Annotated in this window: 57 protein-coding genes (2 of these 57 only partly in view); 34 read left to right on the forward strand and 23 right to left on the reverse strand. The window is 62.8% G+C overall.

Annotation, left to right across the window (positions count from 1 at the left end; all coding sequences use genetic code 11):
• The 16 genes from nuoF to DKB74_RS03485 form a co-directional block, all read left to right on the forward strand.
• A protein-coding gene (gene nuoF, locus DKB74_RS03410; protein ID WP_109806666.1) for an NADH-quinone oxidoreductase subunit NuoF crosses the window boundary here: on the forward strand, positions 1–524 show its end. 793 nt of this gene lie to the left of the window's left edge; only the last 524 of its 1317 coding nucleotides appear in the window; its start codon lies off the left edge, out of view; the stop codon is at positions 522–524.
• A gap of 8 nt (positions 525–532) precedes the next feature.
• Positions 533–1129, forward strand: coding sequence for a hypothetical protein (locus DKB74_RS03415; protein ID WP_145960891.1), 597 nt, complete (start codon positions 533–535; stop codon positions 1127–1129).
• 61 nt (positions 1130–1190) lie between these two features.
• Positions 1191–1886 (forward strand): hypothetical protein, encoded by a 696-nt coding sequence (locus tag DKB74_RS03420; RefSeq protein WP_145960892.1) that lies wholly within the window; start codon positions 1191–1193, stop codon positions 1884–1886.
• Positions 1887–1947: 61 nt separating this feature from the next.
• Positions 1948–2697, forward strand: coding sequence for a hypothetical protein (locus tag DKB74_RS03425; RefSeq protein WP_109806669.1), 750 nt, complete (start codon positions 1948–1950; stop codon positions 2695–2697).
• A gap of 9 nt (positions 2698–2706) precedes the next feature.
• The gene (nuoG, locus tag DKB74_RS03430; protein ID WP_109806670.1) at positions 2707–4713 is read left to right on the forward strand and encodes an NADH-quinone oxidoreductase subunit NuoG; all 2007 of its coding nucleotides are present in this window, start codon (positions 2707–2709) and stop codon (positions 4711–4713) included.
• 112 nt (positions 4714–4825) lie between these two features.
• Positions 4826–5872, forward strand: coding sequence for an NADH-quinone oxidoreductase subunit NuoH (gene nuoH / locus DKB74_RS03435; protein ID WP_109806671.1), 1047 nt, complete (start codon positions 4826–4828; stop codon positions 5870–5872).
• A gap of 2 nt (positions 5873–5874) precedes the next feature.
• Positions 5875–6360 (forward strand): NADH-quinone oxidoreductase subunit NuoI, encoded by a 486-nt coding sequence (gene nuoI, locus DKB74_RS03440; RefSeq protein WP_109806672.1) that lies wholly within the window; start codon positions 5875–5877, stop codon positions 6358–6360.
• A gap of 100 nt (positions 6361–6460) precedes the next feature.
• On the forward strand, positions 6461–7072 hold the full coding sequence (locus DKB74_RS03445) for an NADH-quinone oxidoreductase subunit J (protein WP_109806673.1): 612 nt from the start codon (positions 6461–6463) through the stop codon (positions 7070–7072).
• Positions 7069–7374: an NADH-quinone oxidoreductase subunit NuoK gene (gene nuoK / locus DKB74_RS03450; RefSeq protein ID WP_109806674.1), complete on the forward strand. Its 306-nt coding sequence runs from the start codon at positions 7069–7071 to the stop codon at positions 7372–7374. The genes DKB74_RS03445 and nuoK overlap by 4 nt, the downstream gene beginning before the upstream one ends.
• 7 nt (positions 7375–7381) lie before the next feature.
• A complete protein-coding gene (gene nuoL / locus DKB74_RS03455) occupies positions 7382–9448 on the forward strand; it encodes an NADH-quinone oxidoreductase subunit L (protein WP_109806675.1) in 2067 nt (688 codons plus the stop codon).
• Positions 9449–9461: 13 nt separating this feature from the next.
• On the forward strand, positions 9462–11000 hold the full coding sequence (locus tag DKB74_RS03460) for an NADH-quinone oxidoreductase subunit M (protein ID WP_109806676.1): 1539 nt from the start codon (positions 9462–9464) through the stop codon (positions 10998–11000).
• Positions 11000–12445, forward strand: a complete 1446-nt coding sequence (gene nuoN / locus DKB74_RS03465) for an NADH-quinone oxidoreductase subunit NuoN (protein WP_109806677.1) — start codon at positions 11000–11002, stop codon at positions 12443–12445. Before DKB74_RS03460 ends, nuoN begins: the two co-directional genes overlap by 1 nt.
• Before the next feature lie 6 nt (positions 12446–12451).
• A complete protein-coding gene (locus tag DKB74_RS03470) occupies positions 12452–13153 on the forward strand; it encodes a biotin--[acetyl-CoA-carboxylase] ligase (protein ID WP_109806678.1) in 702 nt (233 codons plus the stop codon).
• Between the two features lie 12 nt (positions 13154–13165).
• On the forward strand, positions 13166–13951 hold the full coding sequence (locus tag DKB74_RS03475) for a type III pantothenate kinase (RefSeq protein WP_109806679.1): 786 nt from the start codon (positions 13166–13168) through the stop codon (positions 13949–13951).
• A gap of 109 nt (positions 13952–14060) precedes the next feature.
• Complete coding sequence (locus tag DKB74_RS03480) at positions 14061–15704, forward strand: ribonuclease J (RefSeq protein WP_109806680.1); 1644 nt, start codon at positions 14061–14063, stop codon at positions 15702–15704.
• Between the two features lie 3 nt (positions 15705–15707).
• A complete protein-coding gene (locus DKB74_RS03485; protein WP_109806681.1) occupies positions 15708–15971 on the forward strand; it encodes a DUF1467 family protein in 264 nt (87 codons plus the stop codon).
• Positions 15972–15980: 9 nt separating this feature from the next.
• Here DKB74_RS03485 and DKB74_RS03490 read toward each other — a convergent pair whose 3' ends face one another.
• Positions 15981–18329 (reverse strand): coiled-coil domain-containing protein, encoded by a 2349-nt coding sequence (locus tag DKB74_RS03490; protein ID WP_109806682.1) that lies wholly within the window; start codon positions 18327–18329, stop codon positions 15981–15983.
• A gap of 81 nt (positions 18330–18410) precedes the next feature.
• Here DKB74_RS03490 and DKB74_RS03495 point away from each other — a divergent pair, with 81 nt between their 5' ends.
• Positions 18411–18704 carry an Hpt domain-containing protein gene (locus DKB74_RS03495; RefSeq protein WP_109806683.1) on the forward strand — a complete coding sequence of 98 codons (294 nt, stop codon included), beginning with the start codon at positions 18411–18413 and terminating at the stop codon, positions 18702–18704.
• Positions 18705–18775: 71 nt separating this feature from the next.
• Here DKB74_RS03495 and DKB74_RS03500 read toward each other — a convergent pair whose 3' ends face one another.
• From DKB74_RS03500 to DKB74_RS03525, 5 genes are all read right to left on the reverse strand, one after another.
• The gene (locus tag DKB74_RS03500) at positions 18776–20545 is read right to left on the reverse strand and encodes an autotransporter domain-containing protein (RefSeq protein WP_109806684.1); all 1770 of its coding nucleotides are present in this window, start codon (positions 20543–20545) and stop codon (positions 18776–18778) included.
• Between the two features lie 197 nt (positions 20546–20742).
• Complete coding sequence (locus DKB74_RS03505) at positions 20743–21921, reverse strand: vWA domain-containing protein (protein WP_109806685.1); 1179 nt, start codon at positions 21919–21921, stop codon at positions 20743–20745.
• A 302-nt stretch (positions 21922–22223) separates the two neighbouring features.
• A complete protein-coding gene (locus DKB74_RS03510; protein ID WP_109806686.1) occupies positions 22224–23630 on the reverse strand; it encodes a glycosyltransferase family 39 protein in 1407 nt (468 codons plus the stop codon).
• Between the two features lie 311 nt (positions 23631–23941).
• The gene (locus tag DKB74_RS03520; protein ID WP_109806688.1) at positions 23942–24655 is read right to left on the reverse strand and encodes an ABC transporter permease; all 714 of its coding nucleotides are present in this window, start codon (positions 24653–24655) and stop codon (positions 23942–23944) included.
• Between the two features lie 11 nt (positions 24656–24666).
• On the reverse strand, positions 24667–25560 hold the full coding sequence (locus DKB74_RS03525) for an ATP-binding cassette domain-containing protein (RefSeq protein WP_109806689.1): 894 nt from the start codon (positions 25558–25560) through the stop codon (positions 24667–24669).
• 84 nt (positions 25561–25644) lie between these two features.
• Here DKB74_RS03525 and DKB74_RS03530 point away from each other — a divergent pair, with 84 nt between their 5' ends.
• A complete protein-coding gene (locus DKB74_RS03530) occupies positions 25645–26106 on the forward strand; it encodes a DUF2975 domain-containing protein (protein ID WP_109806690.1) in 462 nt (153 codons plus the stop codon).
• Entirely contained in the window at positions 26106–26336 is a 231-nt protein-coding gene (locus DKB74_RS03535) for a helix-turn-helix domain-containing protein (protein ID WP_109806691.1), read from the forward strand. Before DKB74_RS03530 ends, DKB74_RS03535 begins: the two co-directional genes overlap by 1 nt.
• A 204-nt stretch (positions 26337–26540) precedes the next feature.
• Here the strand turns inward: DKB74_RS03535 and DKB74_RS03540 are convergent, their stop codons facing one another.
• Positions 26541–27389: an AAA family ATPase gene (locus DKB74_RS03540; protein ID WP_109806692.1), complete on the reverse strand. Its 849-nt coding sequence runs from the start codon at positions 27387–27389 to the stop codon at positions 26541–26543.
• An 82-nt stretch (positions 27390–27471) separates the two neighbouring features.
• Positions 27472–28137, reverse strand: a complete 666-nt coding sequence (locus DKB74_RS03545; protein ID WP_109806693.1) for a DUF6975 family protein — start codon at positions 28135–28137, stop codon at positions 27472–27474.
• 298 nt (positions 28138–28435) lie between these two features.
• Here DKB74_RS03545 and DKB74_RS03550 point away from each other — a divergent pair, with 298 nt between their 5' ends.
• Genes DKB74_RS03550 through DKB74_RS03565 form a run of 4 tightly spaced genes read left to right on the forward strand, consistent with a single transcriptional unit; the run spans position 28436 to position 32029 of the window.
• Entirely contained in the window at positions 28436–29011 is a 576-nt protein-coding gene (locus DKB74_RS03550) for a TetR/AcrR family transcriptional regulator (RefSeq protein ID WP_161956787.1), read from the forward strand.
• Positions 29008–29976, forward strand: coding sequence for an HlyD family secretion protein (locus DKB74_RS03555; protein WP_109806695.1), 969 nt, complete (start codon positions 29008–29010; stop codon positions 29974–29976). The genes DKB74_RS03550 and DKB74_RS03555 overlap by 4 nt, the downstream gene beginning before the upstream one ends.
• Complete coding sequence (locus tag DKB74_RS03560) at positions 29973–30905, forward strand: ABC transporter ATP-binding protein (protein WP_109806696.1); 933 nt, start codon at positions 29973–29975, stop codon at positions 30903–30905. Before DKB74_RS03555 ends, DKB74_RS03560 begins: the two co-directional genes overlap by 4 nt.
• On the forward strand, positions 30902–32029 hold the full coding sequence (locus tag DKB74_RS03565) for an ABC transporter permease (protein ID WP_109806697.1): 1128 nt from the start codon (positions 30902–30904) through the stop codon (positions 32027–32029). The genes DKB74_RS03560 and DKB74_RS03565 overlap by 4 nt, the downstream gene beginning before the upstream one ends.
• Positions 32030–32084: 55 nt before the next feature.
• Here the strand turns inward: DKB74_RS03565 and rpoD are convergent, their stop codons facing one another.
• From rpoD to DKB74_RS03585, 4 genes are read right to left on the reverse strand one after another with little or no spacing between them, the layout of a single operon-like run.
• Positions 32085–34109, reverse strand: coding sequence for an RNA polymerase sigma factor RpoD (rpoD, locus tag DKB74_RS03570; protein ID WP_109806698.1), 2025 nt, complete (start codon positions 34107–34109; stop codon positions 32085–32087).
• 42 nt (positions 34110–34151) lie between these two features.
• Entirely contained in the window at positions 34152–36017 is a 1866-nt protein-coding gene (gene dnaG / locus DKB74_RS03575; RefSeq protein WP_109806699.1) for a DNA primase, read from the reverse strand.
• Positions 36017–36424 carry an endonuclease domain-containing protein gene (locus tag DKB74_RS03580; RefSeq protein ID WP_109807098.1) on the reverse strand — a complete coding sequence of 136 codons (408 nt, stop codon included), beginning with the start codon at positions 36422–36424 and terminating at the stop codon, positions 36017–36019. Before DKB74_RS03580 ends, dnaG begins: the two co-directional genes overlap by 1 nt.
• Before the next feature lie 53 nt (positions 36425–36477).
• Entirely contained in the window at positions 36478–36933 is a 456-nt protein-coding gene (locus DKB74_RS03585; protein ID WP_109806700.1) for a GatB/YqeY domain-containing protein, read from the reverse strand.
• Positions 36934–37063: 130 nt separating this feature from the next.
• Here DKB74_RS03585 and carA point away from each other — a divergent pair, with 130 nt between their 5' ends.
• The 5 genes from carA (at position 37064) to DKB74_RS03610 (ending at position 43207) form a co-directional block, all read left to right on the forward strand.
• Complete coding sequence (carA, locus tag DKB74_RS03590) at positions 37064–38227, forward strand: glutamine-hydrolyzing carbamoyl-phosphate synthase small subunit (protein ID WP_109806701.1); 1164 nt, start codon at positions 37064–37066, stop codon at positions 38225–38227.
• Positions 38227–38664, forward strand: a complete 438-nt coding sequence (locus DKB74_RS03595; protein ID WP_109806702.1) for a hypothetical protein — start codon at positions 38227–38229, stop codon at positions 38662–38664. The genes carA and DKB74_RS03595 overlap by 1 nt, the downstream gene beginning before the upstream one ends.
• 1 nt (position 38665) lies before the next feature.
• On the forward strand, positions 38666–42001 hold the full coding sequence (gene carB / locus DKB74_RS03600; RefSeq protein WP_109806703.1) for a carbamoyl-phosphate synthase large subunit: 3336 nt from the start codon (positions 38666–38668) through the stop codon (positions 41999–42001).
• Positions 42002–42084: 83 nt separating this feature from the next.
• Entirely contained in the window at positions 42085–42561 is a 477-nt protein-coding gene (greA, locus tag DKB74_RS03605; RefSeq protein ID WP_109806704.1) for a transcription elongation factor GreA, read from the forward strand.
• A 40-nt stretch (positions 42562–42601) separates the two neighbouring features.
• On the forward strand, positions 42602–43207 hold the full coding sequence (locus DKB74_RS03610; RefSeq protein ID WP_239987353.1) for a rhomboid family intramembrane serine protease: 606 nt from the start codon (positions 42602–42604) through the stop codon (positions 43205–43207).
• Positions 43208–43229: 22 nt separating this feature from the next.
• Here the strand turns inward: DKB74_RS03610 and DKB74_RS03615 are convergent, their stop codons facing one another.
• From DKB74_RS03615 to DKB74_RS03635, 5 genes are all read right to left on the reverse strand, one after another.
• The gene (locus DKB74_RS03615) at positions 43230–43451 is read right to left on the reverse strand and encodes a DUF4170 domain-containing protein (protein WP_109806706.1); all 222 of its coding nucleotides are present in this window, start codon (positions 43449–43451) and stop codon (positions 43230–43232) included.
• Positions 43452–43547: 96 nt separating this feature from the next.
• Positions 43548–43898 (reverse strand): hypothetical protein, encoded by a 351-nt coding sequence (locus DKB74_RS03620; protein ID WP_239987354.1) that lies wholly within the window; start codon positions 43896–43898, stop codon positions 43548–43550.
• 27 nt (positions 43899–43925) lie between these two features.
• Entirely contained in the window at positions 43926–44216 is a 291-nt protein-coding gene (locus DKB74_RS03625) for a hypothetical protein (protein WP_109806707.1), read from the reverse strand.
• A complete protein-coding gene (locus DKB74_RS03630) occupies positions 44213–44566 on the reverse strand; it encodes a phage holin family protein (RefSeq protein WP_109806708.1) in 354 nt (117 codons plus the stop codon). The genes DKB74_RS03625 and DKB74_RS03630 overlap by 4 nt, the downstream gene beginning before the upstream one ends.
• A 19-nt stretch (positions 44567–44585) precedes the next feature.
• Positions 44586–45128, reverse strand: a complete 543-nt coding sequence (locus DKB74_RS03635; RefSeq protein ID WP_239987355.1) for a hypothetical protein — start codon at positions 45126–45128, stop codon at positions 44586–44588.
• Positions 45129–45276: 148 nt separating this feature from the next.
• On the opposite strand from DKB74_RS03635, the gene eno reads away from it, so the two are divergent.
• From eno to DKB74_RS03655, 4 genes are all read left to right on the forward strand, one after another.
• Positions 45277–46551 carry a phosphopyruvate hydratase gene (gene eno, locus DKB74_RS03640; protein WP_109806709.1) on the forward strand — a complete coding sequence of 425 codons (1275 nt, stop codon included), beginning with the start codon at positions 45277–45279 and terminating at the stop codon, positions 46549–46551.
• A gap of 72 nt (positions 46552–46623) precedes the next feature.
• Positions 46624–46935 (forward strand): FtsB family cell division protein, encoded by a 312-nt coding sequence (locus tag DKB74_RS03645; RefSeq protein ID WP_109806710.1) that lies wholly within the window; start codon positions 46624–46626, stop codon positions 46933–46935.
• Between the two features lie 206 nt (positions 46936–47141).
• Positions 47142–48191: a pyruvate dehydrogenase (acetyl-transferring) E1 component subunit alpha gene (pdhA, locus tag DKB74_RS03650; RefSeq protein ID WP_109806711.1), complete on the forward strand. Its 1050-nt coding sequence runs from the start codon at positions 47142–47144 to the stop codon at positions 48189–48191.
• Between the two features lies 1 nt (position 48192).
• Positions 48193–49593: a pyruvate dehydrogenase complex E1 component subunit beta gene (locus DKB74_RS03655; protein ID WP_109806712.1), complete on the forward strand. Its 1401-nt coding sequence runs from the start codon at positions 48193–48195 to the stop codon at positions 49591–49593.
• 111 nt (positions 49594–49704) lie between these two features.
• Here DKB74_RS03655 and cdd read toward each other — a convergent pair whose 3' ends face one another.
• From cdd to DKB74_RS03670, 3 genes are read right to left on the reverse strand one after another with little or no spacing between them, the layout of a single operon-like run.
• The gene (gene cdd / locus DKB74_RS03660; protein WP_109806713.1) at positions 49705–50154 is read right to left on the reverse strand and encodes a cytidine deaminase; all 450 of its coding nucleotides are present in this window, start codon (positions 50152–50154) and stop codon (positions 49705–49707) included.
• A gap of 2 nt (positions 50155–50156) precedes the next feature.
• Positions 50157–50858, reverse strand: coding sequence for a GH25 family lysozyme (locus DKB74_RS03665; protein WP_109807101.1), 702 nt, complete (start codon positions 50856–50858; stop codon positions 50157–50159).
• A 5-nt stretch (positions 50859–50863) separates the two neighbouring features.
• Entirely contained in the window at positions 50864–51346 is a 483-nt protein-coding gene (locus DKB74_RS03670; protein WP_109806714.1) for a UPF0262 family protein, read from the reverse strand.
• A gap of 83 nt (positions 51347–51429) precedes the next feature.
• Here DKB74_RS03670 and DKB74_RS03675 point away from each other — a divergent pair, with 83 nt between their 5' ends.
• Both DKB74_RS03675 and DKB74_RS03680 read left to right on the forward strand, forming a co-directional pair.
• Complete coding sequence (locus DKB74_RS03675) at positions 51430–52923, forward strand: replicative DNA helicase (protein WP_109806715.1); 1494 nt, start codon at positions 51430–51432, stop codon at positions 52921–52923.
• A 103-nt stretch (positions 52924–53026) separates the two neighbouring features.
• Entirely contained in the window at positions 53027–53986 is a 960-nt protein-coding gene (locus DKB74_RS03680) for a hypothetical protein (protein WP_109806716.1), read from the forward strand.
• A gap of 57 nt (positions 53987–54043) precedes the next feature.
• Here DKB74_RS03680 and DKB74_RS03685 read toward each other — a convergent pair whose 3' ends face one another.
• The 3 genes from DKB74_RS03685 to DKB74_RS03695 form a co-directional block, all read right to left on the reverse strand.
• A complete protein-coding gene (locus DKB74_RS03685; protein WP_109806717.1) occupies positions 54044–54811 on the reverse strand; it encodes a phosphoadenylyl-sulfate reductase in 768 nt (255 codons plus the stop codon).
• Positions 54804–55259 (reverse strand): DUF934 domain-containing protein, encoded by a 456-nt coding sequence (locus DKB74_RS03690; RefSeq protein WP_109806718.1) that lies wholly within the window; start codon positions 55257–55259, stop codon positions 54804–54806. Before DKB74_RS03690 ends, DKB74_RS03685 begins: the two co-directional genes overlap by 8 nt.
• 119 nt (positions 55260–55378) lie before the next feature.
• Positions 55379–55800, reverse strand: partial view of a nitrite/sulfite reductase gene (locus DKB74_RS03695; RefSeq protein ID WP_109806719.1) — the 3' end only. Its footprint extends 1210 nt past the window's final position; the window shows 422 of its 1632 coding nt (coding positions 1211–1632); the start codon falls outside the window, past its right edge; the stop codon is at positions 55379–55381.

Raw genomic sequence — 55800 nt, forward strand, 5'->3', positions numbered from 1 at the left:
TGTCGATTCCGTTCCGCGAGCTGATCGAGCGGCATTGCGGCGGCATTCGCGGCGGTTGGGACAATCTGCTCGCAGTGATCCCCGGCGGTTCTTCGGTGCCGCTGGTTCCGGCGGCGCAGATCATGGACGCGCCGATGGATTTCGACGGGCTGAAGGAACTCGGCTCGGGCCTTGGTACCGCCGCCGTCATCGTGATGGACAAGTCCACCGACATTGTTCAGGCGATCAGCCGCATCAGCTATTTCTACAAGCACGAAAGCTGTGGCCAGTGCACGCCGTGCCGCGAAGGCACCGGCTGGATGTGGCGGGTGATGGAACGGCTGCGGACGGGTGACGCCGATATCAGCGAGATCGACACGCTGTTCCAGGTGACCAAGCAGGTCGAAGGCCACACCATCTGTGCGCTGGGCGATGCGGCGGCATGGCCGATCCAGGGCCTGATCCGCCATTTCCGCCCCGAACTGGAGCGGCGTATCAATGAAAAAAATGGTGGCCCGGCGCCCCAGCTTCAGGCGGCGGAGTAAGCGAGGCGATGCTCTCCTTGTTTCTGTCCCCATTGCTGGCGGTGGCCCCCGTCGCGGAGGATGCGCAGACCTATTCGGTGCTGGCGCAGTTCGCGAAGTGTGTCGTGCGTCGCGAGCGGGAAATCGCGCGTGCGCTGCTGGCCGTGCCGAGTGGAAGCAATGAAGAGGGTGAATTGATGAGCGATCTCGTCAGCGGGCGTTGTTTGCCGGCCGGCATCCAGATGTTGCGAATGCAGTCCAGCACCTATCGTGCGGCGATCGCCGAAGCGTTGTTCGTTGCTGACCGCAAGGACGGCATGACCTTTCCCGTACTCGGGGATGCGCCTCCGCTTGCCGGTTTGGCGGGGCATGAAATGGGCATCGCATTTGCGCAATGCGTGGCGCGGGCGGATCGCGTGGATGCCGAAGCGCTGTTCGCCACCGAGATCGAATCGCCCGAGGAACTGGAAGTGGTGGGGAGGCTGCAGCCGATGCTCAATCCCTGCCTAGGCGAGGGGCGGTCGTTGCGGCTCAATCGCGCGTCGCTACGCGGGTTGCTTGCCGAGGCGATGTATCGCGATTTGCATATGGCCGTTTCGCCGGAAACGAATGGGCCGGTTAATTGAGAAGTTTGTCGTGTGGCGAGAATGTAGCGGTGCTGCCGCGTTATTAGGGGAGCGGAAAAAAATGCGTTACGGATTGGCTGGACTGGCCGGTGGTTTGGCGATGATGATCGGCGCGACCTTGGCGACGTCGGCTTCCGCGCAGGGGGAAACCGCGGCGCAGGTGCGACCGGGCAGCGAAACCGCATCGCGCGTGTCGGCGAACGACTGGCGTGAGGCCAAGCGCTTTGGAATGTGCGTTGCTGGCAGCAATCTGAACGAAGCCCGGATCATGATCGATCAGGGGCTGACGGACGAATCGGTCGAGCACCGGTCGCCAGCGCGCTTCCTCAATCGGTTCCAGGGCTGTGTCGCGTCGCGCAACGCGTTGAGCTCGGTCCTGTTCTATGGAGGGCTTGCCGAAGGGGTTCTGGCCGAACAGGCCGATGTCGTCGCGACGCTTGCGCCCGGCTCGACCGAACAGGTTACGGCCTATATCAAGGGCATCAATCCGCGTTTCTATGGTGCAACCGGAGACAGGCCTACGATTCAGCTTGCCACCGAATGTCGCGTCGGCTTTGCGCCGGGACAGGCGCGGGCAGTGTTGGAATTCGAACCCGGCACGCCGGAATATGATCAGGCTGTCAATGTGTTGCGGGCCGCGACGCCGCAATGCGCCGAAATCGACAAGGACGTGACGCGTGACGTTTATATTGAACGCGCGTATCTGAATATCGCACTCTATCACTGGATGCGGTTCAGAACGGAAAGCGCATCCTGAGCGACTGCTTAATAGCGGAGTAATCCGAATTTCAACGGCAAGTCATGCGAAGGAGGAAGTCATGCAGAAATCGGTATTTCTAACATTTGTTGCGATCACCGCATCAATGGCCACGGCGCAGTCGGCCAATGCGCAGAGCCGGCCGGTGTACGACCGGGAAATTCCTTCTCGCGGCGCATATGAAGTGGATGCCGCCGGAAATCGCCTGGCCCGCAGCTCCGGCGCGTTTCACAAGGCCGATGGTGAGCAGAATCGCGATTTCGAACTGGCGCGCGCCTTTGCCTCCTGCGCGGTAGGCATGGGCGAAGCACGGACACGCTTGCTGCTCGATCAGGAAGTGCCGGCGAAACACGCTTCGCGTCAGGCCGAGGATTCATATTTTTCGCGCCTGCGCAATTGCGCAACGCAGGATAATGTTCAGATCGATCGCGTCTTTCTTCGTGGCGCACTGTCCGAAGCGTTGATCTTGGACAGCGTTCCGGCGGAGTCGCTAAAGGCTGCGGCGAGCGGCGACGAGGTCATCGCTTTCGTTCGTGGCGTGTCGGTGGCCGACAGCTCGATGGAAAATCCGCTGACTCTTTTGCAGCTCAGCTATGAATGCCGGGTAGCTGCCGAACCGGTGCGCGCACGCACGGTGCTTGAAAAAACGCCGGGTTCCGGCGAAGAGGCGGCTGCGCTGACCGCGCTCAAAATCGCAACGCCCAGCTGCGACTCGATCGAGGAGCCGGAAGGCACCACCAATTTCTTCCGGCGCAGCTTTGTTGCGCGGGCGCTCTATCACTGGAGCAGCTTTGAATCCTGGGGCAGGTAAAGATCTGAAATGCCTAAACTGACCGTTGACGGAATCGAAGTGGAAGTGCCGCAGGGCGCAACCGTGCTTCAGGCCTGTGAGGCCGCTGGCAAGGAAATTCCGCGCTTCTGCTATCATGAGCGGCTGTCGATTGCCGGCAATTGCCGCATGTGTCTGGTCGAAGTGAAGCCGGGACCGCCCAAGCCGCAGGCTTCGTGCGCGCTTCCGGCTGGCGACGGTCAGGAAATCCGCACCGATACGCCGATGGTCAAGGCTGCCCGCGAAGGCGTGCTCGAATTCCTGCTGATCAATCATCCGCTTGATTGCCCGATCTGCGATCAGGGCGGCGAATGCGATCTGCAGGACGAGACCATGGCCTATGGCAAGGGCCATTCGCGCTATCAGGAAAACAAGCGCGCGGTTACCGAGAAATATATGGGTCCCATCGTCAAGACGGTGATGACTCGCTGCATTCACTGCACCCGCTGCATCCGGTTTACCGAAGAGGTTGCAGGCGGCGAGGAAATCGGCGCGATTTTCCGCGGCGAGGATATGCAGATCACCAGCTATCTTGAGCATGCGGTGAAGAGCGAGCTGTCGGGCAATGTCGTCGATCTGTGCCCGGTCGGCGCGCTGACGAGCAAGCCCTATGCGTTCGAAGCGCGGCCGTGGGAGCTCAAGAAGACGATGGCGATCGACGTCATGGACGCGGTCGGCACCAATATCCGCCTCGATAGCCGTGGGCGCGGCGTGCTGCGCGCGCTGCCGCGGATCAACGAGGACGTGAATGAGGAATGGGCGCACGACAAGACGCGCCACGCGGTTGACGGCCTGTCGCATCGCCGCCTCGACAAACCCTATGTCCGCCGCGACGGCAAGCTGGTCGCCGCAAGCTGGGAAGACGCTTTTGCCGCGATCGCTTCGGCCGCGAAAAAGGCAAAGGACAGCGTTGCCGCGATCGCCGGCGATCTGGTCGATTGCGAAACCATGTATGCCGCCAAGGCACTGGTAAATTCGCTCGGTTCGACGCTGATCGAAGGGCGCCAGACCGGCATGGATTATGACGTCACCAATCTGGCGGCGGTCAATTTCAACACCACCATCGCGGGCACCGAAGAAGCGGACGTGATCCTGCTGATCGGCACCAATTTGCGCTGGGAAGCGTCGCTGGTGAACACCCGCGTGCGCAAGGCGATCAAGCGCGGCGCCAAGGTGTTCGCGATCGGGCCGGAAGTCGACCTGACCTATAAGGTCGAATGGCTCGGCAATGATCTGAGCCTGCTCGGCAAGCTGCCCAAGGCGGTCAAGGACGCGTTCAAGGGCGCCGAAAAGCCGATGGTGATCGTCGGCGGCGCGGCGCTGAAGAACGGGCACGGCGCGGCGCTCGGCCTCGTCAAGACGCTCGGCCTCGTGAAAGAGGGCTGGAACGGTTTCAACGTGCTGCATTTCTCGGCGGCGCGGATGGGCGGGCTGATGCTCGGCTATGCGCAGCCGGGTGGCATTGCCGATGTGGTTGCGGCCAAGCCCAAGCTCGCCTTCTTCCTTGGCGCCGACGAAGTCGACTTCAAGGCGTTCAAGTCGAGCTACAAGGTCTATATCGGGCATCATGGCGATGCCGGTGCGCATGCGGCGGACGTGATCCTGCCGGGCGCGAGCTATGCCGAAAAGCCGGGTACTTATGTGAATATCGAAGGGCGCGTGCAGCGCGGCGATCGCGCCGTGTTCCCGCCGGGCGATGCGCGCGAGGACTGGACGATCCTGCGCGCGCTGTCCGAAGCTTTGGGCCGGACGCTGCCGTTCGACAGCTATGGCGCGTTGCGTGCGCAGATGTTCGCCGATGTGCCTGCGCTGGCGAATGAAGGGCTGGCGCGCTTCGAATGGGCGCCGCCGAGCCTCGACGCCAAGGCGGAAGGCGAAGTCGCCTATCCGATCCGTGATTTCTACCTCACCAACGCGATCTGCCGCGCGAGCCCGACGATGCAGCGCTGCTCGGCGGAACTTGTCCATGGCGAGGAATTTGCGGAGGCAGCGGAATGACGGTTCTTGCAAATGGCCCGTTGGTCCCGAGCGCAGTCGAGGGACCTGCCGCAGACGATATGCAAATGTGTTTCGACTTCGCTCGACACGAACGGGTTAAGGGGAGCGCCCTGTGACCAGCTGGTTTACCGCTCTTGGCCTGCCGTTCGGCTGGGCCTGGTTCATCGCGACGATCATCGACATATTGCTGATCGCACTGCCGCTGATGCTGGCGGTGGCGATGATCATCTATGCCGATCGCAAGATCTGGGCGGCGATGGCGCTGCGCAAGGGGCCGAATGTCGTCGGTCCGTTCGGTCTGCTCCAGTCGTTCGCCGACGGCCTCAAGGTGTTCCTGCAGGAAACGATCATTCCGGCGGCGGCGAACAAGGGGCTGTTCCTGCTCGCGCCGATCATCACCTTCACGGTCGCGCTGATCGTCTGGGCGGTGGTGCCGTTTCAGGCGGGATGGGCGCTGGCGAATATCAATGTCGGCCTGCTGTACGTGCTCGCGGCGTCGTCGCTCGGGGTCTATGGGATCATCCTCGCGGGTTGGGCATCGAACTCCAAATATCCCTTCTACTCCGCCATCCGCGCTGCGGCACAGATGGTGTCCTACGAAGTCTCGATCGGCTTCGTGCTGATCGCGATGGTGCTGTGGGCGGGGACGTTCAACCTGGGCGGTATCGTCGAGGGGCAGAAGGGGCATATCCTCGGCATCTTCAATGCCTATGGCCTCAATCCGCTGCTCTTCCCGATGGCGGTGGTGTTCTTCATCTCGAGCCTTGCCGAAACGCAGCGCGCGCCGTTCGACTTGACCGAGGCGGAGAGCGAGCTCGTCGCCGGATATCAGACCGAATATTCGTCGATGGCGTTCGCGCTCTACTGGCTCGGCGAATATGCCAACGTCATCCTGATGTGCACGCTCAACGCGACGCTGTTCTGGGGCGGTTATCTGCCCCCGATCGACTGGGCGCCGCTCTATTATGTGCCGGGCATCCTCTGGCTGTTCGCCAAGATCCTGTTCTTCTTCTTCTGCTTCAGCTGGGTGAAGGCGACGGTCCCGCGCTATCGCTATGACCAGCTGATGCGGCTGGGCTGGAAGGTTTTCCTGCCGCTGTCGTTGTTCTTCGTGTTCCTCGTGTCGGGCTATCTGATGCTGACGCGGGTGGGGATCTGATTATGAGCTTCGCGCAAACCATCCGCTCCTTCACGCTGTGGGAGTTTATCAAGGCGCATGCGCTGACCTTGAGCTACTTCTTCAAGCCCAAGGCGACGATCAACTATCCGTACGAGAAGAACCCGATCTCGCCGCGGTTCCGGGGCGAGCATGCGCTGCGCCGCTATCCGAACGGCGAAGAGCGCTGCATCGCGTGCAAGCTGTGCGAAGCGATCTGTCCGGCGCTGGCGATCACGATCGAGGCCGAGCCGCGCGAGGACGGCAGCCGCCGCACGACTCGCTACGACATCGATATGGTGAAGTGCATCTATTGCGGGCTGTGCCAGGAGGCGTGCCCGGTGGATGCGATCGTCGAGGGGCCGAATTTCGAATTCGCCACGGAAACGCGTGAGGAGCTGGTTTACCACAAGGAAAAACTGCTCGCGAACGGCGACCGGTGGGAAAGCGCCATCGCGGCGAACCTTGCCGCCGACGCGCCGTATCGTTAAGCGGCATGCCAATCGATTCTAACCCGTTCGGGCTGAGCCTGTCGAAGCCCGCCCTTCGGCAAGCTCAGGGCCAACGGCGCCTTGGGGGCAAGGTTTCACTGTGATCCAGGCAATCGCCTTTTACCTGTTCGCATTCGTCGTCATCGCGTCCGCGGTGATGGTGATTTTCTCACGCAACCCGGTCCATTCGGTGCTGTGGCTGATCCTGGCGTTCTTCAACGCCGCCGGGTTGATGCTGATCGCCGGGGCCGAGTTCATCGCGATGCTGCTCGTCATTGTATATGTCGGCGCGGTCGCGGTGCTGTTCCTGTTCGTCGTGATGATGCTGAACATCGATTTCGCCGAGCTGCGTGCCGGTGTCGCGCGCTATGCCGCAGTGGGGCTGGCGCTCGCCGTCGCACTGGTCGCGGAAATCATCATCGCGGTTAGCGCGTGGAAGGTCGGCGGGATCGAGCTGGGCCGCCGCATCGCCGCCACGGATGAGAGCATTCCGAATATCGAAGCGGTCGGACGGCTGCTCTATTCGCGTTATCTGTTCGCGTTCGAAGCGGCGGGGCTGATCCTGCTGGTGGCGATGATCGGTGCGATCGTGCTCACCTATCGCCATCGCGCGGGCGTCAAGCCGCAGAATATCAGCGCCCAGATCAATCGCCGGTCGAAAGACGCGGTGCGAATGGTCGACGCGCCCGTCGGTAAGGGAGTCGAGCTGTGATCGGCGTCACCCACTATCTGGTCGTTGCGGCGATCCTGTTCACGCTCGGCGTGCTCGGCATCTTCCTCAACCGCAAGAATCTGATCGTCATCCTGATGGCGATCGAGCTGATCCTGCTGGCGGTGAATATCAATCTCGTCGCCTTTTCCGCCGCGCTGGGCGACATGGTGGGTCAGGTGTTCGCGATGTTCGTGCTGACCGTTGCCGCCGGCGAAGCGGCGATCGGCCTCGCCATTCTCGTCATCTATTTCCGCAGCCGTGGATCCATCGCGGTCGACGACGTCAACCGGATGAAGGGGTAAACGTCCGGTGCAAGCCATCCATTTCATCATCGCGCTGCCGCTGCTGGCGTTCATCGTCGCTGGCCTGAGCAACCGCGCATTCGGCATCGCTTTCCCGAAGCTGGTGACCACCGGTGCGCTGTTCATCGCCTGCGCGCTCAGCTGGTCGATCTTCATCCCGTTCCTGACGGGCGGCGGCAGCGAAAGCGTCGCGCCGGTATTTACCTGGATCGAATCGGGCAAACTCGACGTCAGCTGGGGCCTGCGCGTCGATGCGCTGACGGCAGTGATGCTGGTGGTGATCACCAGCGTGTCGGCGCTCGTCCACCTCTATAGCTGGGGCTATATGAGCGAGGACCCGGATCAGCCGCGTTTCTTCGCCTATCTCTCGCTCTTCACCTTCGCGATGCTGATGCTCGTGACCGCCGACAATCTGCTCCAGATGTTCTTCGGCTGGGAAGGGGTGGGGCTCGCATCCTATCTGCTGATCGGTTTCTGGTTCAAGAAACCGAGCGCAAACGCGGCCGCGATCAAGGCGTTCGTCGTCAACCGCGTCGGCGATCTTGGCTTCATGATGGGGATTTTCGGCACCTTCCTGGTGTTCGGGACGATTTCGATCCCGGCGATCCTGGAAGCCGCGCCTGGCATGGCCGGATCGACGATCGGGTTCCTGGGTATGCGCATCGATACGATGACATTGCTCTGCATCCTGTTGTTCATCGGCGCGATGGGCAAATCGGCTCAGCTTGGCCTGCACACCTGGTTGCCCGACGCGATGGAGGGCCCGACTCCGGTGTCGGCGCTGATCCACGCCGCGACGATGGTTACCGCGGGCGTGTTCATGGTGTGCCGCCTGTCGCCGATGTTCGAAACCAGCCACGCGGCGATGACCTTCATCACCGCGATCGGCGCCGCGACTTGTTTCTTCGCGGCGACGGTCGGCGTCGTGCAGACCGATATCAAGCGCGTCATCGCCTATTCGACCTGTTCGCAGCTCGGCTATATGTTCTTCGCTGCGGGCGTCGGCATGTATGGCGCGGCGATGTTCCACCTGTTCACCCACGCCTTTTTCAAGGCGCTGCTGTTCCTGGGTGCCGGTTCGGTGATCCACGCGATGCATCACGAGCAGGACATGCGCTATTATGGCGGACTGCGGAAAAAGATCCCGGTGACCTATTGGACGATGATGGCCGGCACGCTGGCGATCACCGGCGTCGGGATTCCCGGCAGCCTGTTCGGGTTCTTCAACATCGGCTTTGCCGGTTTCCATTCGAAGGACGCGATCATCGAAGCGGCCTATGCGGCGGGGGCGACTCCGGCATTCTGGGTCGGCGTGTTCGTGGCGCTGCTCACCAGCTTCTATAGCTGGCGTCTGGTGTTCCTGACATTCCACGGCAAACCGCGCTGGGCGGGCAGCGAGCATATCCAGCACGCCGTCCATGATGCGCATGGCCATCACGACCATCCGGCCGAAGAGGATGCGGGGCACGAACCCGATCCCCATGGCGCGACGCATGACGAAGTCACCGATGGCACGGGCGGATATCATCCGCACGAAAGCCCGGCGGTGATGCTGATCCCGCTGCTGGTCCTGACGATCGGTGCGGTGTTCGCAGGCTTCGTCTTCCACAGCTATTTCATCGAGGCCGACGGCAATTTCTGGAACGGCAGCCTGTTCTTCGACGAACATCTGGCGCATGCGATGCATGAAGTGCCGGTGTGGGTGAAACTGTCGGCGACGGTGGCGATGCTGATCGGCCTGCTGATCGGATGGCTTGCCTACATCCGCAACCCCGCATTCCCGGCAAAGGCGGCGGAGACGTTCAGCGTGCTGCACACCTTCCTGCTGCGGAAATGGTATTTCGACGAACTGTACAATGTCGTGTTCGTGAAACCCGCGCTGTGGATCGGTCGCGTCCTGTGGAAGGGTGGCGACGAGGGAACGATCGACCGGCTCGGCCCCAACGGGCTGGCCTGGGCGATCCAGCGCGGCAGTGGAATCGCGAGCAGGCTGCAATCGGGATATGTCTATACTTATGCCTTCGTCATGCTGATCGGGCTTACCGCCGCGATCACCTGGGTCATCACGCGGTAAGGGGCCCGGGCATATGGAACATTTTCCCATCCTTTCGGTGATGCTGCTGATCCCCGCTGCTGCGGCGGTAGCATGTCTGTTCGCCGGTGCGACGGCCGCGCGTTGGATCGCGCTGGGCGCGACGTTGGTCGATCTGGTGCTCGGCGCGGTGCTGTGGGCCAGTTTCGATATCGGCGGCGCGCAGTGGCAGTTCGTCGAATATGTGCCGATCTTCGGCCGCTTCGCCTGGGCGCTGGGCATCGATGGCTTCGCGCTGTTGCTGATCCTGCTGTCGGTATTCCTGATGCCGATCTGTATCGGTGCAAGCTGGAAGGCGATCACGACGCGCGTGCCCGAATATATGGCGCTGTTCCTGTTCACCGAAGTGCTGATGATCGGCACCTTCGCTGCGCAGGACCTGTTCCTTTTCTACATCTTCTTCGAGGCCGGCCTCATCCCGATGTATCTGATCATCGGCGTGTGGGGTGGTGCGAACCGCATCTATGCCTCGTATAAATTCTTCCTCTACACGCTGCTCGGCTCGGTGCTGATGCTGATCGCCATGATCTATATGGTGATGACGACCGGCACGACGTCGATCCCCGAACTGATGCAGACCGATTTCCCGGCGCATGTGCAGACATGGCTGTGGCTCGCCTTCTTCGCTTCGTTCGCAGTCAAGATGCCGATGTGGCCGGTCCACACCTGGCTTCCCGATGCGCACGTGCAGGCGCCGACCGCGGGTTCGGTGATCCTGGCGGGCGTGCTGCTGAAGCTCGGCGGATACGGTTTCCTGCGTTTCTCGCTGCCGATGTTCCCCGAAGCGTCGGCGCAGCTCGTCTGGCTGGTCTTCGCGCTGTCGGCAGTCGCGGTGATCTATACCAGCCTCGTCGCGCTGGTGCAGAGCGACATGAAGAAGCTGATCGCCTATTCCTCGGTCGCGCATATGGCGATCGTGACGGTCGGCCTGTTCGCGTTCAACCAGCAGGGTATCGAAGGCGCGATGATGGTGATGCTGGGCCATGGCCTGGTGTCGGGCGCGCTGTTCCTGTGCGTCGGCGTCATCTATGACCGGCTGCATACGCGTGAGATCGACCGTTATGGCGGTCTGGCGATCAACATGCCGCGCTATGCCGTGCTGTTCCTGCTGTTCACCATGGCTTCGGTGGGCCTGCCGGGCACGAGCAACTTCGTCGGCGAACTGCTCGCGCTGATGGGCGCATATCAGGTGTCGACGCTGATCACGCTGTTGTGCACGACCGGCATCATTCTGGGCGCCGCCTATATGCTGTGGCTCTATCGCCGCGTCGTGTTCGGCGATCAGAAGAATGCCGATGCCGCCGCAATGCCCGATCTGTCGCTGCGCGAATTCTGGCTGCTGGCGCCGATCGCGGCGGTGGTGCTGTGGATGGGCGTCTATCCCGAAAGCTTCCTTGCTCCGATGCGTCAGGACACTGTCATTCTGCTCGAACGGCTCGACCGTGCGAAACCCGCCGGAGATTCGCTGCGGACGCCGGGCAATCCCGCTGCAGCGCCCGCCCATGAAGATGTCGCGCACGGGGAGGCGCACTGATGAGCTACGCCACCCAAATGGCCATGGTGCTGCCCGAACTGGTGCTCGCAGTGTCGGCGATCCTGCTGATGCTGATCGCCGCCTGGGGCGGTCAGGCCGCGACGCGCGCGGTCAGCTTCGTTGCGGTACTCGCATTGATCGGTGCCGGGATCGCGCTGTTCGGTCCGGCCTCGGCCGGCGGAACCGCGTTTGACGGCCTCTATCATGCCGATGCTTTTGCCGCCTTTGCCAAGGCATTGATCTTTGGCGCGGCGGCTGTCGCGATCCTGGTCGCGCCCAAATTCTTCGAACAGACGTCGGGGGACGATCTGCGCCCCGAATATCCCGTGCTGATCCTGCTGTCGGCGGCGGGCATGGGAATGATGGTTTCGGCGGGCGACCTGATCACGCTCTATGTCGGCCTCGAGCTGATGAGCCTGGCCTCTTATGTGCTTGCCAGCTTCATGCGGCACGACATGCGTTCGGCCGAAGCGGGCCTCAAATATTTCGTTCTCGGCGCGCTGGCCTCGGGCATTCTGCTTTACGGCATCTCGCTGGTCTATGGCTTCAGCGGCACGACGATGTTCGGCGCGATTGCCGATGCCTATGCCGGCGAGCGTTCGATCGGCCTGTTGTTCGGGCTGGTGTTCGTGTTCGCGGGGCTGGCGTTCAAGATTTCCGCCGTGCCGTTCCACATGTGGACGCCCGACGTTTATGAAGGCGCACCGACGCCGGTGACGGCGTTCTTCGCTTCCGCGCCCAAGGTCGCGGCGATGGCGCTTACCGTTCGTGTCGCGATCGAAGCGATGGGACCGGCGATTGCCGACTGGCGCCAGATCGTCGTGTTCGCCTCGCTTGCCTCGATCATCTTCGGCGCGGTCGCCGCGATCGGACAGAGCAATATAAAGCGGCTGCTTGCCTATTCCTCGATCAACAATGTCGGCTTTGCGCTGATCGGCCTTGCCGCCGGGACCGAGGCGGGCGTGGCGAGCGTGCTCTTCTATATGACGGTCTATATCGTCATGACGATCGGCAGCTTCCTGGTCGTGCTGCAGATGCGCGGACCCGACGGCCAGCCGATCGAGACGATCGCGAGCCTTGCGGGCATGTCGCGCACGCGACCGGGCCTGGCTGCGGCACTGGCGATCTTCATGTTCAGCCTTGCCGGCATTCCGCCGCTGCTGGGCTTCTTCGCCAAGCTGGAAGTGTTCATCGCCGCAGTCGATGCGGGGCTGTTCGCGCTTGCCGTGGCGGGCATCGTCGGATCGGTGATCGGCGCCTATTATTATCTGAAGGTCATCAAGACGATGTACTTCGATGACGCGGCGCCTGCCTTCACCGGAAAGACAAGCCCGGTCGAAGGGGTGTTGCTGACCATCGCCGCGCTGGTGATTTCGCCGCTGGGCTGGTTCCTGCTGGTACCGCTGGGCAGCTGGACGAGCACGGCTGCCGCTTCGCTGTTCTGACGCGCGATGATCCGCACCGTCGCGCAGACGGGATCGACCAATGCCGATCTGATCGATCTTGCGCGCGCGGGCGCGCAAGAGGGGCTGTGGCTGCGCGCCGAGCGGCAGACGGGCGGGCGCGGTCGCCAGGGCAGGGCGTGGGTTTCGCCCGAGGGAAACCTCTATGCCAGCACGATCGTTCGGCTGCGCGCTTCCGATCCGCCCCCGGCGACGCTGGCACTGGTGGCCGCGGTCGCACTGGAAGAAGCGGTGCGGATATGGCTTCCCGACGCGCCGATTCTGCTCAAATGGCCCAATGACCTGCTGATTGCGGGCGCGAAACTGTCGGGCATATTGCTCGAGCGCGTCGATACTGCCGTGGTCATCGGCATCGGCGTCAATATCGCACATCATCCGACCGATATCGAACGTTCGGCGACCAGCCTGTCCGCGCAGGGCGCCGCGCCCGCGCCCGGCCTGTTTCTCGAAACGCTTGCCGACACCTTTTCCCGCTGGCTCACGCGCTGGCGCGGCGAGGGGATCGGGGCGATCCGCGACCGCTGGACCGCACGCGCGCATCCGGAGGGGACGGCGTTGCAGGCGCGGCTGGGCGACGGAGTCGTCATCGACGGGCTTTATGCCGGGCTGAATGGCGACGGTGCGCTCATCCTGCGCTTGGCCGATGGCACCCGCCATGTCATTCACGCGGGCGACGTGTTCCTGATCTGAAGGATCCTATCCATGCTGCTCGCTATCGATGCCGGCAACACCAATATTGTTTTCGCGCTGATCGAGGACGGCGAGATCCGCACCCGCTGGCGCATCGCGACCGATCCGCGCCGTACCGCCGACGAATATGCCGTGTGGCTGAACCAGCTGCTTCAGCTTGAAGGCTATGACCGTACCGCCGTCAGCGCAGTGATCGTCTCGACCGTGGTGCCGCGCGCGCTCCACAATCTGGAAGTGCTGAGCAATAAATATTTCGGCGTCGATGCCGTGATCGCGGGGCAGGGCGATGCGCAATGGGGCTTTGCGCTGGACGTCGAAGAACCGCAGAGCCTGGGCGCGGACCGCGCCGTCAGCATGATCGCCGCGCATCAGGCGCATCCGGGCGATGTGATCCTGATCGATTTCGGCACGGCGACGACATTCGATGTGATCGATTATCGCGGTGCGTATAAGGGCGGGATCATCGCGCCGGGCATCAACCTGTCGCTTGACGCTCTGGTCAATGCGGCGGCCAAGCTGCCGCGTATTGCGATTACTGCGCCCGCAAGCGGTAGCGTGATCGGTCGCAACACCGTCGATCAGATGAATATCGGCATTTATTGGGGCTATATCGCGATGATCGAGGGGCTGGTCACTCGCATCCGCGAAGAGATTGGCCGCCCGGCGCGCGTCGTGGCGACCGGCGGGCTCGCCGTCCTGTTCGAACAACATACCGATGTGTTCGACGTGGTTGAGTCGGACCTGACGATCCAGGGGCTCGGCATTCTGTGGGAACGCTCGCAACGCGCCCGGCATTGAGCGCCGCAGACGCAGGCGGGTTGCGCGCGCGCCGAGAAAGGTGCACCCAACACGCTCTTTTTTCGCCGGTTGTCCTCTATCCGGCGTCTGATCCAGCGATAGGAAATCAGTGACCCCCGGTAAGGAACTTCTCTTCGTCGCGCTCGGCGGTTCGGGCGAGATCGGCATGAACGTCAATCTCTATGGCACGCAGGGCAAATGGGTGATGGTCGATTGCGGCATCACGTTCGGGGATGCCGGCTATCCGGGCATCGATGTGATCCTGCCCGATCTGCAGTTTATCGAGGAACGGCTCGACGATCTGGTCGGTATCGTGCTGACCCATGGGCATGAGGATCATATCGGGGCGTTGCCCTATCTCGCGCTCGATCTGGGGGTGCCGCTTTATGCCACGCCGTTCACTGCGGGGCTGATTCAGGGCAAGCTCGACGAGGAAGGCATTTCCGACCGCGTCGAACTCAACATCATCGAAAACGAAGGCAGTTTCCGGGTCGGCCCGTTCGGCTTTCGCTATGTCCCGCTCGCCCATTCGATTCCCGAAGGCAATGCAGTGCTGATCGATACGCCCTATGGGCGGATCTTTCACACCGGCGACTGGAAGCTGGACGAAGAGCCGCTGCTCGGATCGCCGTCGACGGCGGAAGAGCTGAAGGCGATCGGCGATCAGGGCGTGCTGGCACTGGTGTGCGACAGCACCAATGTCTTCAACGAACAGGCATCGGGTTCGGAAGCCGCGGTTCGCAAGGGACTGGACGAAGTGATTGCGGGCGAGAAGGGGCGGGTGCTCGTCACCACCTTTGCTTCCAACGCCGCGCGATTGCAGACGCTGGGCGAAGTCGCGCGCGATACCGGGCGCAAGCTGTGCGTCGCGGGGCGTTCGCTCGACCGCATCCTGCGCGTGGCCAAGGCGACGGGTTATCTGCGCGATTTTCCCGAAACGATCGATTTCGAAACCGCGATGACGCTGCCGCCCGGCCGGGTGATGATCGTTGCGACCGGCGGGCAGGGGGAGCCGCGCGCGGCGCTTTCGCGGATTGCCGACGGCACCCATCCGATCAAGCTCGACAAGAATGACCTCGTCGTCTTTTCGTCGAAGCAGATTCCCGGCAACGAACTCGCCATCGGGCGGATCATGAATGTGCTGGCGCATCGCGGCGTGCGGCTGATCACCGACCGGCAGGCCTTCGTCCATGTTTCGGGGCATCCGGGTCGCCCCGAACTGGCCGAAATGTATGGCTGGATCCGGCCCAAATATCTGCTGCCGGTGCATGGCGAAGTGCGCCATATGATCGAACAGGCGCGGTTCGGCGTCGATCGGGGCATTTCCGGCGCTATTTTCCAGGTGAATGGCGAGCTGGTGCGGCTTGCACCCGGCACTCCCGAAGTGATCGATCATGTTCCGGTCGGGCGGCTGGTGCTCGACGGTGATGTGATCCTGCCCGCCGATGGCGGCACGATCAACGAACGGCGCAAGCTGGCGCTCAACGGCCAGATTTCGGTCGCGGTCGCGCTGACGTCGAATGGCGCGATGCTGGGCGTGCCGCAAATCCGGCTTCAGGGCGTGCCGGTGGAGGAAGAACGCGAATCCTTCCTTCAGGATGCCGCCGCCGCCGCCACCGAAGTGTTGCGCGATCGCAAGCGCGGAGGCGATATCGAGGATCTGCGCGAAAAGCTGCGGCTTGCCGTGCGGCGGACCGCGACGCGCTGGACCGGCAAGAAGCCGGTTGTCGATGTACTGATTGTGGAGGGTTGATCCATGGGCCTGCCGTCAATGCTGGCCATCTATTTCCTTTTCTGGGTGTTCTCGGTGTTTATCGTGCTGCCCTTTGGCGTGAAGACCAGCGCCGAGGTGGGAGAGCCGGTGCAGCCGGGCCATGCCGAAAGCGCGCCGCACAAATTCAGCCTGCCGAAAACCCTGCTGCGCGGCACGATCCTGGCGACGGTCATGTTCGCGCTGTTCGGGCTCAATTACATTTATGGCTGGGTGACGCCCGAAATGCTCGACTGGACACAGTGGTAGGCTGCGCGATCAGGCGCGCAGCCGCTCGATCGCCTGCGCCAGCGCGACATAGAGCTTACCCATATCGCTCGACAGCAGCGTGACGCCCAGCGGCGAACCTTCGCGCAGCGAAAGGATCTGGCGCAGCATCGCTTCGAAATCGTGGATGTAGCGATTGACGTTGTCGCGGAAATCCTCGTCCTCGCCATACAGATCGGCGATCGCCTTGCTTTGCGTCGTGTCGAGCAGCCGCACCGCGCGTCGCGTGAAAACGCCGCGATCGCCCTTCAGATAGGCGGTCCAGGCGCTGTCCGACACATCCTGCGAGAAGCATTTGGTGATGTCGATCGACGCCGAGTTCATCGCTTCGATCAGCAGTGAGACGCGGCGGGCAAAACCATCGCTGTCGGCCTTTTCGCGCTCGGTGCGTGCTTCCTCGATGCGATGTTCCACCGATGCCGTGGTTTCGGCGAGCGACAGCATTTGTTGCGTCAGCCGCTCGGACGCGCGCGTGGCGGCGCCGACGGCCGCTTCGGTGGTTTCGGCAAGCTCGCCCAGCTGGCGGCGCACCGAGGCATCCATCGCGCGGCGCAGCGCGTCGGTGCCTGCGGTTTCGAGCGCGCGGGTCGCTTCGGGTACGATGCCGTGCAGTGCCTCGCGCGCCTTGTCGGCGGCGGCAGCGGCGGTTTCGCGCACCCGGATCAGCGCATCGACCAGCTGCGGCGCGGCATCCTCGGCAAAACGCTGAGTCGTACCGATCGCCTGATCGACAATGGTTTCGAGCGATTCGGCCTTGGTCCGACCGTCCTCGAGCGTTTCGAGCAAAGCCTGTGATGTGCGCTGGAGCGTGTCGCGCTGTTGCGACACGACATCGGCGATCGCTTCGATAGCGTCATGCGTGCTTTCGGCGGCAGTGACGAGCGCAAGCAGCTCGGGCTTGCTTTCGGAAACTGCCTTGCGGCTCGCGACGATGCGCGCGTCGAGCCGGTCGAGCGCAGCAGGCAGCGTTTCGTCCATCTCGCGTGCGGAGGCGTCGAGCGCAGTGAGCAGCTCTTCGGCGGTATTGATGACGCCGCGCGCGGTCGCATCGCCCGCATGCATCGCTTCGGTCATCGCGCCGACCGATCCGCTGAGCGCGCTGATCGAAGCGGCAAGCGCCTGTGCGCGCTCCATGCCGCCGGCATGCATCGCCGCGATTTCGCTGTCGATCGTGGAAACATGGCCGGAAAGCGATGCGAAGATCGCATCGCCGCGCCCCTGTTCCTCGCCGAGCCGCAGCGAGATGCGTTCGACTGCCTCCTCGATCGTTGCGATCCGTTTACCGAGCGTCTCGACGCTGTCGCGCCCCGCCTTGTCGAGCGCGGCCTGGTTGGCGTTGAGCATGGCAAGGATCGCTTCGCCCTGCGCGGCAATGCCCTTGCGCGCTTCGTCCACGGCCTGCGCCGCGCGATCGAGTACCGCGTCGACGGCGGACGACATTTCGCCGGTAACCGATTCGAGCCGCTCGCCTGCCTTTTCGCTCGTCGCCTCCATATTCGCCAGATGCGATGCCAGCCGTTCGGCGGCCCCTCCGGCAATCCTGTCGGCTTCGCGGCCGCGGTCACTGAGCGCGGCAAGCTGGACGTCGAGCGCAGCGGCGCGCTGGCTCGCGGTCAGCCCGGCTTCCTCGATCCGACCGGTCAGATCGCGCATTTCCTCCTGTGCCTGGGGCAGGGCAGTGAGGACGGTGGTCACCTTCGCTTCGGCGCTGGCCACTGCCTCGCCCAGGTTCGTCGAACTCGTGTCGATCGCCTGGGCATGTTCGCCGATGCGATCGGCCGTGGTGCGCAGGCGCGCGGTGGCGTGGTCGCCCATGTCCATCAGCAAATTGGTCTGTTCGGCCAGCGCCTGGCGATTGTCCTCGATCTTGCGCGAGAGGGTGGCGACCATCCGTTCGAGCGCTGCCGCCTCGGCGCGCATCGATCGCGCGGTCGCGCCCCAGCGGCGCGCTTCGGCGGTGCTCGATCGCAGCGTCAGCAGATAGAAGATACCGATCAGCGCCGGTGGAACGCACAGCGCGGCGATGAACTGAATGAGGGCAAGCGGCGCCATGCCCGTTTGCAGCGCTTCGCGCGATGCCCAGAGCGCGCCACCGAACCAGCCCAAAATGGCAAGGATCGCAAGCGTGGGAAGCAGCCAGCTGCGGCGCAGCGGCGTCGGCTCCTCTTCGCTTTCCTCCTGATATTCCACGATTTCCGCTTCCGCGCTGTCACCGGTTTCGGCGGCAATATCCATATCGTCCGCCGAGGAGCCATCCCCGGCAGCATCGGACAGCAACAGCTCTTCGCTGCCTTCAACCTGCATATCGGGCAGGTGCTTCGCCTGTTTCGCGCGTGCCATGTCTCACATTTACCACGATTCGTCGCGGAACCAACAGCGTCGAAACAAAGCCTTAAGCAAGCGCGGCGTAGACCCGGCCCGATGGCGTATGATCCTGGTGCAATCGATGCGACGTTGGCGGCGGCAGTGGGCGATGAGCCTGCGCTGATCGCCGAACTGCGCGAGGCGTTTCTCGACGGTGCGAAGCGCAGCTTTGCAACGTTGCGCACTGCCGAAAGCGGCGATGTCTGGATTGCAGCTGCGTTGCGGCTCAAGGGACTTGCGGCGAGCTTTGGCGCGGTGCGGCTGATGGCGCTCGCCGGAGAAGCCGCCGAAGGTCAGCCGCGCGACGCCGCGATCCTGAGAAAGATCGGCCGCGCGATCGAGCGGCTCTGACGCTGTTTTCCTGATCGGACGAGTGCCGGTGAGCGATGCGAAGCGCAGGACGCTCCGCATCGCCCGATGGCTCAGAATTTCAGGCTGATCCCGGCATGCGCGGTGATCGCCGTTTCATCGCCCCGGAACAATTCGCCGCTGGCTCCGCCCTGAAGCGACAAATTGGGTCCGAGTTTCCCGGCGACCGTGAAGCCATAGCTCATATAGTCGCTGTCGGCGGTGTGGACCGGCACTGTCCAGGAGATAGGCGCGCCCGATGGCGTCATGGTGAAGCTGCGCGGATCGTCATCGAAATCATGTTCATATGCCGCGCGGATGTTCACCGATACCGGACCATCGCCGTCCGAACGTAGCGACAGGCCGACCCGTCCGGTCAGGCTTTCGATTTCCTGTTTGCCGAAACTGGCGCTGGTCGATTGCGGCGACGCTTCGGTATAGCCGTCGACCGTTACCCGTTCCCAGTCGAGCCCGATTTCGGGACCGAATGCCATGCCCCCACCGCGCAGCAGCGTCGCGTCGAGCGCGGCGCCGATCGCAAGATAATCGGTGTCGGTGTCGCCGACATGGGTGCGGGTAACCGGGCCGATATGCACCACGCGGGTGATGTCGTTCAGCTTGCCCGTGCCATAGACGCCCGAAACGCTGATTCCGGCAAAGCCGATATCGGCATGCGCGATGCCGGTGACCGACCAGGCTTCGCTGTCATAGCTGCCCGATCCGAGTTCGAAATCGCCCTTGCCCTGGCTGTAGCCGACGGCAAGCGCGGCGCCCGCATCGGGGCCGAAGCCGAAGGCGATGCCGAGATCGCCGATAAAGCCGCGCTCGGTGAGCCCGATCCGCTGAGTCGTGCCGTCATTGTCATAATAATGATAGCCGCCATTGGCGAACAGCCGCATGCCTTCGCCCATGCCGGTCATCGCGCCATTTTCGGCAAGTCGCCGATGCGCGCGATAGCTTGCCTGTGTGGCATAGCCGAGCCCGGCGATCTGATCCGGCGCCATCACCAGACTGGCGATCGCCTGACCCTGGACGCGCTGCATCTTGCCGGTCGGATGGACCGTATCGGCCAGCGCATGGGTCTCCGCCGCGTCGGGGGAGACGAGCGTGTCGCGCGTGCAGATCAGAGACGACACGGTACAGGCCGGATTGACGATATCGGTAATCCCGAAGGCGCCGGGATTCGCGATGACTTCGTTATAGAGCATGTCGGTATCGAAATAGAGCGCATTGACGTTTGCCGCCGCCAGCGCCGCCGCGTAATTCTGGTTATAGAATTGCAGGCCCGCCTGACCGCCGGTCTGAACCGACATGGTGACGATGCGTCCGGCCCCGGCATCCTGAACCCGTCGGACCTGCGTGGCGAGTTCGCCGGCGGCAGTCGACAGGATCGTCGGATCGGTCCCGCCCAGCGCGCCGAAATAGAAGAAATCATTCCCGCCGCCCTGAATATAAACCAGGTCGCTGGCCGAGAAGCTGCCGCCTGCGGCGAGGAAATTGTCGATCTGCGTGGCGATCGGGATCGACAGGGCATTCGCCGCGGTCACGCGCGCGCCGCCCACGGCAAAGTTGGTGCCGCCCAAGCCATAGGCGGTCTTCAGATCAATGCCGAGCATCGCCGCGAATATTTCGGGCGATACCGGATCGGGGTTGGTCGTGAAGCTGCCGGCACCGGGTGGCAGTGTTCCGCCGGCGGCATAATAGCCGCCGTCCGAAAGGCTGTCGCCGAACACGATGATGCGATCGACACTGGTTTCTTCATGGTCCGCGCTGGATTGCGCAAGCGCGGGAGCGGACACGGTCGTCAGCAATGACGCCGCGCAAATACCGATAAGGCGTTTCATCCTCTTCCTCCTATGATGGATCGGTCATTCTTGGCGGACCGATTCCTTGATCGAGGAGACAGGGAACTGATTATACTGTCAAGTTTTCCAAACCGCAGATTCGAACGCGCGACTGGCGACGCGCATCGCCGCGTTCTTCAGGCGCGGCGATGCGCCCGGCATCCTGTTACGGAGGGGAGGCGGAGCTGACGTTACGGTCAGCGTTTGCGCGTCAGTTCGCGCATCGCATCGTCGAGGCCGTCGAGCGTCAGCGCATACATGCGCTCCTGCATCAGATCGCGGATGATCCGAGTCGATTGCGAATAATTCCACTGCGCCTCCGGCAGCGGATTGAGCCACACCGTCGCGGGATAGGTATTGGTCACCCGGTCGAGCCAGACCGCGCCCGATTCCTCGTTGAAATGTTCGACCGACCCACCCGGATGGCTGATCTCATACGGGCTCATCGACGCATCGCCGACGAAGATCACCTTGTAATCATGCCCGAATTTGTGAAGCACGTCCCAGGTCGGCGTCCGTTCGGAAAAGCGGCGGCGATTGTCCTTCCACACGCCTTCGTAGAGGCAATTGTGGAAGTAGAAGAACTCCATATTCTTGAATTCGGCGGTCGCGGCGGAAAACAGCTCCTCGCAAAGCCGGACGAACGGATCCATCGACCCGCCGACATCGAGAAACAGCAGCAGCTTGACTGCATTGTGCCGTTCGGGCCGCATATGGATGTCGAGCCAGCCCTGCCGCGCCGTGCCTTCGATCGTGGCGTCGAGGTCGAGTTCGTCGGCGGCCCCTTCGCGCGCGAAGCGGCGCAGGCGGCGCAGCGCGACCTTGATATTGCGGGTGCCGAGTTCGCGCGTGCTGTCGAGATTCCTGAACTCGCGCTTTTCCCAAACCTTGATCGCGCGCTTGTGCTTGCTTTCGCCGCCGATCCGCACCCCTTCGGGATTATAGCCCGAATGGCCATAGGGGGAGGTGCCGCCGGTGCCGATCCATTTATTGCCGCCCTGATGGCGTTCCTTCTGCTCCTCGAGCCGCTTTTTCAGCGTCTCCATGATCTCGTCCCAGTCGCCGAGCGACTTGATCGCTTCCATCTCTTCGGGCGTCAGATATTTCTCGGCGACGGCACGCAGCCATTCCTCGGGCACTTCGGCGGGGTTTACGCCATAATTGGTGGCGATGCCCTTGAAGACCTTGGAAAAGACCTGATCGAAACGGTCGAGCAGCCCTTCGTCCTTCACGAAAGTGGCGCGGGCGAGATAGTAAAATGCCTCGGGCGTCTGTTCGATCACGTCGCGATCGAGCGCTTCGAGCAGGAGCAGATGCTCCTTCATGCTGGCGGGAATGCCGGCGGCGCGCAGCTCGTCGAGAAAATTGAGGAACATGGCCGCCCTTCTGCCTGCGCGCGTGGCCAAGGGCAACTAGGTCGTGAACCCATAAACGGCGCCGCCGAGGCGCCGGAATGGCGAACATATCGGGCCAAAGTGGCCGCGGGGAGGGCTGGGCGCCCTTCCAAGGCCGCTTTGGGTCGAGATGGAAGCCATTCCGCCGTCCCGAAGGGATTTGACCAAAATGGCTCAGCGCTGCGTCGGCAGAGCTTGAAATATCGACATATTCCTGCGCCCCGCCTCCTTGCGCTGAGCCATTTTGCTTCAAACCTCGACGGCGCCGTTTGTGGGTTCACGACCTATGGGATGCGTTCGTAGAGTTTCCAGTCGGTGCCGGAGAGGTTCGACGCCTTGCCGGTTGCGATTTCGGCGTAGCGGGCGCCGCAACGTTCGGGCTGGGGCGGCAGCGCGCTTCCGCCGGTCTGATCGAGGAACAGGAATCGCGCGGGCGGGCAGGGGTTGGGACGTTCCGATATCCGCAGCGGATAGCGTGCCTGATCGGCGGCGACCGCGAGTACCGCAGTGGCGCGGCTGGTTTCGATCGCGACGCGTGCGCCGGTGGGGGCGCGGCGCATCATCGCCGCGATCGCATTGCCCGGATCGCCGCGCTGGTTCGCGATCAGGCTCTGATCGGCGATCAGCGACGCCAGCGTGATTGCGGCAAGCAGGATGAGGGCAAGCCCGCGCGGCCATCCCGCCCGACGCAACAAGGTTGCGGCGGCTATCGCGGACAGCGCCAGCACGCCGATCGCCGACACCAGATAATAGCGCGCGATACTGGCATTGCCGATCTGAAGAAGCGGCACCACCAGCAGCGTGGCGATGGCGAAGCGGAAATAGCCTTCGATACCGGTGACGGGCGCTTGTCCGCGCACGGCCAGCGCGGCGAGGAGCAGGGCAAACATCGCGCCGATGGCGATGACGCCGCCGCCCGACGCGGTCAGCATCGAGGAAACGCCGTGCAGCCAATCCCCCCAGCTGAACGGCGTATAGCTGCCGAAGCGGAAGCCGCCATCGCCGAGCGCGGGCAGGAAGACGAGCGCCAGCGCGCCAAGCCCGGCCAATGCCGTCGGCAAGGCAAAGCGCAGGGTTGCGGCGATTGCGGGCCCCCTGGGCAATCGCACGAACAGCGACACCGCCACCCAGAGGCAGAGCGCCGCCGCACCGAGCGCGAAAGTCAGCTGGCTGAGCATGCCCAGCAATACCGCGAGAAACAGCGGAATTGCTGGAATGCGCGCAGCAGGATCATCGAGCCAGCGTGCCGTGACATATAGCGCCGCGAGCAGTGCCAGCAGCATCGGCGCATAGCCGCGCGCTTCGGACCCGTAATTGACGAGCAGCGGCGAGACCGCAAACAGCAGCGCGGCGATGATTCCTGCCTTGCCTCCGCGCCTTCCGACAATCCGCGCGGCGAGCGGTATGGCCAGCGTCCCGCACAGGATCGAAAAGGCGCGCTGGAGCAGCGGCGGCGCGCTGATCCCCACCATCTGCAGCCACAGCGTGTTGAGATGATGGTTATTGTCGTGATGGAAATGCGCAAAGACACCCAGCGGCGTTGCGACTTCGTGCGCCGACCATGCCGACCATGCTTCGTCGAGCCACAAGGCGCCCTGCGCCGCGGCGATCCGCAGCGCGAGGCCGAGCGCCGTGAGCACGGTAACCGTTGCCCAGAAACGACGATGCAACGGTTCCGATCGGTCCGGCATGGCCCCTGTCTAGCCGCAGACCAGGCCCGCGGCTAGGTCGTGAACCCATAAACGACGCCGTCGAGGTTTGAGGCAAAATGGCTCAGCGCAAGGAGGCAGGCCGCAGGAATATGGCGATATTTCAAGGTCTGCCGACGCAGCGCTGGGCCATTTTGGTCAAATCCCTTCGGGACGCCGGAATGGCTTCCATCTCGACCCAAAGCGGCCTTGGAAGGGCGCCCAGCCCTCCCGGCGGCCACTTTGGCCCGATATGTTTGCCATTCCGGCGCCTCGGCGGTGCCGTTTATGGGTTCACGACCTAGGGCAGGGGATCAGGCCTCGCGCCGGCTGAGATGAACCAGCATTGCGAGCATTACCGCCAGCCCGCCGACACCGCCCATCCACAGCGCGAAATCCTGCCGCTCGGGTTGCGAAAGCATGTTCACCGCCAACAGCCATGGGAAATAGATGCCCTGTTTCGCGCTGGTCGCGGCGATAGCGACAAAGGTGCCTGCGATGCCGAACACCAGCGGCGGCACGAAGCTGCGGAACCGCAATGCCACCCAGAGCTGGAGCATCGCCACCAGCAGCGATGCGATTGCCATCTTGCCGAGCGTTGTGGGCAGATCGAAGGGGGCGGGCGCCGGATCGATCGGCTTGACGAGCGCCATCATCGCGCTCGCGATCCGAATTTCGACAAATAGCAGCAACGTCATGCCGATGACGAGCCCCAGCATCACCAATGCCTTGGCAAGAAACAGCTGGGGCCGCGCACCGGGCAGGGTGAGCAGGTAATTCCAGGTTCGCGGGCCATGTTCGATCTGCGCGAGCAACACGCTGAGCGCTGTCAGCGTGAGCGGCAGCATGGCAAATGCCCAGAACGCCGCCGATGTCATGCCGAACATGCCGAGCGAGACCGGCCCGTCCTTGTCGAGCCGCATCAACGTGGTCAGAATCACGACGCAGGTCGGTGCGGCGAGGCATAGAATAAGCGCCAGCGAGCGACGAAGTTTCAGTATTTCGGTGACGAGATAGCGGATCAGCATGTCCAATTCCCTCAGGCCGCGCGGCCGATCTGGTCGTGATAGATGGTTTCCAGCGACTGCCGCCGTGTGGAAAGATGCGAAAGCGACTGGCCGCGCGCGACGAGCAGGCTGGCGATGGCAGCCGGCTGCGCCCCGGTGACGAGCATCGGCGCGTTGGCGGGGCGATTGGTGACGACCGAAAAGCCGGCATCGATCAGAATCCGGGCCGATTGCGCGGGGTCTGCGGTGGCGACCTCCACCGCTTCGTCGCCACGCAGCTGATCGAGCGGGGCTTCGACCAGCAGCCGCCCGCGATGGAGCAGCCCGACATGCGTGGCGACCAGTTCGACTTCCGAAAGCAAGTGGCTGGAAACGATCAACGTCATGTCGCCGATTTCGGGCAGGCGGCGCAGCAGCGTGCGCATGTCGCGAATGCCGTCCGGGTCGAGCCCATTGGCGGGCTCGTCGAGGATCAATAGCTGCGGACTGCCCAGCAGCGCGCGGGCAATGGCGAGCCGCTGACGCATGCCGAGCGAATAGCCGCCGGCCCGTCGCCTGGCGGCGCTGCGGTCGAGATCGACGATTTCGAGCACCCGATCGATTTCGCGGGGCGGCAGGCCGAGCAGCCGGCGCGCAATGTCGAGATTTTCGCGGCCGGTGAGGTGATCGTAAAGCGACGGCGTTTCGATCAGCGAACCGATGCGCGCCGATGCTTCGGCACGGGGCTTTCCGAACAACCGGATGCTGCCGGCATCGGGGCGGAGAAGGCCCAGCACGAGCTTGAGCGTCGTCGTCTTTCCCGCGCCATTGGCGCCAAGAAAGCCGTAAATCGCCCGTCGCGGCACGGTGATGGACAGATTGTCGACGGCAGCGGGCGCCTTTCCGAAGCGCTTGGTCAGGGCAGAGGTTTCGAGAGCAGCAGACATTTTCGACTCCGAATTTAAGTCTTGCTTAAATGATGCGGTCATGCGAATTTAAGTCAAGGTTAAATTTTCGAGCCGGGAAGACCGATGACGATCGATGGATTGCGGGCGCGTGCCCGCGTGCTGATGTGGCTGGTGACGGTGCCGTTCGTGCTGCTGGCGCTGCTCGCGGTGCTGCAATTGACGATGGTGTGGCGGACCGGCGGCGCGCAGGCGGGATATATCCTCGTCAATTTTGCGCCGATGTATGTGTATGTCTGGGCAATCTGGATGGTCCGTCAGGCGCTCAAATCCATCGCGCAGGGCCGCGGGTTCGATCAGGTCGTGCCGAAGCTGTTGCTTCGCGTGGGGCTGGCGCTGTTCTTCGGCGCGCTGTTCCAGGTGTTCGGGACGACGTTGCTCAGCGGACTGATCTTCGGACGCGCGCCGTTCACGCGGTTTGACGGCGCGGAAGTCACTCTGGGCATCATCGGCGCGACGCTGGTGCTCGTCTCGCAATTGCTGCGGCAGGCCGCGGCGATGCGTCAAGAACTGGACGAATTCTTCTGATGCCGGTGCAGGTGACGCTCGATGCCGTGCTGGCCAAGCGCGGCATGACAGGCAAGCAACTCGCCGAAGCGATGGGGCTCAGCGAGACGCAGCTCTCGCTGTTTCGATCGGGCAAGGTGCGCGGGATACGCTTTGCAACGATCGCCAAGATGTGCGCGGTGCTGGAGTGTGCGCCTGGGGATTTGCTGGGCTATGACTATGATCCGGCCGATCTGGGCGCGGAGGATTGATGCGGGGCGCCTTTCGGTCCTTCCCGGCGTCGCCCCTGCGCAGGCAGGAGCCTATCTCTGAGCAGTCTCCAAACTCCGCCGACACATTTCGCCTGCAACCTGTGTCAGATGGGAGGTGCAACGCTACAGACATGGGCCCCTGCCTGCGCAGGGGCGACGGCACGGATAAGACGTTGCGTCGCGATTCTGCGTTCCGCGGCCTGCTTACTTCCCGCCTTGCCGCCGGCTCATAAACGCCAGCCGTTCGAACAGCATGATATCCTGCTCGTTCTTGAGCAGCGCGCCGTGGAGCGGGGGGATCGCTTTGCTGGGGTCCTGCGATTGCAGCACGTCGAGCGGCATATCCTCGTGGAGCAGCAGCTTGAGCCAGTCGAGCAGCTCGCTGGTGCTCGGTTTTTTCTTGAGGCCCGGCACGTCGCGGACATCGTAGAAGATATCCATCGCCTTCTTCACCAGCAGCTTCTGGATGCCGGGGAAATGGACCTCGATGATGTCGACCATCGTGTCGCGATCGGGGAAGGCGATATAGTGGAAGAAGCAGCGGCGCAGGAACGCGTCGGGCAGATCCTTCTCATTGTTCGACGTGATGACGACGATCGGGCGCTCGGCGGCGCGGATCGTTTCGCCGGTTTCATAGACATGGAATTCCATGCGATCGAGTTCCTGCAACAGGTCGTTGGGGAATTCGATATCGGCCTTGTCGATCTCGTCGATCAGCAGCACGGGAGTTTTGGGGGCAGTGAACGCCTCCCACAATTTGCCCTTGCGGATATAGTTGGAAATGTCGTGGACGCGCTCGTCGCCCAGCTGGCCGTCGCGCAGCCGTGCGACGGCGTCATATTCATACAGGCCCTGATGCGCCTTGGTCGTCGATTTGACGTTCCATTCGATCAGCGGGGCATCGACTGCCTTGGCGATTTCATAGGCGAGCACTGTTTTGCCGGTGCCCGGCTCGCCCTTGACGAGCAGTGGGCGCCGCAGCGTGACGGCGGCATTGACCGCGACCTTCAGGTCGTCGGTGGCGACATAGTCTTGAGTACCTTCAAAGCGCATGGCGGGAGGGATAGAGGCCGCCGCGCACCGAGTGCAAGCTTTCTTCGCAATTGCGACAGCGCCGGAAGCGCCGTGCGCTGCTTCAGTGGATTTCGCGTGCCTCGGCCCGCGCTTCGAGCAGGTCCCACAGGCCGCGATGCTGGGCGAACACCTGTTGCGCGCCGAACATCATCGCCCGCTCCTTTGCCCCATCGCTGGAAAGGACGGCGACGACCGCCGCGGTTTCCGATTCGAGGGGGAGGGAACTGGCCGGCGGATCGATGCCGAGCCGCTGCGCCGCGACATCGAGGATGGCGCGCATCGGTTGCCAGTCGAGAACCAGCGCGAGAGCGGCGCCGATCGCACATCCTGCGCGATCCGACTGGGCAAGCATATCGAGCGCATGGCGCTGACCGGCGGCGGCGGCTTCCGATTCGGCCTGGCCGGGCGTGGAGGGCAGGGGCCCCGCCGCCGCGACAAGCCGCACCAGATAGCTGCGTTCGGTAACGAAGGCATCGGCCGAAGCTTCGAGCCATTCGCGTTCGACCGGTTCGAGGTCGTGCGCAAGCGCATGATCGATCAGGCCGGGATGGCGGCCGTGCAGCAGGCAGAGATAATGGACCGCGTCGGCCAGGTCGCGCGGGCTCTCGCTGCCCAGAACAAGGCTGCGAACATACACATGGCTGGCGCTGCCATCGGAGGAGGCAAGCGCGCCCAACGCGCCCCAGGCGCCGCCACGACTGACAATTTGGACCGAATCGTGCGCCATAGAACCCCAGTTACGCCAGACTTGTCGGCTAGGTGTGCCGACAATTCACCATTGCCTCAAAGGTCTATACCGAAGCGCGTAAAGACGTGGTTTACGCGGTGGCAGGAAATTACGGAGCTTTTGTCGCGGCGCAATTGTGCGGGATCGGGTGGCGCAAGCGCGATGCCGGGCGGTCACCTGTCGGAATTTTTGCGCCCGTTGGATGCTTCCCGCACGATTTCCGCTTTAAAATAACTGACCCGTCAGTCATAAACGTTTCGTGCCGCGAAAAACGCCCCCGGACCGCCGCGAGCAGATATTGGCTGCCGCATGCGATGTCTTCGCTGCCAATGGCTATGCCGGCGCGCGGCTTGAGGATGTGGCGGTGCGAGTGGGGATTTCGAAGTCGGCGCTCTATCTGCAATTCGCCGATAAACAGGCGCTGTTCCGCGAGTTGATCGACTGGCTGCTCGAAACATCGCTTCCGGGGGCAGTGCCGGCCGAATCCGAAACTGCCCGCGCGTCGGAGCGGCTGGCAATTTTCGTCCGGGCCGGCGCCCGTCGGCTTGCCCAGGGCGAGATCGCGTTCCTGCCGCGGCTGGTGATTGGCGAAAGCGGCAATTTCCCAGAAATCGCAAAGACCTGGCACGATGTGGCGGTCAGCCGGTTGCTGACGCTGGTCGAAGCGATCGTCGATCAGGGAATCGCCGATGGCGAGTTTCGGCAGGTCGACGCGCATCTTGCCGCGCGCAGTGTTGCCGGGGCGCTGATACTCGGCGCGTTATGGAATACGGTGTTCGTGCCGGTGGGTGCGCCCTCGCTTGATCTTGGCGCGCTGGCCGACACACATATCGATATATTGCTCCATGGACTTTCACGGGGAGGCGAAGCGTGAGGCGTATCATTCTGCCGGTTGCAATCGTTGCGCTGATCGGCGTTGCGTTTTGGTGGATGGTGCTGCGCCCCTCCCCGAAAAACGATGCCTGGCTCGGCTATATCGAAGGCGAATCGATTCAGGTGGCTGCGCCCGTTTCGGGCTCGCTCGCGCGGCTTGACGTGACGCGCGGCGGGCGCGTGGCGGCAGGAGCGCAGCTGTTCGCGCTCAACGCAGTCAGCAACGAAGCGCAGCTGCGCCAGCTGGAGGCGCAACGCGAACAGGCGCAGGCGCAGCTTGCCGATCTGGAGAGCCCGCGCCAGCGCCCGGCCGAACTCGGCGTATCGCGCGCCCAGCAAGAGGCTGCGCGCGCCGAAGTCGAACGCACCCAGCGCGAATATGAGCGGATTGCGACGCTCGCCGAAAAGGGATTTGCGACGCGCAGCCAGCTCGACGCGGCCAAGGCCGCGCGCGACAGTGCGCGTGCGTCGTTGCGACAGGCTCAGGCGAGCGAAGCATCGGGCGAACTGGCGGGGCGGCAGGACCAGATCGAGGCAGCCCGCGCACAGGTGCAACAGGCGCAGGCCGCCATCGCCGGGCAACGCCGCACGGGCGAGGAAATCGCGCCGACTGCCCCCGTCGCCGCGCTGGTGCAGCAGACCTATTTCAACGCCGGGGAATGGGTGCCGGCCAACACCCCGGTCGTGCGGCTGTTGCCGCCGGGCAGGATCAAGATCCGTTTCTTCGTGCCCGAAAGCGTCGTTTCCACGCTGCATCAGGGCGATGGCGTCATGATTTCCTGCGACGGCTGTGGCGATCCGTTTCCGGCGGTCATCCGCTATATCGCGCCGCAGGCCGAATTCACGCCGCCGATCATCTATAGCGAGGATGCGCGCGAGAAATTCGTGTTCATGGTCGAGGCGCAGCCACAGGGCGATGCGTCGCGGCTGCATCCCGGTATTCCCGTCGAGGTGCGCCCCAAATGAGCGAGGCGCCGGCAATCTCCGTATCCGGCATTACCAAGTGCTTTGGCGGCCGGACCGTGGTCGACCATGTGTCGATGGACATTGGCCAGGGCCGGATCAGCGGATTCCTTGGCCCCAACGGATCGGGGAAAACGACGACGCTGCGGATGATCTGCGGGCTGTTGATCCCCGATGAAGGCGAAGGGACGGTGCTGGGGCTCGACCTTGCGACGTGCCGGGCGGAGATCAAGCAGAAGGTCGGCTATATGACCCAGCGCTTCGGCCTGTTCGAAGACCTTACCATTCGCGAAAACCTCAATTTCTTCGCCGATGCGCATGGGCTTTCGGACAAGAAGCGGCGCGTGACCGCGGCGCTTGAGCAGCTGGGGCTCGCAACGCGCTCGCATCAGCTCGCGGGCACCTTGTCGGGCGGATGGAAACAGCGGCTGGCGCTTGCCGCCTGTACGCTGCACGAGCCCAGGATCCTGTTGCTCGACGAACCGACGGCGGGTGTCGACCCGCTGGCGCGGCGCGAATTCTGGGACGAGATCCACCGGCTGGCGGGCGAAGGCGTCACCGTGCTGGTTTCGACTCATTATATGGACGAGGCCGAACGCTGCCACGACATTGCCTATATCGCCTATGGCGTGCTGCGCGCTCGCGGTACCGCGCAGGAGATTATTCGCGATTCCGGGCTGGTCGCACTGACCGGCGAAGGGCCGGGTGCCGACCGGCTGGCACCGAAGCTGGAAAAACGGCCCGGTGTTGCGATGGCCGCTGCGTTCGGCACCACCGTCCATGTCTGTGGCGAGGAAATGGGCGCGCTGCGCGAGGCAGTGAACGAAATCGCACCCGAAATTCGCTGGCATGAGACCGAACCGACGCTGGAGGATATTTTCATCCATCTGATGCGCCAGTCGCCGGACAACAGCGTCGAGGTGGCGGCATGAAGGATTCGCTGCGCCGCATCTGGGCGATGCTGGTCAAGGAATTCCATCAGCTGCGCCGCGATCCGGTGACGTTCGGGCTGGTCGTGGCGATGCCGCTGATCCAGCTTTCGCTGTTCGGCTTCGCGATCAACAATGATCCCCGCCACCTGAAGGCGGCGATCGAATCGAACGACAGTTCGGTCTATACCCGCACCATCCAGGCGGCGCTCAAAAACTCGTCCTATTTCGATCTCGTCCCCGTGACGCGACCGGGCGAGGGGGAGGAGATGCTGCGGCAGGGGAAGGTCCAGTTCCTGATCATCATCCCGCCCAATTTCTCGCGCGATCTGGTGCGTGGCGATCAGCCGCAATTGCTGGTGCTCGCCGATGCGACCGATCCGGCATCGACTGGAAATGCGACCGCGGCAGTCGAGCAATCGGTGCTGTCGGGGCTGCGGCATGACCTGATCGGGCCGATGATGGCGCGGGCGCCGCCTGCTTCGCCGGTCGATGTGGTGATTCAGCGGCGGTACAATCCCGAGGGGATCACCAGCCACAATATCGTCCCGGGCCTGCTCGCCATCGTCCTGTCGATGACGATGGTGACGATGACGTCGATCTCCGTCGCACGCGAGCGCGAGCGCGGCACGATGGAAAATCTGCTCGCCACGCCGTTGCGCCCGATGGAAGTGATGGCGGGAAAGATCCTGCCCTTCGTCGCGATCGGTGTGTTGCAGACGATCATCATTCTTGGCGTTGCGCTGATCGTGTTCGGCGTGCCGTTTCAGGGGCCGGCATGGGCGCTGGCGATCGGGACTTTGGTGTTCGTCACGGTCAGCCTGTTGCTGGGGTTCACGCTTTCGACCTTTGCCGAAAGCCAGATGCAGGCGATGCAGATGAGCTTCTTCTACATCCTGCCCAGCATTTTGCTGTCGGGCTTTGCCTTCCCCTTTGCCGGGATGCCCAGTTGGGCGCAGTGGCTGGGCGAATGCCTGCCGGTAACGCATTTCCTGCGCGTGGTACGCGGGGTGATGCTGAAGGGGTGGGGGTTCGGTGACACGCTGACGCAGGTCGGCGTGCTGATCGCGATGGGCGTCGCGCTCGCCTTCCTGGCGGCGCACCGATATGGCGATACGCTGGAATAAACGAAAAAGGGCCGTCCCGAAGGACGGCCCGTGATCTGTTCGGTGCCAGCGCGGCTTACTGGTCGAGGAACGACCGCATCTTGCGGCTGCGGCTCGGGTGCTTGAGCTTGCGCAGCGCCTTGGCCTCGATCTGACGGATACGTTCGCGGGTCACGCTGAATTGCTGGCCCACTTCTTCCAGCGTGTGATCGGTGTTCATGCCGATGCCGAAGCGCATGCGCAGCACACGCTCCTCACGCGGGGTGAGGCTGGCGAGAACGCGCGTGACGGTTTCCTTCAGGTTCGCCTGAATCGCCGCATCGACCGGGATGATCGCGTTCTTGTCCTCGATGAAATCGCCCAGGTGGCTGTCTTCCTCGTCGCCGATCGGCGTTTCGAGGCTGATCGGCTCCTTGGCGATCTTCATCACCTTGCGCACTTTTTCGAGCGGCATGGAGAGGCGCTCGGCCATTTCCTCGGGCGTCGGCTCGCGGCCCTGTTCGTGCAGGAACTGGCGGCTGGTGCGGACCAGCTTGTTGATCGTTTCGATCATGTGCACCGGGATACGAATGGTGCGCGCCTGATCGGCGATCGAGCGGGTAATCGCCTGACGAATCCACCAGGTTGCATAGGTGCTGAACTTGTAACCACGGCGGTACTCGAACTTATCCACCGCCTTCATCAGACCGATATTGCCTTCCTGGATGAGGTCGAGGAACTGCAGGCCGCGATTGGTGTATTTCTTGGCGATCGAGATCACGAGGCGGAGATTGGCCTCGACCATCTCCTTCTTCGCGATGCGCGCTTCGCGCTCGCCCTTTTGCACCATGTTGACGATGCGGCGGAATTCTTCGAGCGCCATGCCGGTCTGCTGCGAAATCTCGGCGATTTCGTTGCGGATGCGATCGACGGCATCGGCTTCGTTCTCGGCAAAGGCCGCCCATTTCTTGTCGATCACCCTGACCGTATCGAGCCAGCTCTCGTCGAGCTCATTGCCCATATACTGGTCGAGGAAATCCTTGCGCTTGACCTTGTGACGCTCGGCAAGGCGCAGCATCTGGCCGCCCAGCGCGGTCAGGCGCCGGTTGAAGCTGTAGAGCTGGTCGACAAGATATTCGATCTTGGCCTGGTGGAACTGGACGCTTTCCACTTCCGCGGTCAGATCCTCGCGCAGCTTCTGATATTTGCGCTCTTCGGCAGCCGAAAGCTCGCCGCCCGCCGCCATCGCGTCGAGCCGCTGCTGCTGCATCTTCGAGAATTTCTTGTAGATCGACGTGATGTTGGCGAACTTCTCAAGCGCCTGCGGCTTGAGCGTTTCCTCCATCTGAGCAAGGCTCAGCGTATTGTCCTCGTCATCGTCGTCCGATTGCCGCTGGGTGCGGCGCTCGGTCATCGAATCCTCTTCGTCGTCGGCCGATTCCTCTTCGGGCTCTTCTTCTTCCTTGAAGGAAGGGCCGGCGTTCTTTTCGCTGATCTCGCCGTCGTCATCCTCATCGTCATCAGTGAGGTTTTCAGGCGCCGGATCCTTGGTCAGCATCGCGTCGAGATCGAGAATCTCGCGCAGCTGCATTTCGCCGTCGTTGAGCGCAGTCGACCAGTCGATGATCGCATTGAAGGTGATCGGCGATTCGCACAGGCCCAGAATCATCGTGTCGCGACCGGCTTCGATGCGCTTGGCGATGGCGATTTCGCCTTCACGGCTCAACAGCTCGACCGCGCCCATCTCGCGCAGATACATGCGCACCGGATCGTCGGTGCGGTCGACCGTTTCCTTCTTCTTGGTCTCGACCGGCGGCGCGGAGCCGTCATTGCCCGAATCGACTTCCTCGGGCGTGTCCTCTTCGGGCTCGGCGTCCTCGCCGGCATCCTCATTCTCGACGACATTGATACCCATGTCGTTGAGCGTCGCCATCACGTCCTCGATCTGCTCGCTAGACATCTGGTCCTGCGGGAGCATCTCGTTGAGCTGATCGACGGTGATGTAGCCGCGCTTTTTGGCGCGCGCGATGAGCTTCTTGATCGAGCCTTCGTTGAGATCGATCAGCGGCGCGTCGCCCGTTTCATTCGTTTCCGACGCTTCCGCCATATTCGCCTTCGCCATCAATAACCCTCAGAATGGAGACGGCGCTTATTTTACACCGCCCTAATCGTCAAAATCGTCGTCGTCCGCAAGTATCAGATTCGCGAGACGCGCCTGAAGTTCCTGTCGCTGCCGCGAAAGGGCCACTTGCCGGGCGAATGCTTCCTCCGATCCGTCGCGATCCAGCATCGCTGTCGCTTCGGCAATCGCGGCCTCCACTGCCGGCTGCGCCACCATCACCGCGATCGCTTCATTCAGGTCCGCACGTGCCCTTGCTTCATCCGTCGTCTTGCGGGTGAAGGAAAAAGGCAATGTGTCGGCTCTCAGAAGCTCAGCTGCGACCGTATCGAACCCGGACTGGGCCAATATGGTGAGGATTCGGTCGCTATCAAGCTGTCGGGCTTCGAGCGCGACGTCGATCACTGCGGCGAACAGCCGTTCGAGCGCGCCATTGCCGATGCGAAGCGATCCCAGCACTTCCATATGCCGCGCGATTTCCGCCGGATGCCGGATCAGCCCCGCCAGAACCGCACGGGCGAGCATGGGGTCGAGTCCCGAGGCATGGACCCCGCGCGCGATCGTGCCCACCGGCGGGGGAGGCGGCTTCCAGTTGCCGCCGCGCTTTCCGCCGCGCGGGCCGTCATAGCCGCGCGGTTGATATTGGCGGGCGGGGCGGGCGAAGAGATCGTCGAAACGGCGACGAAATTCGGAGACATATTCGTCGCGGACCATCGGATCGCCGATCGTCTGCGCCAGTTCGGTGACGCGTCGGCGCAGCCCGGCGCGCCGTTCGGGCGTGTCTATCGGCTCTGCGGCGACTTCGTGGTTCCACAGCCGCTGCGCGAGCGGCTCGGCCTTTCCCAACAGCGTTTCGAACGCCCCGGGACCGGCGCCACGTACCAGATCGTCGGGATCCTGTCCGTCGGGGAGCGTGACGAAGGCAAGGCTGCGTCCCGGCTGTAGCATCGGCAGCGCGCGGTGGGCGGCACGGATCGCGGCCTTTTGCCCCGCCGCGTCGCCATCGAAGCACAGCAACGGAACATCCGCCATACGCCACAGCCGGTCGAGCTGATGCTCGGTCATCGCCGTGCCGAGCGGCGCCACGGCTTCGCCGAACCCCGCCTGTGCCAGCGCGATCACGTCCATATAGCCTTCGACCGCGATGATCCGGTCGGCCTTGCGCGCAGCGGCCTGGGCGCGGTGAAGGTTGAAGAGATTGCGCCCCTTGTCGAACAAAGGCGTTTCGGGGGAATTGAGATATTTGGGCTCGCCATCGCCCAGGATGCGTCCGCCGAACGCGATCGTGCGTCCGCGCGCATCGGCGATGGGGATCATCAGCCGGCCGCGGAACCGGTCATAGGGTTCCTTGCCATCGACCGCGATCAACAGGCCGGCTTCGACCAGCATCGCATCGCCATATTCGGACAATGCCTGCCGCAGCTTACTGCGCGAATCGGGGGCATAGCCCATGCCGAACGCGCGTGCGGTTTCCGCCCCGATCCCGCGCCGTTCGAGCATCGCGCGCGCCTGTGCGCCTTCAAGCCCGTGAAGCTGTTCGACGAACCAAAGTTGCGCGTCCTCCATCGCTTCGCGCAGTCCCTTGGCGCGGCGATCCCGCTCGACCTGATGCCGGTCCTGTGCGGGCATATCGAGCCCTGCGACCTGCGCAAGTTCTTTGACGGCATCGATAAAGGGCAGGCCGCGCTGATCGGTCATCCATCGGATCGCATCGCCATGCGCGCCGCAGCCGAAGCAATGGTAAAAGCCCTTGTCGTCATTGACGTAGAAGCTGGGCGTTTTTTCGTTGTGGAACGGGCAGCAGGCACGAAATTCCTTGCCCGCGCGCTGAAGCTTCACCGATTTGCCGATGAGTGCCGAAAGCGTCGTGCGATTGCGCAGTTCGTCGAGGAATTGCGGGGAGAGGGACACTAACTCCCCCTCCCGTTAACGGGATGGGGCTGGGGGGTGGGCTCACGCTCACGGCGTTTCTCTGCAGCAGCGAGGATCGCTTCCAATACCCCATCCATGTTGGTCATAACGTCGCTGTTCCAGAAGCGGATCACGCGAAACCCCTGCGCTTCGATTCGCCGCGTGCGTTCGGCATCGGATTTAGCATTGTCGAAATGCTGGCTGCCGTCGAGTTCAACGACGAGCTTCTCGCTTCGGCACATGAAATCCGCCACGAAGCCAGCCACGGGCATCTGGCGGCTGAACTTCAGGCCGCCGAGTTGCGAGCGGCGCAACCTTGCCCAGAGAAGCTTTTCGGCTTCGGTTGCGCTGTTGCGAAGTTCCCGCGCCTGCGCCGTTGGTCTTTCGAGTCGATAGCGTGGGCCCACCCCCCGACCCCCTCCCGCCTGCGGGAGGGGGAGAGCAGGAGGCGCTTCTTCGCTCACCCCGCCAGTGCCGCCTTCACCAGGCCGCTTGCCTTGCTCATGTCGAGTTCGGTGCCGTGGCGCGACTTCAGTTCGGCCATCACCTTGCCCATGTCCTTCATGCCGTTGGCGCCGGTTTCGATCTTGATCACTTCGATCGCGTTGCGGGTTTCCTCCTCGCTCATCTGGGCGGGAAGGAAGCGTTCGATCACGCCCACTTCGGCTTCTTCGGCAGCGGCGAGTTCCTCGCGGTTGCCCTTGCGGTACATGTCGATCGATTCGCGGCGCTGCTTCACCATTTTCTGCAGCACCTCGATCACCAGCGCGTCGTCGTCGGTCACCGGGGCGCCGGTGCGCGCTTCGATGTCGCGATTCTTGATCGCGGCCTGAATCAGGCCGATCGTCGCCCGGCTTTCCTTGTCGCCTGCCTTCATCGCCGCAATCTGGGCGGCCTTGATATCGTCTCGGATCATTTTGTCTCTCGGGTGGAATCGGAATTGATTGTTGATAGCGATGCTGGGCGGTTGACGCGAGTGGGTAGCGGGGGTAGCGGGCGAGCCTTAGCGACATCGCGACAAAACCCAGTAGGAGTGCCCGCCCATCATGGCCGACGCCAAACGCATGCCCATGCCTGAAGGAGCCACGGGCGTATTGGTTCTGGCATCGGGGGATGTGATCTGGGGGCGCGGATTCGGTGCCGAGGGGCAGGCGGTCGGCGAAGTCTGTTTCAACACCGCGATGACCGGTTATCAGGAAGTGATGACCGACCCCAGCTATGCCGGGCAGATCATCACCTTCACCTTTCCGCATATCGGCAATGTGGGCACCAATGCCGAGGATATCGAAGCCGACGATCCCCATGCCTTGGGCATGATCGTGCGGCAGGACGTGACCGAACCGAGCAATTTCCGGTCGGTCGAACGACTCGATGCATGGATGGCGGCGCATGACCGGATCGGCCTGTCGGGCGTCGATACCCGCGCGCTCACCCGCCGCATCCGCGAAGGTGGCGCGCCCAATGGCGTGATCGCGCATAGCAGGGACGGCAGCTTCGATATCGATTTGCTGCTCAAGATGGCGCGCGACTGGCCGGGGCTGGAGGGCATGGACCTCGCCAAGGTAGTGTCGTGCGAAATGCACCATGGCTGGGAAGGCGGTCCTTGGGAGCTGGGCAAGGGCTATGGCCCCGAAGGCGCCGAGGATCACCGCCCGCATGTCGTGGCGATGGACTATGGCTCAAAGCGGAATATCTTCCGCAATCTCGTCGCGGCTGGCGCGCGCGTCACCGTGCTGCCCGCCACCGCGAGCTTCGACGAAGTGATGGCGCAGGAGCCGGACGGCTTTTTCCTGTCGAACGGCCCGGGCGATCCCGCCGCGACCGGCGAATATGCGGTGCCGGTGATCCGCAAGATGCTGGAAACCGGCAAGCCGCTGTTCGGCATCTGCCTTGGCCATCAGCTGCTCGGGCTGGCGGTGGGTGCGCAGACGACCAAGATGTTCCAGGGCCATCGCGGCGCCAACCATCCGGTCAAGCGGCTGAGCGACGGCGCAGTCGAGATCACCAGCATGAACCACGGCTTCGCGGTCGAACGCGAGAGTTTGCCGGAAAATGCCCGCGAGACGCATGTGTCGCTGTTCGACGGATCGAACGCGGGCATCGAACTGACCGACAAGCCCGCTTTTTCCGTGCAGTATCACCCCGAGGCAAGTCCGGGGCCGCAAGACAGCTTCTATCTGTTCGAGCGGTTCGTGGAAATGATGGGGTGATGGTGCGGCGCACCCTGATCGGGATTGCCGTACTTGTGTTCGCCGCCGATGCTTATTGGTTTTTGAGCGGTCCGCTGGGATCTGACGGAAAGCAGGTGGAATGGTTGCTGTATATGCCTGAGCTTGAGTCGTATCAAACCGCACATCCGGAAAATTTCCTGACAGCTTCTGAGAGGTGGGACGAGCGCCTTCCGGCCGAAGCCGTAGTTACCGATCCCGACATTCTGGAGCCGATGATGCGGCACCGGGGGCGGGACACGTCGCCGCTGTTCGCGAGCCTGGTGGCGTGTCGCCCCGCGGCCGTTCAAATCGATAGTCGCGACGATGTCGTCGAAGACATGCCGCCGCGCTATATTGTCGCCGGCTCTCCCCATATTCGCACATGTATGCAGAAGGCGCTTCCTGCCGGGTACGTTGCCAAGGAACTAGCTGAGTAAAATGCCCAAACGCACTGACATCTCCTCCATCCTCGTCATCGGCGCCGGTCCCATCGTGATCGGCCAGGCGTGCGAGTTCGATTATTCAGGCACGCAGGCGATCAAGGCGCTCAAGGAAGAGGGCTATCGCATCGTCCTGGTCAATTCGAACCCGGCGACGATCATGACCGATCCCGAGCTGGCCGACGCGACCTATGTCGAGCCGATCACGCCCGAAATCGTCGCCAAGATTATCGAAAAGGAGCGGCCCGACGCGGTCCTGCCGACGATGGGTGGCCAGACCGCGCTCAACACCGCGCTGGCGCTGTTCCGCGACGGCACGCTGGCAAAGTTCGGCGTCACCATGATCGGTGCCGATGCCGAAGCGATCGACAAGGCCGAGGACCGGATCAAGTTCCGCGACGCGATGGACAAGATCGGCCTCGAATCCGCGCGTTCGCGCATCGCGCACAGCATCGAGGAAGCGCTCGACGCGCTCGAATTCACCGGCCTGCCCGCGATCATTCGTCCCAGCTTCACCATGGGCGGCACCGGCGGCGGTGTGGCGTATAACAAGGACGAGTTCCTGAAGATCGTCGCGGGCGGGCTGGACGCCAGCCCGACCACCGAAGTGCTGATCGAGGAATCGCTGCTCGGCTGGAAGGAATATGAGATGGAAGTCGTCCGCGACCGCGCGGACAATGCCATCATCGTCTGTTCGATCGAGAATATCGATCCGATGGGCGTCCACACCGGCGATTCGATCACTGTCGCGCCCGCGCTGACGCTGACCGACAAGGAATATCAGGTGATGCGCAATGCCAGCATCGCCTGCCTTCGCGAAATCGGCGTCGAAACCGGCGGTTCGAACGTCCAGTTCGCGGTCAATCCCAAGGATGGCCGCCTGATCGTCATCGAAATGAACCCGCGCGTGTCGCGTTCGTCGGCGCTGGCGTCGAAAGCGACCGGATTCCCGATCGCCAAGGTCGCGGCAAAGCTGGCGGTCGGCTATACGCTCGACGAAATCGAGAACGACATTACCGGTGTCACCCCGGCATCGTTCGAACCGACGATCGATTATGTCGTCACCAAGATTCCGCGCTTTGCCTTTGAAAAGTTCAAGGGCGCCGAGCCGACGCTGGGCACTGCGATGAAATCGGTTGGCGAAGTCATGGCGATCGGTCGTTCGATCCATGAATCGCTGCAAAAGGCGCTGCGCGGCCTTGAAACCGGGCTTTCGGGCTTCAACACGGTCGACCGGCTGGTCGGCGCGCCGCGTCCACAGATCGAAGCGGCGCTTGCCGCGCCGACGCCCGACCGGCTGCTGGTCGCCGCACAGGCGATGCGCGAGGGCTTCAGCCTCGAGGATATCCACGCGATCACCAAATATGATCCCTGGTTCCTGCAGCGCATTCGCGAAATCATCGATGCCGAGGAAGATGTCGCGGCCAATGGCCTGCCGCGCGATGCGGCGGGCATGCGGCGGCTGAAGTCGATGGGGTTTTCGGACAAGCGGCTCGCCTATCTGGCGCTCAAATCGGCCAATATCCGCGAAGGGCTGGAACGCGGCGCTGCGCGCGGCGGGGGCCTGGTCCACGAAGCGGTCAGGGCGATGACCGGAGGCGTCACCGAAACCGAAGTGCGCGCGCTGCGCCACAAGCTGGGCGTGCGTCCGGTGTTCAAGCGGATCGACACCTGCGCCGCCGAATTCGAAGCCAAGACGCCCTATATGTATTCGAGCTATGAAGCGCCGAGCTTTGGCGAGCCCGAAAATGAAGCGATGCCTTCGGACCGCAGGAAGATCGTGATTCTGGGTGGCGGTCCGAACCGGATCGGGCAGGGGATCGAGTTCGATTATTGCTGCTGCCACGCCTGTTTCGCACTGGCGGACGCGGGCTATGAAACGATCATGGTCAATTGCAATCCGGAAACGGTGAGCACCGATTACGACACGTCCGACCGCCTTTATTTCGAGCCGCTGACTGTCGAGGATGTGCTGGAAATCCTGCACGTCGAACAGTCGAAGGGCGAATTGCTGGGCGTGATCGTCCAGTTCGGCGGCCAGACGCCGCTCAGCCTCGCCGCGGGCATCGAGGCCGCCGGGATTCCGATCCTGGGCACGTCGCCCGATGCGATCGATCTGGCCGAGGACCGCGAGCGGTTCGCCAAACTGGTGTCGAAGCTGAACCTCAAACAGCCGTCGAACGGCATTGCGCGCAGCCGCGAAGAGGCGATCGCGGTTGCCGAGCGGATCGGTTATCCGGTGCTGATGCGCCCCAGCTTCGTGCTGGGTGGCCGCGCGATGGAAATCGTCGACGGGCGCGCGCAGCTTGAGGAATATATCGAAACTGCGGTGCAGGTTTCGGGCGATGCGCCGGTGTTGATCGACCAGTATCTGCGCGATGCCGTCGAAGTCGATGTCGATGCGCTGGCCGACGGCACCGATGTCGTCGTGTCGGGCGTGCTTCAGCATATCGAGGAAGCCGGTGTCCATTCGGGCGACAGCGCCTGCTCGATCCCGCCCTATAGCCTGCCCGACGATATCATCGCCGAAATCGAGCGCCAGACCGAAGCGCTGGCGCGTGCGCTCCACGTCAAGGGGCTGATGAACATCCAGTTCGCGGTCAAGGATGGCGAAGTCTATCTGATCGAAGTCAATCCGCGCGCTAGCCGGACGGTGCCGTTCGTTGCCAAGGCGATCGGTGCGCCCATCGCCAAGATCGCTGCGCGCGTGATGGCAGGCGAAAAGCTGGCCGACATGCCGGCGATCGATCGCGCCATGGATTATGTCGCGGTGAAGGAAGCCGTGTTCCCCTGGGGCCGCTTCCCCGGAGTCGATCCGGTACTGTCGCCCGAAATGAAATCGACCGGCGAAGTGATGGGGCTCGATCGCGATTTCGGCACTGCCTTTGCCAAGGCGCAGCTGGGGGCAGGGGTGACTCTGCCCACCGGCGGAACCGTGTTCGTCAGTGTGAAGGACAGCGACAAGCCGGTGATCGTGAAGGGCGTTCGCACGCTGATCGAGGCGGGATTCAAATTCGTCGCTACCGGGGGCACGGCCGATTATCTCGCCGAACAGGGCCTCGCGGTCGAGAAAGTGAACAAGGTCGCGCAGGGACGCCCGCATATCGTCGACCGGATCATGGATGGCGATGTCGCGTTGATTTTCAACACGACCGAGGGTTGGCAGTCGCTGAAAGACTCGGCGTCGATCCGTGCTTCGGCGCTGGCGCAGAAAATTCCCTATTTCACGACCGCTCCCGCCAGCAACGCAGCGGCGGAGGCAATTGTGGCGCTCGCGCGGCAGAGTCTTGAAGTACGCCCCCTACAGGCCTATTATTCGCGTTCGCACAATTAATCCCCACAACCGGCGTTGATGTGCGGGCGGCCCCATTGGGGGTCGGCTGGTGGAGGGGACGTCTCTAGACGAAGGACGAATTTATGGCGACTGTCGACAAGATGCCGATGCTGGCCGAGGGCTATGACAAGCTCACGGCGGAGCTGAAACGGCTGAAGGCGGAACGCCCGTTGATTGTCGACGCGATCGAGGAAGCGCGCGCGCATGGCGATCTTTCGGAAAATGCCGAATATCACGCGGCAAAGGAGCGTCAGGGCCAGGTAGAGGCGACGATCGCCGATATCGAGGACAAGCTGTCGCGTGCGCAGGTGATCGACCCCACCGAGCTTTCGGGCGACAAGGTGATCTTTGGCGCGACCGTGACTCTGCTCGACGAAGACGACAAGCCGGTGCGCTATCAGATCGTCGGCCAGACCGAGGCGGATGCCAAGACCGGGCGGATCAGCTATAATTCGCCGCTCGGCCGCGCGCTGATCGGTCGCAAGGTCGATGACGAAGTCGAAGTGACGGTGCCGTCGGGCGACCGTTATTATCTGGTTTCGAAAATCGAATTCATCTGATCCGATGCCGTGGCGGATAGCTTCGGCGACGGGATGGCTTGTGCTGGTCACTTCGGTGATCAGCCTGCTCGTCATCCTGTTTGACCGCACCGGCTATTCTGCGATCTATGGCGGATTCATTCCCGCCCGCATCAGTGCGCCGCTTCCCGAGGGGTATTCGGCGTTGCCGGTATGGCTGACGCCGCTTAGCTGCACCTTCCTGCATGCAGGATATCTGCATCTGGGCATGAACATGCTGATGCTTGCCTTCACCGGCAGGGAGAGCGAGCGAGCCCTTGGCCCGAAGGGGCTGCTGATCCTGTACGTTGTTGGGGCCTATGCTTCTGCTGCGGCGCAATGGGCGATCGATCCGCTGGCGGTAACCCCGATGGTGGGTGCAAGCGGCGCTGCATCTGCGGTTGTCGGCGCCTATTCGATTCTGTTCGGTCGCATGGCCGCTGAACGGGTCAAGGCCATCGGGCCGATTCCTGCAGCGGTGGTCCATGTCCTTTGGCTCGCCATTGCCTGGACCGCAGTCAATTTGCTGATGTGGTGGGCGTTTGTCGGTGAGGGGCTGCAGATTGCAGCCGCCGCGCATATCGGCGGGTTCATCGCAGGATTGATTCTTGCCCGACCGTTGCTGTCCTGGCGGTGGCGGCGCGCCTGAACGGCGCGCCAGGCCGCAAGCCTCAGGCCGAAGGATCCAGATCGGGTTCCAGCAGCCGGTGCAGATGGACGATGACATATTTCATCTCGGCATCGTCCACCGTGCGCTGTGCCGCGCCGCGCCATGCCTTTTCGGCGCTGGAATAATCGGGAAAGATGCCGACGACATCGAGCGATTTTTCGTCGAAATCGAGGCCGGTCGGATCCTTCACGCGTCCGCCGAACACCAGATGCAGTTTGCTCATATATAACCTCCGGGAGATGATTGGGATGCAGCCCCGTTTCCCGAAGCGTCTAGCTGTTGCGGTGCGGCATGCAATCCCGGAAGCGTCCTTAGAGGATTAATCCGCCTTCGCAGCGGCCTTTTTCGCGGCCCCGGCGGCGGATTCCAGGATATGCGTGACGGTTTCGCGCGCCGTGTCCTTTGCCGGCAACAGCTGATTGAGCTCGGCCTTGCCCGCGTCGCGTGCGGTTTCGACCGCAGCTTTCGCACCATCGGCAAGCCGCTTGCCGACCGGGGCGAGCAATTCCTTCTCCTTGCTGTGGCGCGGGATCAGCATCCCGATCAGGACACCCACCGCCACACCGCCGGCCAGCAGGGCCAGCGGGTTTTCACCGGCGGATTCGGCAGTCTGGCGGGCACGCTCGCGGGCGTTGCCGATCACGTTCTTGCTGTTGGTCGCATCGCTCATCGCAGCATTCCTTTCATTCGATAGTATCTAACGCGACGATGTGTCGTCGGTTGCATGTTCGATCTTGCGTCGGGCCAGCCTGCGCCCGATCAGACGGCGCGAAAGCAGCAGGCCGATCGCACCAGCCGCCGTCGCGATGGCCAGCGGATGCCTGCGCACCATCGATCGCGCCTTGTCCTTCGCGCTTCCCATCGCATCCTGGGCGATGGTGGCGGGCGACAGCCGCGTCTTGACGGTGTCGAGCGTTGCCAGAAACTGCTGTTTCGCGTTGCGCGAGCGCAGTTCGGCAAGCGCGACGTCGCGTGCATCTTCGCTCATGGCTGTTTCTCGTCCCGGGGGCGAAGCGCCGCCATGATCCGGTTCCGCGCGAATATCGCGAGCCCGTAAATGCCGCCGCCGCAAAGCCCGATCACCAGCATGGTGGCGAACCCGGGCGGCATGATGAAGGACAGGCTGAAAATCATCCCGACGATCAGCCCGACCAGCGTTGCAAAGCCCAGCATCGCCGCAACGACGCCGGCAATGATGCCGTTGCGCGCCAGCGCCAGCCGCTCTGCGGCGAGCATCCGGTAATAGTCGAATTCGGCGCGGCCATAGCTTTTGCCGTCCTCGACAAGCCGCGCGAACAGAGTGCCGATGCTTTCGTCGTCGGGATCAATTGATGCCACGCTTCCCCCCGCAGCCTCTTCAGGCCTTGTCGGCGTGGGAAACGGCGTCGATCCCGGACTTGAGCAGTCGCGCGACGACGAAGCCAAGCGCGGCGGCGGTACCGACTGCGATCGCCGGGCTCTTCTTCACGAACGCGCTGGCATCGGCGATCAGATCATCGACTTCCTTCCCGCGCAGCTGATCGGAAAATCCCGAAATGCCTTCGGCGGCGGAACGCGCATATTTGCCATATTGCGGGCCCAGTTTTTCGTCGACATCGCCTGCGGCGCTGGTCATCAGCCGCGCAAATTCGTCGAGCGCGCCGGTTGCGCGCTGCTTGCCTTCATCGGCAAAGCCGCGTGCGCGATCGGCGGCCTGATTGCCGATCTTGCTGGCTTCATCCTTGATGCTGTCCTTTGCGCTGCGCTTGCCGGCGCCATCCTTGAGCGGCGCTTCGGCGGTCGCCTTGTCGGCGTCGGCCGGCGTCTTGGGGGCCTTGGCCCCTGCCTTTGCCGTACGCGAAGTGGCTCCAGCCTTGATCGGCTCAGCCGGAATTGCCTCGGGGGTTTTGTCGTCCGCCATTGCTCAGCCCTTTCCAGTGTTTCGATCAACAACCATGGCGCGCGTAACGAGTTCCCGCGTGCCTGCAATTGCCGAGCGCGGTCGAAGCCGATAAGGCGCCTTTCGTTTCGACCGACGATCCGCCTTCTCTACGTAGGGAGACCATTTCGTGACCGCAATCATCGACCTGCACGCACGCCAGATTCTCGACAGCCGGGGCAACCCGACCGTGGAAGTGGATGTGTTGCTCGAAGACGGCAGCTTTGGCCGTGCTGCGGTCCCTTCCGGTGCATCGACCGGCGCCCATGAAGCCGTCGAGAAGCGCGATGGCGACAAGGCGCGCTGGATGGGCAAGGGCGTGACCCAGGCGGTCGAAGCCGTGAACAGCGAGATTGCCGAAGCCGTGATCGGCCTGGATGCCGAGGATCAGGTCGATCTCGACATGGCGATGATCGATCTGGACGGCACGCCCAACAAGGGCCGTCTGGGCGCCAATGCGATCCTGGGCGTCAGCCTGGCCGCGGCAAAGGCGGCGGCGGATGCGCGTGGCCTGCCGCTCTATCGCTATGTCGGCGGCGTTTCGGCGATGACGCTGCCTGTGCCGATGATGAACATCATCAACGGCGGCGAACATGCCGACAATCCCATCGATTTCCAGGAATTCATGGTGATGCCGGTCGGCGCCGAGAATATCGTCGAGGCGGTCCGCTGCGGATCGGAAATTTTCCACACGCTGAAAAAGAAACTGTCGGAACGCGGCCTTTCGACCTCGGTCGGCGATGAAGGCGGCTTCGCCCCCGCGCTCAACTCCACCACCGATGCGATCGACGTCATCCTGACCTCGATCGAAGCTGCTGGCTATAAGCCGGGCGATGACGTGATGCTCGCGCTCGATTGCGCATCGACCGAATTCTTCAAGAACGGCAAATATGAGATGGTGGGCGAGGGCAAGTCGCTGACTCCCGCCGAAATGGCCGATTACCTCGCCGATCTGGCCGGCAAATATCCGATCCTGTCGATCGAGGACGGCATGGCCGAGGATGATTTCGAAGGCTGGAAGATCCTGACCGACAAGATCGGCGGCAAGGTGCAGCTGGTGGGCGACGACCTGTTCGTCACCAATCCCAGGCGTCTGTCGCAGGGCATCAAGGACGGCCTTGCCAACTCGCTGCTGGTGAAGGTCAATCAGATCGGCACGCTCAGCGAAACGCTCGAAGCCGTTACGATGGCGCAGCGCGCTTCCTATACCGCCGTCATGTCGCACCGTTCGGGCGAGACCGAGGACGCGACGATCGCCGATCTGGCGGTCGCCACCAATTGCGGGCAGATCAAGACCGGCAGCCTGGCGCGGTCGGACCGGCTGGCCAAATATAACCAGCTGATTCGTATCGAAGAAGAGCTGGGCGATGCCGCGATCTATGCCGGGCGGAGCATTTTGCGCTGATCCTTCGGGTTCAGCGGGGGTTCCGTATCACTACTGCTTGATTAAAATCGATAGTTAAGCAAGAATCAGGGTATGTCGCGTATCTCGCCCTTTCGTTCGATCCTCCGGCGCGCCGGGTTTCCGGCCCTGGCGCTGATCGCCATGGCTTTTTTCGGCTATTATGCCGTGCTGGGCCCGAACGGCGCGCTGGCGCATCCTGAAGTGCGCCAGCAACTCGAAGCGCGACAGGCGGAATATGCCCAGCTCGACCGTCAGCGTGCAGAGCTCAAGAACCGGGTCGACCTGCTCGACCCGAAGGGCGCGGACCCCGATCTGGTGGACGAGCTGGCACGCAAGAAGCTCAATGTGGCCCGGCCGGACGAAATCATCGTTCCGCTGGATTAACAGGGGCTAACGCTTTTCCGCCGGACTTCGCCGTGATGCACGGACCCGTTTTCGTCAAAGCGGTGAAGCCGCCGCTGCGCAGCGATTGTCATTCTTGCAATCGATCGTGTTTTGAACGCATGCCGTGAATATGCGTTGACGTTGCGTCACGCGTAGCGAAACGCATATACGCACCAATTCTTCCCAACAGGGACGCGAGGATATCTGTGGCAAAAACCCCGGCGACACGCCGCAAAAGTGAACCAGCCAAACCCAACCGCGAACGGCCGAACGAACCGGAGCGGTACAAGGCCGATAAGGACGAGCTGCTTGAGCTGTACAAGCGCATGCTGCTTATCCGGCGATTCGAGGAAAAGGCGGGGCAGCTCTACGGCCTGGGTCTGATCGGGGGCTTCTGCCACCTCTATATCGGTCAGGAAGCGGTTGCGGTCGGCCTGCAATCGGCGCTGGATCACGAAAAGGATTCGGTGATCACCGGCTATCGCGATCATGGCCATATGCTCGCTTACGGCATCGACCCCAAGCTGATCATGGCAGAGCTTACCGGCCGCGAGGCGGGTATCTCGAAGGGCAAGGGCGGGTCGATGCACATGTTCTCGACCGAGCATAAATTCTATGGCGGTCACGGCATTGTCGGCGCGCAGGTTGCGCTGGGTACGGGCCTGGCTTTCGCGCACAAGTACAATGAAGATGGCGGGATCACGCTCGCCTATTTCGGCGACGGTGCGGCCAATCAGGGTCAGGTGTACGAAAGCTTCAACATGGCCGAGCTGTGGAAGCTGCCGATCGTTTATGTGATCGAAAACAACCAATACGCCATGGGCACCAGCGTCAATCGCTCCTCGGCGGAGGATCAGCTGTATCGTCGCGGCGAAAGCTTCCGGATTCCGGGGATTCAGGTCGACGGCATGGACGTGCTGGCGGCGCGCGGCGCGGCCGAGGAAGCGCTTGCCTGGGTGCGCGCGGGCAAGGGTCCGATTATCCTCGAGATGAAGACCTATCGCTATCGCGGCCACTCGATGTCCGATCCGGCCAAATATCGCAGCCGCGAGGAAGTGCAGTCGGTGCGTGAGAAATCCGACCCGATCGAACATGCCAAGCGCGAGCTGGAGGCGGCCGGCGTCACCGAGGACGAACTCAAGACGCTGGAAAAGGAAATCCGCAAGATCGTGAACGAATCGGCCGATTTCGCCGAAACGACGCCCGAACCCGATCCGAGCGAACTTTATACCGACGTGCTGGTGGAGAGCTATTGAGATGGCAGTCGAGATCAAAATGCCGGCGCTGTCGCCCACCATGGAAGAAGGCACGCTGGCCAAATGGCTGGTGAAGGAAGGCGACACGGTTTCTTCCGGCGACATCATGGCCGAGATCGAAACCGACAAGGCGACGATGGAATTCGAAGCCGTCGATGAAGGCACGATCGCGAAGATCATGGTCGAGGCCGGGACCGACAATGTGAAGGTCGGCACGGTCATCGCGCTGATCGCCGAAGAGGGCGAGGATGCCGCCAGCGTCGAAGCGCCCAAGGCAGAGGAAAAGCCCGAAGCCGCCGCCGAGGAACCCGCGCCCAAGGACGCGGCAGGCAAGCCCGAGCCGAAGGAAACCGGCACGGCACAGCTGGCGGACGTAAAACCGCAGGCGCGCGATCCCGAAGTGCCCGAAGGTACCGAGATGGTGAAGGTCACGGTCCGCGAAGCGCTGCGCGACGCAATGGCCGAGGAAATGCGCGCCGATCCGCGCGTGTTCGTGATGGGCGAGGAAGTCGCCGAATATCAGGGCGCGTACAAGGTGACGCAGGGCCTGCTGGAGGAGTTCGGCGCCAAGCGCGTGATCGACACGCCGATCACCGAATATGGCTTTGCCGGGGTCGGCACCGGCGCGGCGATGGGCGGGCTGAAGCCGATCGTCGAGTTCATGACGTTCAATTTCGCGATGCAGGCGATCGACCACATCATCAATTCGGCCGCGAAAACCAATTACATGTCGGGCGGTCAGATGCGCTGCCCGATCGTGTTCCGCGGTCCCAACGGTGCGGCAAGCCGTGTCGCGGCGCAGCACAGCCAGAATTACGGCCCCTGGTATGCCAGCGTGCCGGGCCTGATCGTGATCGCGCCCTATGACGCCGCCGACGCCAAGGGGCTGCTCAAGGCGGCGATCCGCAGCGAGGATCCGGTCGTGTTTCTCGAAAACGAACTGATGTACGGGCGCAGCTTCGAAATTCCGAAGATCGACGATTTCGTCCTGCCGATCGGCAAGGCGCGGATCGTGCGGCCGGGCAGCGACGTGACGATCGTTTCCTATTCGATCGGCGTCGGCGTTGCGCTGGAGGCGGCGGAAACGCTGGCGGGTGAGGGGATCGAGGCCGAAGTCATCGATCTGCGCACGCTGCGTCCGCTCGACAAGGCAACGGTGCTCGAAAGCCTGAAGAAGACCAACCGCATGGTGGTGGTCGAGGAAGGCTGGCCGGTCTGTTCGATCGCCAGCGAGATCAGCACGATCGCAATGGAAGAGGGGTTCGACGACCTCGACGCGCCGGTGCTGCGCGTCACCAATGTCGACGTGCCGCTTCCCTATGCCGCCAATCTCGAAAAAATCGCCATCGTCGATGCGACGCGCGTGGTCGAGGCCGTGAAAAAGGTCACCTACACCGCATAAGGCGTAGGTGAACAAATTCGGTTTGCGTTGAACCTGTCGAAGCGCCGTTCTTGCTTGCGTCACCGCCAGAGAGAATGGCAGCGCTTCGACAGGTTCAGCGCGAGCGGGGAATTATGCCAGCCCAAGATCCGCAGGCCCGAAGGCATGCGGTAGCAGCTCCGACAAGCGATAGGTCGCAATCGCATCGCCTTCCGCCGCCGCACAATGGACCGGCAGATCGAGCCCGGCCATCTGCGCAACTTCGTTGAGGATCTGACGGCAGCGTCCGCACGGGCTGACGACCGCATCGCCGCGCATCGTGCCGTCCGCGTCCATCGCACCGCCGGTCACTGCAACGGCGACGATCTCGCGCATCCGGCCCTGTGCATTGGCAGCGGCCACCGCCACCGTTTCGGCGCATAGCGACAGGCCATAGCTGGCATTTTCGAAATTCGTACCGGTCAGGATATCGCCGTCCTGCATCAGCAGGGCAGCGCCCACCGCAAAGCGCGAATAGGGTGCATGGGCATGCATGGCGGCATTTCGTGCGGCAGCGACAAGCGCGGCAATTTCGGGAGTCATGGTCATGGTGCCGGGGCGATCACGTTCCAGTTGAGGGCGCCGGTCACGCCCTTTGCGTGCCGGAAGCGATTGGCCTGCCACAGCGTCCAGCCCCGCGCCAGATAATCGGGCGGAAAAAAGGTGCCGACCGCCCATAGCCGGTTGGGAAAGGCCTCGCTGATTCGATAGCGATCCTCGAATCGCTTCGAAATGCGCAGGATCGGCGTCTTGCCGAGATGGCTTTCGGTTGCGCGCAACAGCGTCTGCAGTTCGGTGAGAACCACTTGCCGGTCGGGCCGCGCAGTACAATCGCGATGAAAGTCGAGATCGATCGCGGCGGGAAGCTGCGCGCCGCGGCGCGGCACGGTGGTGACGAAATTCGCGGCCTGATCCGATGCGAGCTGGCACAGCGAATAGATATGGATCGCGCCGCGCGGGATCTCCGCTTCATACATGCCCTGCCAGTTTGCGGCGAAGCGATCGTCGCGAACCGCCGCTCCCATCGTCGCGCGGGCATAGGCGAAGCGGGCGCCGGCCGCCTTCAGCGCAAACCATTGGATGCGGCCCTGCGCAGCGCTCACATCGACGCCCTGCACGGGAAATGCCCGCTCGGCCGGACGCCAGTTGAGGAGAAACAGCCAGGCGGCGAGCCCGATCAGCGCGAGCGCGAGCGCGATGCCCGAAACCACGCGCAGCCGCCGTGCCACGATGCGCGGCGCCACCATGCGGCTCATCCCTTGATATGGAGTACGCAGATGAGCGTGAACAGCCGCCGTGCGGTATCGAAATCGACATCGATCTTGCCGTCGAGGCGCTCCTTGAGCATCTCCGACGCTTCGTTGTGGACACCGCGCCGGGCCATGTCGACGGTTTCGATCTGTTGCGGCGTCGCCGCGCGAAGCGCCCGGTAATAGCTGTCGCAGATCGCGAAATATTCGCGAATCGGCCGGCGGAAGCGCGCCAGGCCCAGCACATGCGTTTCCAGATGGCTGCGGTCCTCGCGCAGGATGTCGATCACCAGCCGCCCTTCCTCGACGCGCAAGTGAATGCGATAGGGGCCGGTATAGCCGTCGGGATGCTCGCGCTGCGGCGCAAAATGATTGTGTTCGAGCAGATCGCGAATCGCCACGCGCCGTTCCTGCTCGATATCGTCGGAGCGGCGAATGATGCTCCCTTCGTCGAGCGTCACTTCAATGATGCGCGTATCACTCATGTCCAGCGCAGCTATCGGAGTAATCATCGCTTTCCACAAGCCCGGTGCATTGATGCGCCGTGCGGATTGCGCGACAAGGGACCATGGCACAACCCATCCCCTTTCCTGCAGGCAATGCGGAAGAAGGCACGACCCTGCCTCAGAATGTCGAAGCGGAAGCCGCGCTGCTCGGCGCGATGATGATCGACAATCGCGTCGCCGAAGACGTGATGCAGCGAATCCGCCCGGAGCATTTCTATGAACCGCTGCATGGGCGAATCTTCGAACAGATCGTGACGCTGGTGGGGGATAACCGGCTTGCCAATCCGGTGACGCTGCGCCCGCTTTTTTCCGCCGACGAGGCGATGAAGCAGGTCGGAGGGCCCGCCTATCTGGCTCAGCTGACGGCGAATCCCGCCAGTCTGATCGGGGCCAAGGCCTTTGCCGACCAGATTTACGATCTCGCGATGTTGCGCGCATTGGTGACTGTCGGCCGCGACATGGTGGAGAGCGCGCTCGACACCAGCGAGGACATCAATCCCGCCAAGCAGATCGAACAGGCCGAACTGCGCCTTTATGAAGTCGCCGAAAAGGGCGAGACCGAGGGCGGGGCGAAGAGCTTCACGCGATCGGCAGCGATGGCGGTGCGCAACACCGAACGCGCGATGAATTCGGGTGGCAGCGTTTCGGGTGTCACGACGGGCTTTGCCGATCTCAACGCGATGATGGGCGGGTTCAACCGGTCGGACCTGATCATTCTCGCCGCGCGTCCGGCGATGGGCAAAAGCTCGCTCGCATCGAACATCGCCTTCAACGCCGCAAAGCGCTGGATGGACGATATGGAGGCGGGCATTGCCGAGGATAAGACGATCGGCGCGCCAGCGGCGTTTTTCAGCCTGGAAATGTCGGCCGATCAGCTGGCCGGTCGTATCCTGTCCGAACGATCGCAAATCGCGTCGGACAAGCTGCGCACCGGCAATATCAACCCAAGCGAGTTTCAGCGCTTTGCCCGCGCGGCGGCGGAGCTGGAAAAACTGCCCTATTTCATCGACGATACGCCGGGCCTGACGATCGCGGCGTTGCGTACGCGCGCGCGGCGGATGAAGCGCCAGCACAAGATCGGCATGATCATCGTCGACTATCTGCAACTTCTGCAAGGCAGCGGACGCCATTCGGGCGAGAATCGCGTGCAGGAAATTTCGGAAATCAGCCGCGGCCTGAAGACATTGGCAAAGGAGCTCGACGTGCCGGTCCTGGCGCTGTCACAGCTTAGCCGTGCGGTCGAAAGCCGCGAAGACAAACGCCCGCAGCTCGCCGACCTTCGCGAATCGGGATCGATCGAACAGGACGCCGATATCGTCCTCTTCATCTATCGCGAGGAATATTATCACGATTTCAAGATGCCGCGCGCGCCCGACGGCAATTCCAGCGCTGATGAAATCACCAAATATCAGGCATGGCAGGACGAGCAGTTGCGCGTTGCCAACAAGGCAACGGTGATTATCGCCAAGCAACGCCATGGCGCGACCGGCGCAGTCGACCTGCGCTTCGACCGCCAGTTCACCAAGTTCAGCGACCTGGTGCAGGACGGATATTGATTACAAATCATTACAAAATGCGTTGTTGTAATAATAATATTGTAAATCTGTGTAGATAGAATAATAATGCTTGATAGCATGGTCACGGTCGGGGGGATTTGTGATGCGGCTTTCAGCAAATATTGCATCTGCGAAGTTGTTTTTTGTGATCGTGGCTGGATTGATGGTCCAGGGGTGTGGAAATCTTTCCACCATGGCCCGCGTCGATCCGCTCGAAATCGTTAGCTATCCGGGGAATTGTGGACTTGCGGACTGGTCCGCGCCCGTTGACCTTAATTGCTTCCAATTTCCCGGTTCGCAAAAACCGGCCTATCAGGACGCTGTTTCGGACCAAACGGCCCGTAATCGGCTCGTTTCGCTGCTGATGGCGCGATCGGATACAATTTGTACCGAGGAAATGGGGGAACTGAGCGCCAACGAAGCGACTACGACATTTGGCCTCGATGTGATCAGTACTGCTGCGACGACGGCAGCCAATATCGTGACCGGCGATCAGGCACGACAGATCCTTACCGGAGCGGGAACATTGGCGGGTGCATCGCGCAGTCACGTCAGCGCTGACATTTATCGACAGACCGTGTCGCACGCGATCAGTCGTGCGATCTTCCTCGAGCGCCAGCGCCTTCGCTCAGCGATCGAGGGACGTTTCACGCAGACGCATAGCGAATATGTAATCGACCAGGCCATTCGCGACGTCGTCGAATATCACAACACCTGCTCCTTCTATCGCGGGCTTGAACTGGTGCTCGCCTCGGTTGAAGGCACTCCGACCGAACGCGACGCAGCCGAGCGGCGCGCCAAGATTGCTGAACTGGAGCAACGTGCGGCTTGGTATCGTGCACAGATGGTCGGGTTAAGCGGGACGGAAAAAGAGACGTATTCGAATCGACTTAAGGCGATACTCGACCGGATCGATGCGCTGACCTTTGCCAGAGTAACTACACTCGGTGGAGGAACCGAGTTTTCAGACGAAAAGGAAGATCATCAAACCGATTCCAGCGTGGAAAGCGATGCCGACGGAGATCAACCGCCCGAATCGTCGGTACCCGAGGATAGCGGCTAGCGGCGGGAAGCCACCGCTGCGTCCGGACGGCTGGAAACACGTCCTTAGGACGCGCGATCAGAACACCGGCAGATCGGGGTCGTTATCGTCGACCGGCGTGTGAATACCGCATTCGGTCTTGTCCCAGCCGCGCCAGCGGCCTGCGCGCGGATCTTCGCCTGGCTTTACCTTGCTGGTGCACGGCGCGCAGCCGATGGACGGATAGCCCTGGGCGACCAGCGGATGCCGCGGCAGATCATGCTTGTCGAAATAGGCTTCGAGATCTTCGCGCGTCCAGCTGGCGAGCGGATTGACCTTCAGCCGGTCGCCATCGAGTTCGAAGCGGGGCAGGGCGTTGCGGGTCGACGCCTGAAACGCCTTGCGCCCGGTGAAGCTGGCATCGAACGGCGCCAGTCCTGTTTCGAGTGGCACGACCTTGCGGATATCGCAGCAGCCATCGGGATCGAACGACCAGCGCAGGCCCTTTTCGTCGCGTTTTGCGATCACGTCGGCATCGGGGCGCAGGTTGCGCAGATCGCGCAGGCCAAGACGCGTCGCCAGCGTGTCGCGATAGGCGAGCGTTTCGGGGAAATGCTTGCCGGTGTCGAGGAACAGCACCGGGACCGAAGGATCGACCGACGCGATCAGATGCAGCAATACTGCCGATTCCGCGCCAAAGGACGACACCACCGCAGCGTCGCCGAGCATCGCATCGCCGATCACCGCGCGCAGCATTTCTTCGGTATCGCGACCGCGAAACATGTTGTTCAGGCGCACCGCATCGCTTTCCCGCCAGCGGGGACCGGGATCGATGCGATCGATGACGCGGCGTGCCGGCTCACCCATGACGCAGTTTCCATACCGGCGTGCGATCGTCGGCTGCGGCCTGATAGACAAAGTCGTAGCGCGCGAGCGCGGCCTGCAACACCGCGGCGTCGACCGGCTTGTCGGGCGCGAAACTGTCGAAGCCGCAGCGGCGCATATGGGGGATCTGGTCGACCAATATGTCGCCCGCCGCGCGCAGTTCGCCCGTATAGCCCGCTTCGCGCAGGATGCGTCCCGCCGAATAGCCGCGCCCGTCGCGAAACACCGGGAAACTGACTTCGATCAGCTGCAACCGATCAAGATGCGGCAGGAGCGCGCGCGCATCCTCACCCGTTTCCAGCCGCACCGCCGTGGCGTTGGACTGGCCGAGAAACGAATCGAGCGTGACTGCGGGTTCCTCATGCGGTTCATCGTCGCGGAAGCGCAGCGCGTTATCGACCACGCCGTCGGTGGTGAAGCTGTCAGTCATGAACAACCCCCGTTTGCGCTGAGCCTGTCGAAGCGCTGTTCTGCTTCTTTGCACGGCGGGAAAGACAAGGACGGGGCTTGGACAAGCTCAGCCCCAACGGTGTGCGGGTGGCGCGAAGGTCAGCCATAAAGCGCCTCCTTGAACGGATCCATGCCGACGCGGCGATAGGTATCGACGAAGCGTTCGCCCTCCGCGCGGTTGGCGAGATAGACGTCGGTCACCTTTTCGACGGCATCGACGATCCCGTCCTCATCGAAACCCGGCCCGGTAATCTTGGCGAGGCTGACATCCTCGGCTCCCGATCCGCCAAGCAACAGCTGGTAATTTTCGGTGCCCTTACGATCGACGCCCAATATGCCGATATGCCCGGCATGGTGATGCCCGCAGGCATTGATGCAGCCGGAAATCTTGAGCTTGAGTTCACCCAGTTCGCGCTGGCGGTTCATATCGGCGAAGCGGCTCGCGATCTTTTGTGCGACCGGGATCGAGCGGGCATTGGCGAGGCTGCAATAATCGAGACCCGGGCAGGCGATGATGTCGC

This window comes from Stakelama portus (assembly GCF_003171655.1).
Classification (GTDB): domain Bacteria; phylum Pseudomonadota; class Alphaproteobacteria; order Sphingomonadales; family Sphingomonadaceae; genus Sphingomonas; species Sphingomonas portus.

Excerpts from the sequence above, each read along its gene's own strand:
- nuoG (WP_109806670.1), top strand. The coding sequence starts at position 2,707 with ATGCCTAAACTGACCGTTGACGGAATCGAAGTGGAAGTGCCGCAGGGC.
- DKB74_RS03530 (WP_109806690.1), top strand. The coding sequence starts at position 25,645 with ATGACGATCGATGGATTGCGGGCGCGTGCCCGCGTGCTGATGTGGCTG.
- DKB74_RS03625 (WP_109806707.1), bottom strand. The coding sequence starts at position 44,216 with ATGAGCGAAGATGCACGCGACGTCGCGCTTGCCGAACTGCGCTCGCGC.
- DKB74_RS03460 (WP_109806676.1), top strand. The coding sequence starts at position 9,462 with ATGGAACATTTTCCCATCCTTTCGGTGATGCTGCTGATCCCCGCTGCT.
- DKB74_RS03490 (WP_109806682.1), bottom strand. The coding sequence starts at position 18,329 with ATGGCACGCGCGAAACAGGCGAAGCACCTGCCCGATATGCAGGTTGAA.
- DKB74_RS03615 (WP_109806706.1), bottom strand. The coding sequence starts at position 43,451 with ATGAGCAAACTGCATCTGGTGTTCGGCGGACGCGTGAAGGATCCGACC.
- DKB74_RS03655 (WP_109806712.1), top strand. The coding sequence starts at position 48,193 with ATGGCAGTCGAGATCAAAATGCCGGCGCTGTCGCCCACCATGGAAGAA.
- cdd (WP_109806713.1), bottom strand. The coding sequence starts at position 50,154 with ATGACTCCCGAAATTGCCGCGCTTGTCGCTGCCGCACGAAATGCCGCC.
- DKB74_RS03525 (WP_109806689.1), bottom strand. The coding sequence starts at position 25,560 with ATGTCTGCTGCTCTCGAAACCTCTGCCCTGACCAAGCGCTTCGGAAAG.
- rpoD (WP_109806698.1), bottom strand. The coding sequence starts at position 34,109 with ATGGCGAAGGCGAATATGGCGGAAGCGTCGGAAACGAATGAAACGGGC.
- DKB74_RS03520 (WP_109806688.1), bottom strand. The coding sequence starts at position 24,655 with ATGCTGATCCGCTATCTCGTCACCGAAATACTGAAACTTCGTCGCTCG.
- carA (WP_109806701.1), top strand. The coding sequence starts at position 37,064 with ATGGCCGACGCCAAACGCATGCCCATGCCTGAAGGAGCCACGGGCGTA.
- DKB74_RS03670 (WP_109806714.1), bottom strand. The coding sequence starts at position 51,346 with ATGAGTGATACGCGCATCATTGAAGTGACGCTCGACGAAGGGAGCATC.
- DKB74_RS03585 (WP_109806700.1), bottom strand. The coding sequence starts at position 36,933 with ATGATCCGAGACGATATCAAGGCCGCCCAGATTGCGGCGATGAAGGCA.
- DKB74_RS03495 (WP_109806683.1), top strand. The coding sequence starts at position 18,411 with ATGGCGTATGATCCTGGTGCAATCGATGCGACGTTGGCGGCGGCAGTG.
- DKB74_RS03545 (WP_109806693.1), bottom strand. The coding sequence starts at position 28,137 with ATGGCGCACGATTCGGTCCAAATTGTCAGTCGTGGCGGCGCCTGGGGC.
- carB (WP_109806703.1), top strand. The coding sequence starts at position 38,666 with ATGCCCAAACGCACTGACATCTCCTCCATCCTCGTCATCGGCGCCGGT.
- DKB74_RS03565 (WP_109806697.1), top strand. The coding sequence starts at position 30,902 with ATGAAGGATTCGCTGCGCCGCATCTGGGCGATGCTGGTCAAGGAATTC.
- DKB74_RS03510 (WP_109806686.1), bottom strand. The coding sequence starts at position 23,630 with ATGCCGGACCGATCGGAACCGTTGCATCGTCGTTTCTGGGCAACGGTT.
- DKB74_RS03665 (WP_109807101.1), bottom strand. The coding sequence starts at position 50,858 with ATGGTGGCGCCGCGCATCGTGGCACGGCGGCTGCGCGTGGTTTCGGGC.
- greA (WP_109806704.1), top strand. The coding sequence starts at position 42,085 with ATGGCGACTGTCGACAAGATGCCGATGCTGGCCGAGGGCTATGACAAG.
- DKB74_RS03425 (WP_109806669.1), top strand. The coding sequence starts at position 1,948 with ATGCAGAAATCGGTATTTCTAACATTTGTTGCGATCACCGCATCAATG.
- DKB74_RS03680 (WP_109806716.1), top strand. The coding sequence starts at position 53,027 with ATGCGGCTTTCAGCAAATATTGCATCTGCGAAGTTGTTTTTTGTGATC.
- DKB74_RS03675 (WP_109806715.1), top strand. The coding sequence starts at position 51,430 with ATGGCACAACCCATCCCCTTTCCTGCAGGCAATGCGGAAGAAGGCACG.
- DKB74_RS03415 (WP_145960891.1), top strand. The coding sequence starts at position 533 with ATGCTCTCCTTGTTTCTGTCCCCATTGCTGGCGGTGGCCCCCGTCGCG.
- DKB74_RS03620 (WP_239987354.1), bottom strand. The coding sequence starts at position 43,898 with ATGAGCGATGCGACCAACAGCAAGAACGTGATCGGCAACGCCCGCGAG.
- DKB74_RS03485 (WP_109806681.1), top strand. The coding sequence starts at position 15,708 with ATGGGCCTGCCGTCAATGCTGGCCATCTATTTCCTTTTCTGGGTGTTC.
- DKB74_RS03535 (WP_109806691.1), top strand. The coding sequence starts at position 26,106 with ATGCCGGTGCAGGTGACGCTCGATGCCGTGCTGGCCAAGCGCGGCATG.
- DKB74_RS03420 (WP_145960892.1), top strand. The coding sequence starts at position 1,191 with ATGCGTTACGGATTGGCTGGACTGGCCGGTGGTTTGGCGATGATGATC.
- DKB74_RS03500 (WP_109806684.1), bottom strand. The coding sequence starts at position 20,545 with ATGAAACGCCTTATCGGTATTTGCGCGGCGTCATTGCTGACGACCGTG.
- DKB74_RS03505 (WP_109806685.1), bottom strand. The coding sequence starts at position 21,921 with ATGTTCCTCAATTTTCTCGACGAGCTGCGCGCCGCCGGCATTCCCGCC.
- DKB74_RS03595 (WP_109806702.1), top strand. The coding sequence starts at position 38,227 with ATGGTGCGGCGCACCCTGATCGGGATTGCCGTACTTGTGTTCGCCGCC.
- DKB74_RS03690 (WP_109806718.1), bottom strand. The coding sequence starts at position 55,259 with ATGACTGACAGCTTCACCACCGACGGCGTGGTCGATAACGCGCTGCGC.
- DKB74_RS03645 (WP_109806710.1), top strand. The coding sequence starts at position 46,624 with ATGTCGCGTATCTCGCCCTTTCGTTCGATCCTCCGGCGCGCCGGGTTT.
- DKB74_RS03560 (WP_109806696.1), top strand. The coding sequence starts at position 29,973 with ATGAGCGAGGCGCCGGCAATCTCCGTATCCGGCATTACCAAGTGCTTT.
- DKB74_RS03685 (WP_109806717.1), bottom strand. The coding sequence starts at position 54,811 with ATGGGTGAGCCGGCACGCCGCGTCATCGATCGCATCGATCCCGGTCCC.
- DKB74_RS03475 (WP_109806679.1), top strand. The coding sequence starts at position 13,166 with ATGCTGCTCGCTATCGATGCCGGCAACACCAATATTGTTTTCGCGCTG.
- DKB74_RS03470 (WP_109806678.1), top strand. The coding sequence starts at position 12,452 with ATGATCCGCACCGTCGCGCAGACGGGATCGACCAATGCCGATCTGATC.
- nuoN (WP_109806677.1), top strand. The coding sequence starts at position 11,000 with ATGAGCTACGCCACCCAAATGGCCATGGTGCTGCCCGAACTGGTGCTC.
- DKB74_RS03635 (WP_239987355.1), bottom strand. The coding sequence starts at position 45,128 with ATGGCGGACGACAAAACCCCCGAGGCAATTCCGGCTGAGCCGATCAAG.
- nuoI (WP_109806672.1), top strand. The coding sequence starts at position 5,875 with ATGAGCTTCGCGCAAACCATCCGCTCCTTCACGCTGTGGGAGTTTATC.
- DKB74_RS03540 (WP_109806692.1), bottom strand. The coding sequence starts at position 27,389 with ATGCGCTTTGAAGGTACTCAAGACTATGTCGCCACCGACGACCTGAAG.